This is a genomic window from Sciscionella sediminilitoris, from assembly GCF_000737195.2.
Classification (GTDB): domain Bacteria; phylum Actinomycetota; class Actinomycetes; order Mycobacteriales; family Pseudonocardiaceae; genus Sciscionella; species Sciscionella sediminilitoris.
The window spans coordinates 55,761-110,224 of the sequence record NZ_JALM01000010.1 but is presented as its reverse complement, the minus strand read 5'-3'; the positions used below and the strand labels follow the sequence as shown (position 1 = coordinate 110,224).

The window sequence follows — 54,464 nt, the reverse complement described above, 5'->3', positions numbered from 1 at the left end:
CGGATGATCTCGTGCCCCGCGGCGACCGGGATCAGGTGCGTGAACCCCTCGAGTGCGACGACGTCCCCATCGCCCACGAGCTCCGCGATCGCCTCGTCGAGCCGAAGCAGCCTCGCCATCCGCCCGCCTCCGTTCGCATAGTGAACACATGTGCTGTATGCGAACATAATCGGGTGCGCGGCATCCCGTCAAGACGATCCGGGTTCAGCGCCCGGTCCGGCCGTCGATCAGCTCACGGAGAATGTCGGCGTGCCCCGCGTGCCTTCCGGTCTCCTCGATCATGTGCGCCAGCGCCCAGCGCACGCTCGGGGCCGGGCGAGCGGTCCGGGGCCGGGGTACCGGCGCGCCGGGATCGGGGCACCCGTCGAGCACCGTGTTCGCCTCGGCGACCGCTTCCCGGTAGCGGGCGAGGACTTCGGCCACACCGTCCCCCGGCGCGGCCCGGAACGTCGACTGCCAGTCGGTGACCTCCTCGCCGAGGAAGATCGCGCGCTCCACGAAGGTCAGGTGGTTGAGCAGGCCGAGCAGGTTCGTCCCGGAGGGGACCGCCGCCTCGCGCACCTGCGGTTCGGGCGCGCCGTCGAGTTTCGTGGCGATCGAGGTCCGGAGATAGTCGAGAAATCCGCGCAGCGTCTCGGTTTCGCTGTTCCCGGTCCTGGGCGGTGGGGTGTCCCTGCGGCGTGTGGTCGACACGGCGGGTCCTCCTCGGTGGGTGGTCCTGGATGCGCTCAGTCTTGCCGGGCGCGCCGCGGGATGGCACGCGATCTTGCGGTTCCGGCAAGATGACCGGATGGATCCGGGAATCGAGGATGTGCTCGACGGGGTGGGGCCGCGCCTTCGGGCGCTGCGCCGCGAACGGGGCATCACGCTCGCCGGGCTCGCGGCGGCAACCGGCGTCTCGGAGAGCACGCTGTCCCGGTTGGAGAGCGGCCAGCGCCGGGCGACCCTGGAACTGCTGCTCGTACTGGCCCGGGTCTACGAGGTTCCGCTGGACGATCTCGCCGGCGCCCCGCGCACCGGCGATCCGCGGATCCACCTCAAGCCGATCCACCGGTTCGGCATGACCTTCGTGCCGCTTTCCCGGCGACCGGGCGGGGTGCACGCGTTCAAGATGATCATCCCGGCACCGGTGGAGCCGCTCGAGCCGGCGCCGCAGACCCACGACGGCTTCGAATGGCTCTACGTACTGAGCGGGCGGCTGCGGCTGGTGGCCGGTGAGCGGGATCTGATCCTGCCGACCGGTGAGGCCGCCGAGTTCGACACCTCCGCGCCGCACTGGCTGGGCAGCGCCGACGGCGGGGCGGTCGAGCTGCTCATCCTGTTCGGCATGCACGGAGTCCGCGCGCACGTGCGCGGCGAACAACGGGAACCGGCCGGATAGCGGTCACCGGGCGGCGTGCACCGGTCCGGTCAGATGTGCCCGGACGCACTTCTCCAGCGCGGGGAGCAGCCGGTTGCCGTCCCCGCTCCGGGTGGCGAGCACGACGTGGCTGGGTTCGATGTCCTCGATCAGCACCGCGGTCACATCCGGGCGCAGGCCGGCGAAACCGAGGTCGGCGGGCACGATCGCGACGGCCTCACCCGCGGCGATGTGCTCGAACTTGTCCTCGATGGCGTCGATGGACGGGCCATCGGGGACCGGGCGGCCGTCCGGGCGCGGTTCGGCGCGCCAGAATGCCTGCCATTCCTGGGATGCGTTGCGCAGCCGGAGCATCGGTTCGTCCGCGATATCGGCGAGCGTGACGGACTCCTTGCCGGCGAACCGATGCTCGCGCGGCACCATCAGCGCCCTCGGCTCGTCGTAGAGCACGGTCACGTCCAGGCCCGAGGTGGGGAAGGGCAGCCGGGTCACGGCCGCGTCCACCCGGTGTTCGAGTAGGGCGGTGCGCGGTTCCTCCCAGCGCAGGTGGGTCGCGTTCACCTCGGCGTCCGGATGCCGGTTGCGCAGCTCGCGCACCACGGGAGTGACGATCACCCCGGCGATGTAGCCGATGGTGAGCCTGCTCGGCCGGGCCGCCGCCTGGGTCCGTGCCTTGGCCTGGTTCGCGGTGCGCAGCAGTTTCCTGGCCAGTGGCAGGAAAACCTCGCCCGCCTCGGTGAGCTTGCTGCCCTGCGGGCCGCGATCGATCAGCCGGGCGCCGAGCTGGTTCTCCAGTCGCCGGATCTGCCTGCTCAGCGAGGGTTGCGTGGTGTGCAGGACCTCGGCGGCGCGACCGAAGTGCCCGTGCTCGGCGACCACGGTGAAACACCAGACCAGTCGCAGATCCAGGTCGACGGGCGGTGATACGGAATCCGGCATACCTCGAGTGTAACTCTTCCGAGGTGCGCACATCTTAGGCATAGGTTCACTGAGCAGCAGTGATACGGAAATCGTATTGCGTATTACGCAGGTTTCATTGGACCGGACCGGGGATCGGCCCGCAGAGTCGGAGAGGTAACCACTCGTTCTGACTCGAGGAGTAGTTCATGCGTGTTTTCGTGACCGGAGCGACCGGATTCGTCGGCAGTGCCGTGGTCCGCGAGCTGCTCGGGGCCGGCCATCAGGTACTCGGCCTCGCCCGTTCGGACGCCTCCGCCGCCGCGCTCACCGCCGCCGGTGCCGAGGTGCAGCGCGGCAACCTGCAGGACCTGGACAGCCTGCGCGCGGGCGCCGCCGCGGCCGATGGCGTGATCCACTGCGCGTTCAAGCACGACGACTTCGACGATTTCGCGGCCGCCGCGGAACTGGACCGCGCGGCGATCGCGGCGATCGGTGAGACGCTCGCCGGGACCGGGCGGCCGTTCGTCGCCGCCTCGGGGCTCGGTGGCCTCGCCCCGGGACGCATCGCCACCGAGGAGGACGTGGTCGCCCCAGACTCGCCGCGGCACTCCGAGTCGGTGCTGTCGCTCGCCGAACGCGGGGTCCGGGCCTCGGCGGTGCGGCTGCCGCCCTCGGTGCACGGCGAAGGGGACAAGGGCTTCGTCCCGCAGCTGATCCAGACCGCCCGCAAGCGCGGCGCCGTGGTGTACCCGGAGCAGGGCACCAACCGCTGGTGCTCGGTGCACCGGCTGGACGCGGCCCGGCTGTTCCGGCTCGCCGTGGAATCGGCACCGGCCGGGTCCCGGCTGCACGCTATCGGCGACGAGGGGGTCCCGGTCCGGGAGATCGCCGAGGTGATCGGCAGGCACCTGGAACTCCCGGTGAGCTCGGTTTCCGCGCAGGAGGTCATCGAGGCCATCGGATTCATCGGGGCCATCTTCACGCTGGACGCCCCGGCCTCGGCCGCGCAGACCGAGAAACTGCTCGACTGGCATCCGGAACAGGTCGGCCTGATCGCCGACCTGGAAGCCGGGCACTACTTCGGCTGAGGGGTCGGTATGGACGAGATCTGGATCAACGGAGCGACCGGGCGCTGTGGCCGGGCGATCGCCGCGAAGCTCGCCGAGCGGGGTGCGCCGCTCGGTCTGCTCGGCCGCAATGCGGAGCGGCTGCGCGCGGTGGCCGGGGAGATCGGCGGGGCACCGCGGATCGTGGTGGCCGACTCGCCCGAAGCGGTCGGTGCGCGGATCGCCGAGCACGCACCGGCCGTGGTGGTGAACACCGTCGGCCCATTCAGCGAGACGGCGCCCCCGATCCTGCGTGCCCTTCCGCCGGGGACGCACTACACCGACCTGTCCAACGACCTGTCCACGCTCGGCGCGCTTTCCGCCAGGCATGAGCAGCTCGCCGCCGCGGGCAGCACCGCGGTGCCCGGGGCGGGGTTCGGTGTGCTCGGGACCGAGAGCGTCGTATTGAAACTGTGCGCGGGGAAACCGGCACCGCGACGGGTCCGGGTGAACCGGGTCGCCGCGATCGGCTCCGACGGCGCGGCCGCGGTCGGTGAGGCGCTGGCCTCGACCCTGGTCGAGGGGATCGTCAAGGGCGGGCGCCGGTACGCGGACGGGAAACTGGTCCGGGCCGCGATCGGTTCCGAAGCCGAAACGCTGTCCCTGCCCGACGGCAGGACCGCGCGGATGGCCGCGGGCCCCTCCGGGGAACTGGAGGCGGCCCGCCGGGCGAGCGGGGCGCCGTTCGTGGTGGCGGGTTCCGGTGAACTGCCGTCCGGGGCCGTGGCTCGTGCGGTGTTCCCGGTACTCGGCGCGCTGCTGTCGGTTTCCGCGATCGGCCGGTTCGCCAAACGGGGGATCGCCCGGATGCGGGTACCCGAATCCACTGGTGGCAGCGAGTACTCCTGGGCGCACGCCAGGGTTTCCTGGCCGGACGGCGAGACGCGGCAGGGCTGGCTGCGCACCGGTGAGGGCATGGGATACACGACCAGTGTGGCCGCCGAGGTCGCGTACCGGCTCGCCGAAGGCAAGGGCCGGCCGGGTGCGCACACCCCCGGCGCGCTGTTCGGGCCCGAACTAGCCGAGGCCGCGGGCGGGACCTTCCTGCTCGAGGAGGCTCACCAGACGGTGTAGCCGCCGTCCACGACGAGATCGGTCCCGGTGCAGAAACTGCTCGCCGCCGAGGCGAGGAAGACCACCGCGGGCGCGATCTCGTGCGGTTCGCCCACCCGGCCCATCGGGGTGGAGTCCAGCCAGGTGGTTCGCCAGGTCTCGTTGGACATTCCGCGCTTGGTCAGTTCGGTGCCCACGTAGCCGGGGGAGATGGAGTTGACCCGGACCCCGCGGTCGGCCCATTCCCCGGCCAGTGACTTCGTCAGGTGGATGACCCCGGCCTTCGCGGAGTTGTACGCGGACTGCGGCTGCGGATGATTGGCGATGTGCCCGCTCATCGAGCCGGTGTTGATGATGCAGCCGGAACCGCGTTCGAGCATGTGCCTGCCCTCGGCGCGGCAGCAGTAGAACACCCCGTCCAGGTTCACCGAGAGCACGCTGCGCCAGTCGGCGTCGCTGAGTTCCTCGCTCGGTTTGTTCGCCACGATGCCCGCGTTGTTCACCGCGATGTCCAGTGCGCCCGCCTCGGCGACGACCTGCGCAACGGCCGCGTCCACGCTCGCCGAATCGGTGACATCCAGGGCCACGAATCCGGTGCCGAGGCGCTGCGCGGTCACGGTGCCCGCCACCGGATCGATGTCCCCGATGAAGACCCGGGCACCAGCGTCGAGCAGCGCGGTGACGATGGCCTCGCCGATTCCCCGCGCCCCACCGGTCACCAGTGCGGTCTTCCCGCCCAGCCGGAACAGATCGGGCATCGTTGCCTCCCTCGGCCTTGACTCGCCCCTGCGTCCGCCCGCGCCCTGTGCTCGAAGCGAACTGCCGGCGAGCCTAGGGGATAGCGGTGTCCCGAGTCAGCAATTCGGCGCGGTGTCCGGGTGTTCGGTGGCGATCCGGTCGGCCAGTGTCGCGAGCAGCTGGTCGATGTCGTGGCCCGCGAGCGTGTCCGGCAGGGTGAGATGCTCGACGGCCAGACCGAGCATGGCCAGGTAGAGCAGGGTCGCCTCGGTGCCGCCGCCCGGCATGGCGGAGTCGGCGTGTTCCCCGGCGCGGGTGTCCAGTTCGGCGCGCACCACCTGGCCGAGGACCTCCCGGATGGCCGGGCGCCGGGTCGCTTCGAGGCGCAGTTCCAGCAGCGCGAGATAACACTCCCGGTTGTCCGTGAAGTTCTCGAACTGGGCCCGCATGCGCGCGGTCAGACCGGGGCGTTCCCCGGGTTGCTCGACGGCGAGCCGGTCCCGGATCCGGGTGGCGGTGAACTCCACCAGCGCGTCCCGGTCGGCGAAGTAGTTGTGCGCCGTCCCGGTCGGTACCTGTGCCTCGGTGTCCACCGCGCGAAAGGTCAGGCCGCGCACCCCCTCGCGCGCGAGCACCTGGATCGCCGAGTCGCCGAGCAACCGGCGCCTCCCCGGATTGTGTGACATGTGACCTCCGTTCTTGCAACCACCACAGTCATGGTACTACAACTGTGGTGGTTATCTGATGGTGCCGACTCCTCGGTGAATGCTCTCCGGCAGAAGTGGTGATGCCCCGTGCGGATGCGAAGCCTCCTGACAGTTTCCCTCCTCCTGGCCGGTCTGGCCGCCGGCGGCCCCGCGCTCGCCGCCGTCGAGGATCCCGTGCCCGCCTTCGACCGGGCGGCCCACCCGGTGCGCACCGCGGAACCGGGCGGCGCGCTCGGCGATCTGCGGCCCTTCGGCCGGGCCGTCGGCTCGGCCTCGGTGGTCAGCGTCGGCGAGGCCACGCACAGCTCACGCGAGTTCGTCACCATGCAGCACCGGCTGTTCCGCTATCTCGCCACCCACAAGGGATTCGACACCTTCGCCCGGGAGATGAGCTGGAGCACCGGGGTGCGGCTCAACGACTACGTGCTGCGCGGCATCGGGGATCCGGGCGCGATCATGTCCGCCGAGTTCGACGCCTTCTATCAGGTCTTCGACAACCGGGAGTTCCTGGACCTGCTGCACTGGATGCGCGCGTACAACCGCACACACGCCCACAAACTGCGGTTCATGGGCAACGATCTGTCCTTCCCTGGGCCCGTGCTGTTCGAGAAGGTCACCGGATACGTCGCGGCCCGGCATCCGGAGCTACGGGAGGCGGTCGAGCACCTGTACGCGGGAATGGCCCCGGCGCCGGGGATGAGCCTGAACGAGTACATGGCCATCCAGACCGGCAAATCCCTTCCCGAGCGGGAGGCACTGGCCGCGCGGGCGAAGGCGGTGGTGAACCTGCTGCGCGCGGCCGGTCCCGGGGATGCGCGCGGGGAGTTCGACTGGGCGGTGCAGCACGCGAACGCGCTCGCGCAGAGTTTCCGGGAGTACGCCTTCGACACGAGCACCGCGCGAGGGCGCACCGAGGCCGGGCGCTATCGCGACCAGGTCATGGCCGAGAACACCGAGTGGTGGTACCGGCATCGGCCCGGCCGGATCATGGTGTCGAACATGGTGGCGCACGCGAGCTATGTGCCCATCGATCCGGAGCTGGCCCCGGAACCGGCGAGCGCGCGCCTGCGCGAGCGGCTCGGCCCCGCCTTCCGCACGGTGGGTTTCAGCTTCTACGACGGCTCGTTCAACGCCAAGGGGCCGGACGAGAAGTACCGGTCGTTCACCCTCGGCGCCCCGCGCGCGGAGCAGAACGAGTACACCCTGGACAAGGTCGCGGGCAAGGACTACTTCCTCGATCTGCGGACGCTGCCCGCGGAGGCGGCCGGATGGCTGCGGACGGCGCGCCCGACCCGCAACATCGGGGGCGGATTCGACCCGGGAGCGCCGCACGCCGGGGAACTCCAGGTCCCGCTCGGCCGGTCCTACGACATGCTCTTCCACTTCCACCACGTGCACGCGGCGGAACTGCGGTTCGGCTGAGCGGGTGGGCCGCTAGTGGCCGCTGCCGCGGTTGCGCCGGGTGTACTCCTCGGCCTTGCCGCGCACCTTCTCCACGGCATCCTTGGCCTGCTGACGGCGCTTGGGATCGTTGGCCATCTCCTTGGCCTGGTTGAGCAGGCGGCGCCCCTGCGGGCTCGCGGCCAGCTTGGCGATCTTGTTGACGAACGACATCGGTGGCTCCTCGGGGTCGGTACGCGCAACGTGGGCGAGGTGCAGGGACAACGTTACATTTCGGGCAGGAGTTCCCGTGGTGTCCACCTGCCTGCTCTGCGTAGGATTCCGGCGGACCCGACGAGCACGGCAAAGGAGCCAAGGCCATGATCGATCCGCGTTCGAGCACCGTCGACGATGTGCTCCGCCGCTCGGCCGCACGCCATCCCGAGCGGTGCGCCCTGCGGTTCGCCGACCGGTCCTGGACCTACGCCGAACTCGACAGGGCCGTGACCAGGGCGGCCGCGCGGCTGCTCGAGCACGGCGCCGAACACGGGGACCGGATCGCCGCCTACGGCAAGAATTCCGATGCCTACCTGATCGGGTTCCTCGCCTGCGCCCGTGCCGGACTGGTGCACGTGCCGATCAACAACAGCCTCACCGGGGACGGGCTGCGCTACCTGCTCGAGCAGTCCGGAAGCAGGACGGCGCTCGCCGATCCGGGACTGGCCGGGCAGCTCGGCGAGCTGGACTGGATTCCACTACGGGACCGGGAGGGATCGCTGCTGGAGAGTGCGCTCGGCGACGGGGTCCCGGAACTCGAGGTGCCGCGCGCGGACACCGATCTCGTGCAGCTGCTCTATACCTCCGGGACCACGTCCACCCCCAAGGGCGCGATGATGACCCACCGTGCCCTGGTGCACGAGTACGTGTCCTGCCTTTCCGGGCTGGACATCGCGGCCGGGGACGAACCGCTGCACGTGATGCCGCTGTATCACAGCGCCCAGATGCACTGCTTCCTGCTGCCCTCCCTGATGGCCGGGGCGCGCAACACCATCGTGGAAACCCCGGATCCCGGCGACATCCTCGCCCGCATCGAACGGGACGGGCACCGCGCCTTCTTCACCGCACCCACGGTCTGGGTACCCATCGCCAACCACCCCGAGTTCGCCACCCGCGATCTGTCCAGCCTGCGCAAGGCCTACTACGGCGCCTCCATCATGCCCGGACCGGTGCTGAGCAGGCTCCGTGAACGCCTGCCCGAACTGGGCTTCTACAACTGTTTTGGCCAGAGCGAGATCGGCCCGATCGCCGCGATCCTGCGCCCGGAGGAACACGACCGGCGCCAGGATTCCGCGGGCAAGCCCGCCCTGTTCGTCGAGGCACGGGTGGTCGACGAACAGGGCGCGGATGTGGCCCCGGGCGAGTCCGGGGAAGTGGTCTATCGCTCCCCGCAACTGTGCACCGGATACTGGGACAAACCCGAGGAGACCGAAGAGGCCTTCCGGGACGGCTGGTTCCACTCCGGGGACCTGGTACGGGCCGACGAGGACGGCTACCTCTATGTGGTGGACCGGATCAAGGACGTCATCAACACCGGCGGGGTGCTCGTGGCCTCCCGCGAGGTCGAGGACGCCCTGTACACCCATCCGGCCGTCGCCGAGGTCGCGGTGATCGCGACCCCGGACGAGCGGTGGATCGAGGCGGTGACCGCCATCGTGGTCGTGCAGTCCGGAACGGACTCCGCGGTGGACGAGGCGGCGCTGCTCGAGCACGCCCGCGCGAGCCTGCCGGGGTACAAGGTACCGAAGCGGGTGCACCTGGTGGATGCCTTGCCGCGCAACGCTTCCGGCAAACTCCTCAAACGCGAGCTGCGTGGCCGGTTCGGCTGAGCATGGTCAGCCGGCCGCGGCGGCGAACATCCCCGGCTCGTAGGAACCCGCCGGGGTCCGCACGATCACGTTGAGCCGGTTGGCCGCGTTGATCAGCGCGAGCAGGCAGATCAGCGCGGCGATCTGGTCGTCGTCGTAGTGCTCGCGCACCTGGGCCCAGGTCTCGTCGGACACACCGTGATGGGCGTCGGCGAGCCGGGTGCCCTCCTCGGTGAAGGCCAGCGCGGCGCGCTCGGCCTCGCTGAACACGGTCGCCTCCCGCCAGGCGGCGACGAGGTTCAGCCGGACCGCGGGGACACCCTCGGCCGCGGCATCCTTGGTGTGCATGTCGGTGCAGAAGCCGCAGCCGTTGATCTGGCTGGCCCGCAAGGAAACCAGCTCCCTGGTGACCTTCGGCAGCGGTGACTGGTCGATCACCTGGCTGGCGCTGACGAACCGCTTGGTGAACCGCGCGGCGATCTCGTTACCGAACATGTCGAATCGGGCGTTCATGGTCTTTCCTCCATCGTGCTGTCGTACTGGACGACCACGAGATGCCGGTGCGCCGCTGCGCGTGACAAGGCGGCCGGGTGACGTACACCATGTGGCCCGGGTGTCACAACCGCGCCGCCTCCGGTGTCGGGTGAGTACCCAGCAGTGACCGAACAGGAGCCCTTCCATGACCGAGAACCAGCAATCCGGGGACACCGCGACCTCGGTGTTCCTCACCCACCGGAAGCTGCTGTTCACCGTCGCCTACGAGATGCTGGGCTCCGCGGCCGACGCCGAGGACGTCGTGCAGGAGACCTGGCTGCGCTGGGTGAATGTGGACCTCGGCACCGTGCGGGACCAGCGCGCGTACCTCGTCCGGATCACCACCCGCCAGGCGCTCCTGCGGTTGCGCACCCTGGGCCGCCGCAAGGAGTCCTACGTCGGCCCCTGGCTGCCCGAGCCGCTGCTGACCGCGCCCGATGTCGCCGAGGACGCCGAGCTGGCCGAGAGCGTGTCCATGGCGATGCTGCTGGTGCTGGAAACACTCGCGCCGACCGAGCGCGCGGTGTTCGTGCTGCGCGAGGTGTTCGCCCTCGGATACGAGGAAATCGCCGAAGCCGTGGGCAAAAGCGCCGCGGCCGTGCGCCAGATCGCCCACCGGGCCCGGGAACACGTCACCGCCCGCCGCCCGCGCACGACCGTGTCCGCCGCCGACACCCGCGCCGCATTCGACGCGTTCACCCGGGCGACCGAAACCGGGGACCTGCAGGGCCTGCTCGACATCCTGGCCCCGGATGTCGTACTCCTCGGCGACGGCGGCGGGATCAGGCAGGCCATCCAGCACCCCGTCACCGGGTCCGACAAGGTGGCCCGCCTGCTGAGCACCGGGCTCGGCAGGCTCTCCGATGCGGTGACCCTGCGGCCGACCCAGGTCAACGGCCACCCGGCCCTGGTCCTGTGGCGGGACGGCGAGATCGACACCGTGCTCGCGGTCGGTATCACCGGTGGCCTGGTCACCGGGCTCTACGCGGTGCGCAATCCGGAAAAGCTCTCGCACATGGCGCGCACCACCGAGCTGCACCGCTAGCGCTTTTGCCGCGCACAGCCTCTGCTGTTGGTGTGGCCCCTGTCCGTCCCGTCAGTGAGCGCGAGGGCGGGTACATGACTGATCGGGGATGTCCCAGCTTCCACCGGAATCCAGGCAGTTGGCGTATTCGAGTTGTCCGTCGACCCATGCTTTGTGCCCGGCGCAAACGCGGTAGTCCTTCTCGTCGCCGGGACGGCAGTCAGCTCCGATGGTCGGTGCGGTCCTGTGTGTGCCGTTGTTGGTCGGAACGAGTGTCTTGGCCGGGGTGGGCGCGGCCGCTCCGGTGAGCACGATCTTGGTGTCGGGCGGGACAGTCTCGCCCGCGTGCGTGACTTCGGTGACTTTCGTGCCCTCGGTGATCCCATGGCCTCCGGCGACAACGATGTGGGTGAACCCTGCCTTGGTCAAGGCGGGCTTTGCGGCACTCATGCTGGTGCCGATCAGACCGGTCGGCACCGCGAGTGTCGGTACCGCCGGAACGGAAGACATCGTGGTTGCCGACGGAATGGCTGGAGACGGCCGGGTATCGCTGGTACCGGGTGGTCGGAAGCTGGTGCATCCGGCGAGCACCATCCCGAGGAGCAGAAGGAGAGCGAGCTGCCTGCCGATGAGCGTCACTGGCAGGTCACGTCTTGTATCTCGGCGTGGACCACGGTCGAATTCGAGGCGGTGGACAGCGATGAGGGCGAGACCGAGTAGCTCATCCCTCCGGTACCATTCGCCGTTTCGATCATCGGTCCGGAGCTGTCGCCGGTGATCCGGTAGGTGATATCGCACGTCTGGGTGTCGAATATCGCTGAGTCGGCTCCGGTGTAGGTGAGCTCCGGTTGCACGACGACACTGCATCCGGCGCTGCCGAAGCACTGCTTTGATGTGGTCTTGAGCCCGATCTGGAAATCGGCGGCGGTAGGCATTACCGGTGGAGTGGTGGTTTCAGGCGCGGTCGGTGCCGTGTTCTGAACGGGTGCGGCCGGTGCTGTCGTCGGATTCGTTCCGGTAGAGCGTTGTTGCTGTTCGAGCACATTGCCGATGGCGGCGGTGACGACGATCGCCGCGATCAGCGCGACCGCGCCAGTAGCCGTTCCCGCGATGCTCATGCCCTTGTGAGAGTTGAAGATGCCGATGATGCCGAAAATCAGGGCGAGGACCGCGAGCACGAATCCGACGACCGGTAACCACGACAACACCACGGCGAGGATGCCGAGGACGAGGGCAGTGACACCGATCCCGTTGCCGCGCGGTCGGGTCGGCGAACCGGATGAAGGCGTGACGGGGTAGCCAGTTGAAGCGGACATCGTTGTCCTTTCGACGGGAACGAAGAGACACGGACCGGGGAGCGGCGCGTGCGTACTCGGTGATGCGGTTGAACATTCAATCGAAGTGATCTTGAGCCTTGTTACACAGAGTTCTGGTGACTACTTCGCGTGGTTGAAGGTGTTGCTGGGAGTGCGTAGCCCGCCCAGTGAACGGGTACCGAAAATGAGCTGCACCGCTAGCGCTTTTGCCGCGCACAGCCTCTGCTCGGTGCAGCGTTACGGTAGGCATCGTGACTGAGAACCTGATCAAAGCGGGCGCGACCGGGATCGGCTCGATGCCGGGCACCGAGGTGGCGGAGGCGGTGCGCACCGTTTTCGGTGAGCTGGAGTTGCCGCATGTTCCGGAGCTCCCGGCGCGCGGGGTCGGCGCGGACCTGATCGGGCGCACCGCGGCGATACTGGTGGATCTGCCGACGGAGGTGGTGCCGAGCGGCTACCGGGTGACGGCGCGGCCGGGCCGGGACACCCGCCGTGGCCTGGATTTGCTGGAACGCGATCTGGACACGGTGCACGAGCTGGCGGGTTCGCCGCGCCAGGTGAAGGTGCAGCTCGCCGGTCCGTGGACGCTCACCGCGGGCATCGAGTTGCCGAGGGGGCAGCGGGTGCTCACCGATCACGGGGCGCTGCGCGAGTTCACCGCCTCGCTGATCGAGGGGATGCGCGCGCACATCGCCGAGGTCGTGCGGCGCACCGAGGCCGAGGTTTTCGTGCAGCTCGACGAACCGAGCCTGCCGTTCGTGCTGATCGGCGGGCTGGCCACGCCCTCGGGCTACGGCAAGCTTCCCGCGGTTGCCGAGCCGGAGGTGCGCGCCCTGCTCACCGAGGTACTGGAGGCGGCGCGCGCCGCGACCGGGAATCCGGTGATCGTGCACTGCTGCGCCCCGCTTTCCGGGGATCTGGCCGTACCGATCGCGATGCTGCACAAGGCGGGGGCGGACGCGCTGGCCCTGGATGTCACCGGATTCGCGAAGGCCTCGGCCACCGTCTCGGACGCGCTGGGTGAGGCCATCGAGGACGGCCTCGCCCTGCTGCTCGGACTGGTGCCGAGTACCGGCCAGGGCGGAGAACTGCGTTCACTGGCGGCCCCGGCGCTGGAACTGGTCGACCGGCTCGGGTTCGACCGCGCGCTGCTGGCCGAGCGTTGCGTGGTGACACCGAGCTGCGGGCTCGCGGGTGCCCGGCCCGCGGAGGCACCCGCGATCCTGCGCCGCTGCACCGAACTGGCCGCCGCGTTCACCGAACCGCCGGAATCCTGGGCTTAGGGACCGCGATACTCGGCGAGCGCGGCGCAGGCGGCGGCCACGTCCTCGGCGGTGTTGTAGTAGTGGAAGGAAAGCCGGATCACCGAACCGCGCGCGCTCACCACGATCCGCCGCTGCGCCAGCCATCCGGCGGCGTGCTCGGGATCCTCGACGTACACCGCGAGCATCGGCCCGGTGGCGAATTCGGCCGCGGGACGGTAAAAGCGGTAGCCGAGTTCGTTCAGCCGCTCCGCGGTGTCCTGGACGAGCCCGCCGATGTGCCGCTCCACCGCGGCGATGTCGAGACCGGAGAGCAGTTCCAATCCGGCCCGCGCGGCGTACGCGGCCGGGATCGCCGGGGTTCCGGTCTCGAAACGCCTTGCCTCGCAAGGAAAATCCAGTTCGTGTGGATCGAAGGCGAACGGATCGCGCCTGCCGAACCACCCGGTGAGGCTCGGTGTCCGCTGGTCCTCGATCCCGCCGCGCACATAGAGGAACGCGAAGCCGGGCAGGCCGAGCAGGTATTTCAGCGCGCCCGCGACGAGGTAGTCGCAGCCGAGCCGCCGAACGTCGATGTCCACCACGCCTGCGGCCTGATAGGCGTCCACGAAACTGCGCGCCCCCGCTTCCCTGGCCAGCCCGGTGACCTCGGCGACCTCGGCGCGGGCCCCGTTCGCGTAGCTGACCAGTGGCACCGAGACCAGTGCGGTGCGCCCGGAAACCGCGGCGGCGACCTCCTCGGTGCGCAGCCGGGCATCCGTGGCGGGCAGATGGGTGACTTCGGCCCCGCGATCCCGCTGGCCGAGCCATACCTGGGCGATGGAGGGGAACTCCAGCTCCCAGGTGAGCAGTTCCGGGCGCTCCCGCAGGGACAGCGTGGACGCCACCTGGTAGGCCCCGACCGAGGCGTTCGGCACGATCGCGATCTCCTCGGGCGCCGCGCCGATCAGCGCGGCGAAACCGGACCGGGCGCGCTCCACCTCGCCCATCCAGATGCCCCACGGGGCAGCGTGCTCGCGCATCGAGTCGAGCATCTCCCGCATCGCCTCGTCCAGCCGGGTCGAGCGGGCGCCCTGGCTGCAGCTGGCCAGGTGCACGGTATCGGCGAGCATCGGGAAATTCCCGCGGAACACTGCCGGGCTGGTCTCAGTCAAGGTTTTCCTTTCGTTTCGATTGACGCGCCGCCAGTTCCGCGGCGAGCGGATCGTGTCGTTCCCGGAATCCGCCCCGTTTCTCCGCGATGACGAAACCGATGATCAGGACGAGAAAGAATGGCAGCCCGGCCTTCCAGGACCAGCTGAGCCCCTCGATGAATCCGGTGGACACCAGAATCCCGGCCAGGAAAAGGAAAGCGAGGATCGTGGTGACCGGTGCGCCGCGCAATCGCACCGGGGAGGGCGGCAGCCCGTGCCGCGCGCGCACCCTGCGGAACCGCAGATGGGTGGCGAGAATGAGCAGCCACACCACGAGCATGCCGAAAATGGAAATGCCGTACAGCCCGACATAGGCGGTGTCCGGGAAGGCGAAGGAACAGACCCCGGCGATGGCCAGTCCGATGGTGCTGAGCACCAGCGCGCGTGCGGGCGCACCGGAGCGGTTCAGCTTTCCGGTGAACGCGGGCGCGTACCGGTGCTCGGCCAGGGAATGCAGCATGCGGGTGGTCAGGTACAGGTTCGCGTTCGCCGAGGAGAGCGCCGCGGTGAGCACCACGAAGTTCATGATCGTTGCCGCCGCGGGGATCCCGGCCGCGGCGAACACCGAGACGAACGGGCTCACCGCGATGTCGTCGCCGCCCTGCGCGGTCTTCGTCCAGGGCACCACCGCGAGCACGATGGTGATCGCCAGTAGATAGAACAGGGACAGCCGCAGCAGCATCGTGCGGGCCGCGCGCGGGATGTCGCGCACCGGATCGCGGGCCTCGGCCGCGGTCACCGAGACGACCTCGGTGCCGACGAAGCTGAAGATCGCGAACACCATGGCCAGCAGCAGCCCGCCGATCCCGTTCGGCAGGAATCCGCCGTGTGTCACGAGATTGTCGAACCCGGTCGCGGGTTTGCCCGGCAGGCCGAAGAAGATCAGCACCAGGCCAAGCAGGATGAACACCACGATCGCGCTGACCTTGATCATGGAGAACCAGTACTCGAGGCTGCCGAAGATGCCGACCGCCCGCGCGTTCACCGCGATGATGGCCACCGCGAACACGACCGTCGGCAGCCACAGCGGCAGTTGCGGCCACCAGAAGCGCAGATAGATCCCGGCCGCGACGACCTCACCGCCGATCGCGATGCACTGCACGGCCCAGTAGGTCCAGCGCACCACGAATCCCGGCAGGCGGCCCAGATAGGAGTGGGCGAGCACGCCGAAGGAACCGGCGACCGGGTGCACGACGATCATCTCGGCCAGGGCCCAGGCGATGATCAGTGCGACCGCACCGCAGACGAGGTAGGCGATGATCGTGGCGGGCCCGGCCTGGCTGATCGCGAGGCTCGAACCGAGGAAGAGCCCGGTGCCGACCGCGCCGCCGATCCCGATCATCGCGAGCTGGCGCGCACTGAGACTGCGCCGCAGCTGCCCGTCCTGCTCCGGCTCCTTCGCCGTCATACCGCCGCCCATCGTCGTCGGTGGGTGTTCGTTCACATTGAACAGTGGACGAGTATCGACGGCATCGGGCGGAGTGTCAACGGTGCGGATCAGTAACTCGGCGGAGTCACCGAGAGTACGAACCGGGCGGGTTCCGCGGTCTCGTTGAGATAGCGGTGCGGCAACCGGGAGTCGAAGCTCGCACTGTCCCCTTCGGCGAGCTCGTGCCGCCGCCCGTCCACCTCGACCACGATCCGGCCCTCGACGAGCAGCACGCACTCCTCGGAGGGGTGGCTCCACGGCCGCGCGGAGGAACATCCGCCCGGTTCGAGCGTGCCCTCCAGAACCTCGAGTTTGCCGAAACCGGGGGAGATCCTGGTGTACCGGATGCCGCTGTGCGGGGACTGCACCAGCGCCCGGCGCGGGGCGCGCACCACGGCCACGCTGTTCTCCTGCTCCTCGAACAGGGAGAACAACGGGACCTCGAGGGCCTTGGCGATCCGGCGCAGGGTGTCCAGGCTCGGCTCGGTGAGGCCGCGCTCGACCTGGCTGAGCAGTCCGGGGGAGATCCCGGCAGTGCCCGCGAGCCCGCGCACCGAATAGCCCGCCTTGGTGCGCACCGTGCGGATCCGCAGTGTCTCCACGAGCTCGCTCCTGACCGTTCAATACAAGTGAACAACTGTGCCGATTTTTCCAGGCTAATGCGTACGGCCGGGGATGCCGCGCCGCAGGTGCGAGAATCACCGTCATGCGCTGGTGGAATCGGAGGCTCGGCAGGGACGCGCGGCAACCGGGACAGGATGTCCCGGAACCGGACGTCACGCCGCTCGCCGCTCGGTTCTGGCGGCGCTGGGAACTGTTGCAGCCCGAGGTGAGTGCCGCGCTCGGGGACGGGCGGCCGGGACGGTTCGAGAACGTGCTGTGCGAGGTGGTCGCGGAACTGCACCCGAACCTGGATTTCGCGGTGGAGCAGGGGCAGCGCGCGATGTACGCGCTGGTGCTCACCGGCAAGGAGGATCCCGCGCTGCGCCCCTATACCGACGCGTGGAAGGCGGCCGCGCCCCCGGACGACCATGTGTGGGAGTACCACGATCATGTGCCGCCGGTACCGGACCCGGACGGGGTCACGGTGAACATCGGGGCGCACCGCATCGCGCTCGCCGATGTGCGCATCGCGGCCCTGATCGACGAGACCGAGGGCGTCGTGGATGTCGCCGTGCACCATCCGCTGCTCGGCGAGCTCTCCGAAGCGAGCCGGGCGAACATGACCTTCCTCCCGCTCGAGGCCACCCTCGGCGAACGGCGCGCGGCCGAGTACCTGGGCCGGGTGGAGACCGCGCTGACCGAACCGCGGGGCGCGATCACCCTGCGGGCGCTGCGCGAACTCGTGGACGACCTCGCCGAACGTCGCTGACCGCGTGCCCCGGGCCGGTCACGTAGAGTCTGCGCGGAATCCACGCTGCGGAAGGGGAACCTCGTGAAAGCCTTGGCCATGCCGGTGCAGATACTCGTGGTCTGCGGGGGCCTGGCCGGGCTCGGTTACCTCATCGGACTCGGACCGGCGATGGTGCTGGCCGCCATCTGTGGGATGTTCGCGATGATGGCGGCCTTCGGTGGTTCGCTGTCCGCCGATCTGCGCATGCTCGCCTGGTTCGCCCCGCTGTTCGTGTTCGGCGCCGGAGTGCCGCGGCTACTCGGCGAGGTGAGCGAACCCGCGGCGATCGCGCTGGTCACGGTGATCGTGTTCGTGGGCGGACTGATCCCGGTGCTCGGCCAGCGCTACCTCATGGCCGGGGTCGGGCTCACCATGGCCGCGGTGTTCGGTTACGGCTTCCGGATGACCGGTTCGGCGAGCTGGTGGCAGGTGCTCGCCGCGCCCGCGCTCGCGATCGCGGTGGTCACCCTGATCCGGCTGGCCGCCGGGATCGGGGACCCGGACAAGCCGATCCGCGCGGCGATCGCGGACGCGCTGCTCGGTGACCGCGAAGCCGCGGGAACGGCGTGGCGGCAGTGGTTCACCGGGCGGCCGGTGCGCTGGACGGCGATGGCGCTCGGCCAGGCCATGCGCTACCGCGCGGCCGAGGGAGTGCTCGACGGTAGGCAGGCGGTGCTCGAGGACGAACGGCTCGCCGCCGAGGTGCGCTCCGCGGAGGAGGAAGCGCGGGAGCTCGCCGAACTGGTGCGCCCGAAGCAGCCGGTCGAACCGGGGACCGAGCCGCGCCGGGTGATCCCGGACGACCTCCCGGGCCGCACCGGGCAATGGCTGGGGATCATGCACGAATCGCTCGACGGGATCCGGGCGGCCGCACTCGGCCGGGACCGGTCGCGGATCGAGCTGCCCCGCGAACTGCGTGCCCGGGTGCTCGGCGGTGAACTCGAGGGCGCGCTTTCCTGGCAGTCGGTGCGCATGCGGCACGCGGTGCGCTGTGCCCTCGGGATCGCGCTCGCCCTGGTGCTCGCGCATTTCCGGCCGGGGGACCCGCTCACCATCGCCCTGCTGATGACCACCGTCTCGATCATGCAGCCGGAATGGCGGGACAGCCTCACCAAGGTCGGGCAGCGGGTTCTCGGCGCACTGATCGGTGCCGCGGTGCTGGCGCTCGCGGTCTGGCTGCTGCCACCCGCACTGCTGCTCCCGCTCGCGCTGCTCGCGGCGCTCGTCGGCATGTCGATGATGACCACGAAACCGGTCGTGTTCAACGCCTGCATCGTGCTGATGAGCGTGACCATGAACGCCTCGCGGCTGCGCGCGGATCCGCTCGCCGAACTGCTCGAGTACCTGATCCTGATCGCACTGGCCTGCGCGATCGGGCTGGCTTTCGGTTTCCTCGCGGTCCCCGGGGTGCGCAAACCGAGCCCGGCGGAGCGGTTCGCCGAACTGTGCGCGGCGTTCGAGGAGCTGTTCGGCACGGTCGCCGGGGTGCTGCGGGGCGCCGGTGTGCCGCGCCAGGAGCAGGCCGTCCGGTTCCGCCGCGCGGCGCTGGCGAAGGCGAACCTGCTCGCCACCGAGCCCAGCGGCGGGGCGAGCGCCCGGTCCGGGGCCACCGAACTGGACGAGGCCGACGAGGCCGCATCCGGGCTCTACGTGGGCGCGCTCGCGCTGGCGCTTCCCGGGCAACGGGACGAGGCGCTGGCCGAGGCGCTCACCCCGGTGCGGGCTGCGCTGGCCTCCGGAACGGATCCGGATGTCGAGGCGCTGCGCGAAGGCGCGCGGGACCTCGAGGAGGAACACCGCCTCGTGTTCGACGCCCTGGTGAGCGATCTCGTGCGGCTGCGCCGCGGCGCGCCGGAAACTGTCGGGGGGACGCACTAAGCTCTTGGCCGTGAGCGAGGAGTCGATCAGCGAGAACCAACCGGTCGCCGAGGGCGTCGAGGATGTGCCCGCGGAGGTCCGTGAGCGGCACAGCGCGCTCGCCGAGGAGATCAACGGGCACCGGTTCCGCTACTACGTGCGGGACGCGCCCACCATCTCCGACGGCGAATTCGACACGCTGTTCCGCGAGCTGGAGAACCTCGAGGCGGAGCATCCGGGACTGATCAGCGCGGACTCGCCGACCCAGCAGGTCGGCACCTACTCGACCGAGTTCGTCGCCGTCGACCACCTCGAACGCATGTTGTCCCTGGACAACGCGTTCGACACCGAGGAGCTGACCGCCTGGTACGAGCGGGTCACCAAGGAGACCACCACGAGCGAGCCGCACTTCCTGTGCGAGCTCAAGATCGACGGTCTCGCGATCAACCTCCGCTACGAGAACGGCGCCCTCACCAAGGCTCTGACCAGGGGAGACGGGCGCACCGGTGAGGACGTCACGCTGAACGTGCGCACCCTGGCCGATGTACCGGACACGCTCACCCCGAGCGACCGGTTCCCCGTCCCGGAGCTGATCGAGGTCCGCGGCGAGGTGTTCTTCCGGGTGGAGGACTTCGCCGAGCTGAACGCGAAGCTCGTGGAGGCGGGCAAGGAACCGTTCGCGAACCCGCGCAACACCGCGGCCGGTTCGCTGCGGCAGAAGGACCCGAGGGTCACCGCGAGCAGGCGGCTGCGGATGATCTGCCACGGATTCGGCCGCCGCGAGGGCTTCGACCCGGCGCGCCAGTCCGAGGCCTACGACGCGCTCGCCGCCTGGGGCCTTCCGGTCTCCGAACACACCACGATCCTCGGTTCACTGCGCGAGATCGTCGACAAGATCGAGTACTGGGGCGAGCACCGGCACGACGCGGTGCACGAGATCGACGGGATCGTGATCAAGGTCGACGATCTCGCCGAGCAGCGCCGCCTCGGCTCCACCTCCCGCACCCCGCGCTGGGCGATCGCCTACAAGTACCCGCCGGAGGAGGCCACGACCACCCTGCAGGACATCCAGGTCAACGTCGGCAGGACCGGGCGGGTCACCCCGTTCGCGGTGATGGAGCCGGTGAAGGTGGCCGGTTCCACGGTCGCGATGGCCACCCTGCACAACGCCTCCGAGGTGGAGCGCAAGGGGGTGCTGATCGGCGACCGGGTGGTGATCCGCAAGGCGGGCGATGTGATCCCCGAGGTGCTCGGCCCGGTCACCGAGGCGCGCACCGGACACGAGCGCGCCTTCGTGATGCCGGTGACCTGTCCGGAATGCGGAACCCTTCTGGCGCAACAGAAGGAAGGCGATATCGACATCCGCTGCCCGAACGCCCGCTCCTGTCCCGCGCAACTGCGCGAGCGGCTGTTCCACCTCGCCGGGCGCGGCGGATTCGACATCGAGGTGCTCGGCTACGAGGCCGCGGCCGCGCTGCTGAACTCCGGGGTGCTGGCCGACGAGGGCGATGTTTTCGGGCTGACCGAGGACGATCTGCTGGGCGTGGAACTGTTCCGTACCAAGGAGGGCGTGCTCTCCGCGAACGGGCACAAGCTGCTCGCCAACCTCGCGAACGCCCGCGACCGTCCACTGTGGAGGGTGCTGGTCTCGCTGTCCATCCGGCACGTCGGACCCACCGCGGCGCAGGCGCTCGCCAGGGAATTCGGCTCCATCGACGCGATCGACGCCGCCGATGAGGAAGGGCTCGCCGCCGTCGACGGGGTCGGCCCCACCATCGCCGCCGCGGTGCGCGAATGGTTCGGCGTCGACTGGCATCGCGAGGTCGTGGAGAAATGGCGCGCCGCAGGGGTCCGGATGGCCGAGGAACGCGACGACTCGGTGCCGCGCACCCTCGAGGGCCTCTCCATCGTGGTGACCGGTTCGCTGGAGCGCTACTCGCGCGACGAGGCCAAGGAACTGATCACCGCGCGCGGCGGCAAGGCGGCGGGTTCGGTGTCCAAGAAGACCGCCTTCCTGGTGGCCGGTGAGTCCGCGGGCAGCAAGTACGACAAGGCGGTGCAGCTCAAGGTGCCGGTACTGGACGAGGACGGGTTCGCCGTCCTGCTCGAACAGGGACCGGAGGCCGCCGAGGGCATGGTGATCGAGCCCGAGGATGGCTGACTATTCGATCCGGCTCGCCGAACCCGGGGAATACCCGGCGGTCGGCGAACTGACCAGGAATGTGTACGTCGGCGATGGCCTCGAGGCCGAGGACTCGCCCTACAACGCGCGGCTGCTCGACGCGGCCGGGCGCGCGCACGATGCCGGACTGCTCGTCGCCGCCGGCACGGAAGGGGAACTGCTCGGCACGGTCACCTATTGCGTGTACGGCTCCGCGTGCGCGCAGCGGGCCGAACCGGGCGAGGCCGAATTCCGGATGCTCGCCGTGGTTCCGGGCGCACGTGGCCGGGGTGTCGGGGAGGCACTGGTGCGCGCGGTACTCGACCGGGCCGCGCGGGACGCGGCCTCCGCGGTGGTGCTGTCCACCGCGGAGGAGATGACCGCCGCGCACCGGCTCTACGAACGGCTCGGGTTCCTCCGCACCCCGGAACGGGACTGGTGCCCGGTGCCCTGGGCGCGGCTGCGCACCTATCGGAAGGAGCTCCCGGTTGGCTGACTATTCGATCCGGCTCGCCGAACCCGCGGAGTACCCGGCGGTCGGGGAACTGACCCTCGAAGCCTATGCCGCGGACGGATTCGACGCGCCGGAGGCGGACTACGCCGCGGTGCTCCTCGACGCCGCGGACCGGGCACGCGCGGCGGAACTGTACGTGGCGGCCGAGGCGGACGGGACCCTGCTCGGCACCGCGACCTACTGCGCTGGGCCTTCAGCGAACTCTGCGGGCAGCTCCTACGCCGAGATCGCCGGGCCGGGGGAAGCGGATCTCCGGATGCTCGGCGTGACCCCGGCCGCCCGGGGCCGCGGGATCGGTGAGGCCCTGGTGCGGCACGCGCTGCGCCGCGCCGGTGAGCAGGGCCTGGACGCGCTCGTGCTGTCCAGCGCGGAATACATGCACGCCGCGCACCGGCTCTACGACCGGATCGGGTTCAGCCACGTCCCCGAGCGGGATTGGCGGCCCATTCCTTCGGTGCTGCTGCACGTCTACCGCGCGGAACCCGCCCCGGTTCGGTGAGTGTCGCGGCCGAAGGCGGCACGCAGCACCGGGCCGTTGGCGGGGAACGCGGCAGCGGCCACGGCGAGGGCACAGACCGCCTGCAACGCGATGAACCACGGTGGAAGGGCGCCCGGGATCAGGTCGATGGCCAGGATCGCGATCGGCACCACGACGGTGAGGACGCGCACCCGCCGATAGGCCCAGCGGGCGCCCCGCGCGGCGCGCACGGCCAGCCAGTAGGTCACCGCGGCGCTGGCCAGCACCCCGCCGGAACGGCCCCAGACGAACGAGGTCACCGGGTTCCCGGTGAGGGCGAGGATGACGACCGTGAGCAGTACGGCGGCACTGAGCGCGGCATAGGCGGCGAGGAGGAACCGCACGGTGCGGAACGCCCGCCGGGCACCGGACTGATCGAAGCGGGCGGTTTCGGTCGCGTGATCGGTGGTCATTGTCGTTTCTCCGGTAAGGTTTTCGGGTCGGGTCAGAGCACCCGGCGGATGCCGGGCAGGCGCCGGATCGGGCCGGCGAGCAGGAAACAGGCCGGGAGCACCAGCACCGCGCCGATCGCGAACTTCGCCAGTGCGGGCAGGTCCAGTGCGCTGAGCGCGTACCCGGCCGCGGTCACCAGGAAGGCGTGGATCACGTAGACGGTGAACGCGTGCCCGGACAGATACCGGCCGAACCGGCCCTGGGCATCGAAGGTGTGGCGGAACAGGGCCAGTAAGGCCAGCGCCACACCCACCGCGAAGGTGGAGTCCCACAGCGCGTAGCACAGTGAGCTCAGCGTGCCGCGCCCGTTCGTCGCCTCGGTTCCGGCGGAAAGGGCGAGTGGAAGGAACACCGCCGAGGCGCCGAGTGCCATACCGAGCCCGGTCCAGCCCATCCGCGCGGTGATCGCCCGGAACCAGCCGTTGCGGTAGGCCACGGTCCCCATGGCGAAAAAGCCGAGGTACTGCGGAAGATAGGCGCTCGTGGGGAAATCGACGACCGGGACCCAGGAACCGATCGGCAGCACGATCCGCAGCACATAGGTCAGCAGGGCAAGTATCGCCACGAATCCGGCCACCATCGGGACGGTGAGCGGCCGCAGGGTCCGCGCTCCGCGGTTCCGGGTCAGGTGCCGGAAGAGGGCGTAACCGGCGTCGAACACGAGCAGTGCCAACACGAACCACAGCGGTCCGCTGCCGATCGTGTGCGGATAATCCTCGAGCGGCGTATCGCCGTGATAGCGGCCGAGGGACAGGAGCGGATTGAGTACGAAATAGAACACCAGCAGCGGAATGCCGAGCCGGATCAGCCGGTCACGCAGAAACGCGCGTGGTCCTTTGCGGTCGTACGATCCGGGCGTGAAATACCCGGACAGCAGGAAGAAGGCGCCCATGAACCAGGCCTGGTCGACGAGCAGGAAGGTCATGAAGCCGGTCTGCGTGCCCGCACTGCCCGGATTCTCCGTGTAGTACCAGAGCGGGAGCCCGCTGTAGGTGACCGCGAGATGATGCAGCACCACCAGCGAGGTCAGCAGGATCCGCAGATTGTCGGCGAACCACAAGCGCTGCGGCGGTGCGCCGGGAAGCGTGCGGTCACGGGAATCGGTGATCGTCATGGCATCGAAGTTAGGCAGCGCGCGGCCCGGCCGGTATGGGCCTGAACGCACAGCGGGGTGGGGGTAGGCCCACTCCTGCGCCGAAGTGCGGGGAATCGGGCCCGCCGCGGTGCACAGTGGGAAACATGCGAGCCGTACCGGAGAGGGAGAGATGATGCGAGGCCTGGTGTCCTGGATGGCCAGTGCGGGGGTGGGGTTCTGGCGATCCTGCGCCGTGTTCGGCGTCAGCATGCTGGTTCCGGCCGTCTGGGCCGCCGCGGTGGGGATCTGGTTCTGGTGGTGGGGAGGCGGTCCGTGGTCCTGGATCGCGCCGTTGCTGTGGGCCGCGATCGGCACCCTCGCGCTGGTCCGCCCGGTCTGCCGGATGACACGGCACCTCGCGGCGCGCTGGACCGCGACCGTGCTCCCCGGCGGATACCGGGAGCCCGGACCGGTGACCCAGTTGTCCACCGGCTACTGGTGGAACGGGTACTCCTATTCCCGCACCAGCAAGGAGGCCAAGCAGGACCAGGCGATGCGGATCCGCTGGCGTGATCCGGCGAACTGGCGGGATCTGCGGTTCACCGGGATCGCCGTGTTCGCCATCGGAGTGCCCGCGGCACTGCCACTGGCCGGGATCGCCTGCGCGGTCCTCGGATTCGCCGCGCTCTCGCCCGGCATCGGGGCGATCGGCATGGTCGTGGCGATCGCCGGTGCACCCTATGCCTGGCGCCCGCTCGGTCCGGTGACACGGCGTTTTCTGCGCGCCTCGCCCGCGATGGCGATGGCCGACCGGGTCGCGGAACTGACCGCACAGCGCGCGGACACCACCGTCGCCCAGGCCGCCGAGATCCGCCGGATCGAACGGGATCTGCACGACGGGGCACAGGCCCGGCTCGTCGCGCTCGGCATGTCGCTGGCGACCGCCGAGAAACTGATGGAGACCGATCCCGAACGCGCCAGGGCGATGCTGCGGGACGCGCGCTCCGGTGCCGCCACCTCGCTGAGCGAGCTGCGCGAGCTGATCAAGGGGATCAACCCGCCGCTGCTGAACGAGCGCGGACTCCTCGACGCCGTCCGCGCCTTCGCCCTGGACAGTCCGCTCGAGGTGACCGTCAGCGGGAACCTCGAAAGCCGCCTGGACCCGCCGATCGAGTCGGCCCTGTACTTCGGGATCGCCGAGCTGGTGACCAACGCGGTCAAACACGCCGCGGCGAGCCTCGTGGAGATCTCGCTCGTGCGGGACGACACCGGGGTGATCGCCGAGGTCACCGACGACGGCCGCGGTGGCGCTACGATGCGCGAAGGGGGCGGACTCGCGGGGCTACGCCGCCGCCTCGCGGTCTTCGACGGCCGTTGCGAAATCACCAGCCCGGAAGGCGGACCGACCCGCGTGAGGATGGTGCTGCCGTGCGCATCGTCGTAGCCGAGGATCTCTACCTGCTCCGGGACGGCATGGTGCGGCTCATCGAGGCGTACGGGCACGAGGTCGTGGCCACCGCGGGCACCGGACCGGAAACACTCGAGACCCTGCTGACCCATCAGCCGGACGTCGCGGTCGTGGATGTCCGCATGCCACCGGACCAGTCGGACGAGGGACTGCGCGCGGCACTGGCGGCCCGCCGCGCCCGGCCGGGGCTTCCGGTGCTGATCCTTTCCCAGCACGTCGAACAGCTGTACGCGCGCGAACTGCTCGCCGACGGTTCCGGGGGAATCGGCTACTTCCTGAAGGAGAGCGTGTTCGAGGCCGAACAGTTCATCGACGCGCTGGAACGGGTCGCGGGCGGGGGCACCGCGATGGACCCCGAGGTGATCGCGAAACTGCTCGCCAGTGGTTCCACGGACCGCCGCATCGAACGGCTCACCGAACGCGAGCACTCCGTGCTCGCCCTGATGGCCGAGGGACTGTCCAATCAGGCCATCGCCAGACGGTTGTTCCTCAGTGACAGCGCGATCAGCAAGTACACCACCGCGCTGTTCGGCAAGCTCGGCATCACCGATGACGACGACAACAACCGCCGGGTGCTGGCGGTGCTCGCCTATCTGAACAAGGCGTGAGCTTTCAGTCCTCGAGCACCATCGACACGATTCCGGCCAGATGCGCCAGCCTGGCCACCTCCGCGGTGCGGAACGCGGGGCCGCCGGGGCGCCCGATCAACAGCGCCAGCTCGGGTTTGCCGAGCGGGGTGGCCGCCAGTTCGGTGCCGAGTTCCTGCCAGGTCTCGGGAACCCAGTCGGCCTCGGCCTCGAGCACCCGCGCCTTGGGCAGCGGCAGCCAGGGCAGTTCGGCCGCGGGGGTCTCGGGAGCCGCGGTGCTCGCCGCGACCCGCTTCGGTCCGTCCGGGGTGGCCCGCACGAGCAGCGCCCAGCCGGCTCGCACGATCCTCGGCACTCCGTCGGCGAGCAGCTCGAAACCGGTCTTCGGGTGCGCCGCGATGTTCTCGACGAGGCCGAGTTCGCGGTGGGTGTCCAGCACACCGGCGTACGGGCGGACCGCGTCCACCTGGACGCCGTCGATCGATTCGGCCGCGGTGATCAGCACATCGGGCAGCCTGCCGCCGGGCAGGTCCACGATGAGGTCGTCCACGGCGATCCCTTCGCCGCGCTCCACGATGTCCACGGAGAGGATGTCCGCGCCTGCGGTGCCGAGCGCGCTCGCCACGGCACCGAGTGTCCCCGGTGTGTCCGGGATCTGCACCCGGATGAGGTACGACACGCCACGGGCCTCCTGACCGTTTCCGCGCGGAACCTCGCCGCCCGCGCCGCTGTCGCGGCGGACCATTGTGGCAGAAGCACGGCAAGGCCGGTCGCGGGCCAGCGGAGGTGCGGCAATAGACTTGCTCAGAGTGCGTCTGAGAACTCTCGTCCGTCGCGAGCGGGTGTCCAGCGTGGATGCGGTGTCCTGCGGGACACCCGCACCCGAGGCAATGGCGGAGGATTGAGCCGCAGTAGGTTTCTGCGGTGATTGACGACAACGCTGGCCGTGCCCGCCGGCACGGGAGGCCGTCCCGGCGCCGCGCTGGCCCCGCGCAGCAGGACATGGAGTTGTCAGAGGTGCTCGAAGGTTCCTTACCCGACCGGTGATGATGTGGGGGCAGCGTGCCCAGTATTTCGCGCGACGAGGTCGCGCACCTTGCAAGCCTGGCGAGGCTGGCGGTGACCGACGAGGAGTTGGACACCTTCGCGGGCCAGCTCGATCAGATCCTCAGTTCCGTGGCCAGCGTGGGCGAGGTCGCCGCGGCGGATGTGCCGCCGACCTCGCACGCGGTTCCGCTGACGAACGTGTTCCGCGAGGACACCCCGCGCGAAGGCCTGAGCCAGCAGCAGGCGCTCTCCGGCGCGCCCGCCGCCGAGCAGGGCCGGTTCCGGGTGCCGCGGATCCTGGGGGAGGAGCAGTGATCGAGCTCGCGAGGTCACCATTGGACACAGCGACCATCGTCACGTGGCTGACGAGCGCTAGCGAGGAGGACGCGTGACCGATCTCACCAGGCTCACCGCGGCGGAGCTCGCCGAGAAGATCCACTCCCGCGAGGTCACCTCGGCCCAGGTCACCCGCGCGCACCTGGATCGCATTGCCCAGGTCGACGGCCGGGTGAACGCCTTCCTGCACGTGGACACCGAGGGCGCGCTCGCCGCGGCCGAAGCGGTGGACGCCGAACTCGACAAGGGCGCCGCCCCCGCTTCGCCGCTGGCCGGGGTGCCGCTCGCGCTCAAGGACGTGTTCGTCACCAGGGACGTGCCGACCACCTGTGGTTCGAAGATGCTCGAGGGCTGGCTGCCGCCCTACGACTCGACGGTCGCCGCCCGGCTGCGCGCCGCGGGCGTGGTGATCCTCGGCAAGACCAACATGGACGAGTTCGCGATGGGCTCCTCCACGGAGAACTCCGCCTACGGGCCGACCCGCAACCCGTGGGATCTCGACCGCATCCCGGGCGGTTCCGGCGGTGGCTCCTCGGCCTCGCTCGCGGCGTTCGAGGCCCCGCTGGCCATCGGCACCGACACGGGCGGCTCGATCCGCCAGCCCGGTGCGGTGACCGGGACGGTCGGGGCGAAGCCCACCTACGGCGGGGTCTCCCGCTACGGGCTGATCGCCTTCTCCTCCTCGCTGGACCAGGGCGGGCCGTGCGCGCGCACGGTGCTCGACGCGGCGCTGCTGCACGAGGCGATCGCCGGGCACGATCCGGCGGACGCGACCTCGATCGACGCGCCGGTGCCGCAGGTGGTCGAGGCGGCCCGCGCGGGCGCGAAGGGCGACCTGTCGGGGACCCGGGTCGGTGTGGTCCGGGAGTTCGCCGGTGAGGGCTACCAGTCCGGGGTGAGCGCGGCCTTCGACGCGGCCGTGGAACAGCTGCGCGCGCTCGGCGCCGAGGTCGTCGAGGTCTCCTGCCCGCACTTCCAGTACGCGCTCGCCGCCTACTACCTGATCGCGCCGAGCGAGGCCTCATCCAACCTGGCGCGGTTCGACGCGATGCGGTACGGGCTGCGCACCGGCGACGACGGGAGCGCCTCCGCGGAGCAGGTCATGGCGGCCACCAGGGAGGCCGGTTTCGGTCCCGAGGTGAAGCGGCGCATCATGCTCGGCACCTTCGCGCTGTCCTCGGGCTACTACGACGCCTACTACGGCCAGGCACAGAAGGTGCGCACCCTGATCGCGCGCGATTTCGCCGCAGCCTACGAACAGGTCGACGTGCTCGTCTCGCCGACCACCCCGACCACGGCGTTCAAGATCGGCGAGCGGGTGGACGATCCGATGGCGATGTACCTCGCCGACCTGTGCACCATCCCGGCGAACCTGGCGGGTACCGCGGCGCTGAGCGTGCCGTGCGGGCTCAGCGCGGACGACGGTCTGCCGGTCGGTTTGCAGATCATGGCGCCCGCGCTGGCCGATGAGCGGATGTACCGGGTCGGCGCGGCCTACGAATCGGCGACCGAGCCACTGATCAACCGAGTGCCCGAACTTGGAGGCGAACAGTGAAGAAGACACGTGGACTCATCGGACTGATCAGTTCGGTCTTCGCCGCGGCCAAGGCGGTCAACGATGTGCGCTCGGCGCGCGGCAAGGGCGACAAACTGCTGCTCGCCAATGCCGTCGCCACCGTCGCCGTGGTACTGACCGGCGGCGCGCTCGCGGTGCGGGACCTCCGGGGTGACAAGGAGTCGGGGCAGTGACGGCGACCCTGCTGGATTACGACGAGGTTCTGGAACGCTTCGACCCGGTGCTCGGGCTCGAGGTGCACGTGGAACTGTCCACCGCGACCAAGATGTTCTGCGGCTGCTCGACGGCCTTCGGGGCGGAGCCGAACACCCAGGTGTGCCCGGTGTGCCTCGGCCTGCCGGGTTCGCTGCCCGTGGTCAACGGCACCGGGGTGGAGTCCGCGATCCGCATCGGGCTCGCGCTCAACTGCGAGATCGCGGACTGGTGCCGGTTCGCGCGGAAGAACTACTTCTACCCCGATCAGCCGAAGAACTTCCAGACCTCGCAGTACGACGAGCCGATCTGCTTCGACGGCTACCTCGACGTGGAGCTCTCCGACGGCGAGGTCGTGCGCATCGGCATCGAGCGCGCGCACATGGAAGAGGACACCGGCAAGATGCTGCACGTCGGCGGCGCGACCGGGCGGATCCACGGTGCCGACCACTCACTGCTGGACTACAACCGCTCCGGGGTCCCGCTGATCGAGATCGTCACCAAGCCCATCGAGGGAGCCGGTGCCCGGGCCCCCGAGGTGGCGCGCGCCTATGTCACGGCGTTGCGCGATCTGGTGCGCTCGCTCGGTGTCTCGGATGTGCGCATGGACCAGGGTTCGATGCGCTGCGATGCGAACGTCTCGCTTCGTCCGCTCGGCACCGAGACCTTCGGTACCCGTACCGAGACCAAGAACGTCAACTCACTGCGTTCGGTGCAGCGCGCGGTCCGGTTCGAGATGTGCCGCCAGGCCGCCGTGCTCACCGAGGGTGGCGAGATCGTCCAGGAGACCCGGCACTTCCACGAGACCGACGGGTCCACCACCGCGGGACGGCGCAAGGAGACCAGCGAGGACTACCGGTACTTCCCGGAGCCGGACCTGGTGCCGATCGCACCGTCGCCGGAGTGGGTCGAGCAGCTGCGCGCCACGCTGCCGGAGAAACCGGCCGAACACCGCAAGCGCATCCAGGCCGACTGGAAGCTCTCCGATGAGGAACTGCGCGACCTGGTCAGCGCGGGCGCGGTGGAACTGGTCGAGGCCACCGTGGCGGCGGGCGCGGACTCCGAGGCCGCCCGCGGCTGGTGGGTGTCCTACCTGTTGCAGCAGGCCAACACCCGCGAGATCGAGCTCGCCGAACTGCCCATCACCCCGGAGCACGTGGCCCGGGTGATCGCCCTCGTCTCCGGCGGGGAACTGACCACGGCACTGGCCCGCCAGGTCGTGGACGGGGTCCTGGCCGGGGAAGGCGAACCGGACGCGGTCGTGGAGGCGCGCGGGCTCAAGGTGGTCTCCGACGACTCCGCGCTCACCGCCGCCGTGGACGAGGCGCTGGCCGCGCAGCCGGATGTCGCCGAGAAGATCCGCGGCGGCAAGGTGGCCGCGGCGGGCGCGATCGTCGGCGCGGTCATGAAGGCCACCAAGGGCCAGGCGGACGCGAAGCGGGTCCGGGAACTCATCCTGGAACGCTGCGGCGCCGAGTGACCGGGGCTAACCGCCGAGCTCGGTGAGCCGCCCGCGCAGATAACCGCGCTCGGCCTCGGTCCCGGCAAGCTCGAGCGCGACACGGTACTCCTGCGCCGCCGCTTCGGTGCGGCCGAGGCGGCGCAGGAAATCCGCCCTGGTCGCGGGTAGCAGGTGGTAACCGGACAGCGTCCCGGAAGCGGCAAGGGCATCGGCGATCGCGAGCCCGGCAGCCGGTCCCTCGGCCATGCCGACCGCCACCGCGCGGTTGAGCTCCACCACCGGGGCCGGGTGCAGCCGGGACAGCGTGCCGTATAGCGCCGCGATCTGGGCCCAGTCCGTGTCCTCCGGGCGCGCGGCCCGGGCATGACAGGCCGCGATCGCCGCCTGCACCTGATAGCTGCCCGGATCGCGCTGCCGCAGTGCCGCGTCCAGCAGTGCCGTGCCCTCCTCGATCTCGGCCGCGTCCCAGCGGGTCCGGTCCTGATCCTCGAGCAGCACCAGCGCGCCATCGGCGTCCACCCGGGCCGCCCGGCGCGCGTCGTGCAGCAACATCAGCGCGAGCAGCCCGGACACCTCGGGTTCCCCGGGCATCAGCCGGGCGAGCACCCTGGCCAGCCGGATGGCCTCGGCGCACAGCTCCCTGCGCACCAGCGCGTCCCCGGCGGTGGCCGCGTATCCCTCGGTGAACAGCAGATAGAGCACCGCGAGCACCGAAGGGGTGCGCTCGGGAAGCAGGTGCGCCGGCGGCACCCGGTAGGGAATGCCCGCGTGTTTGATCTTCTGCTTGGCCCGGGTGATCCGCTTGCTGATGGTCGCCTCGCCGACCAGGAAGGCGCGCGCGATCTCGGCCGGGCGCAGCCCCGCGAGGGTACGCAGGGTGAGCGCCACCCGCGCCTCCATGGTGAGCGCGGGATGGCAGCAGGTGAACATCAGCTTCAGCCGCTCGTCCGGGATCTCCGCGTGTTCCTCGCTTCCCGGGGTTCCCGGTTCGTGCCACATCGCGGCCACCTCCCGGAGTTTGTCCGCGCCGACGGCCGCGCGCCGCAAGCGGTCGATGGCGGTGTTCCGCGCGGCCGTGGTCAGCCAGGCACCCGGGCGCCGGGGAACACCCTCGGCCCGCCAGCGTTCGAGCGCCTTCGCGAAGGCCTCCTGCACGCATTCCTCGGCGAGTTCCCAGTCCCCGGTCACCCGGATCAGCGTGGCCAGCACCTGCCCCCACTCCTCGCGGAAGGCGGTGCCCAGTGCCTCGTCGGCGGTGCTCACGGGGTGAACATGGGCCGGACCTCGATGCTGCCGTACTTGGCTGCCGGATGCTTCGCCGCGATCTCCAGCGCGGTGTCCATGTCCGGGCACTCGATGAGCGTGAACCCGCCGACCTGTTCTCGCGTCTCGGCGAACGGCCCATCGGTGTACAGGGTCTGCTCCTCGCGCACCCGGACCGTCTTCGCCTCGTTCGGTGGCCGGAGCCCGCCGCCGCCACGCAGCACCCCGCGCTCGGTCATCTCCTCGCTCCAGCCCCCGCAACCGTCCTGGGCGTGCGCCGCCCCGGCCTCGGCGTCCGCACAGACCAACAGCAAATACTGCATCGTTCACGCTCCTCGTTCGGAAATCGGCGTTCGGGAAATCAGTGTTCGGAAATCAGCGGGCGGATCTCGACAACGCCCATGCGCGCCGCCGGATGCCCGGCCGCGATCTCCAGCGCCTCGTCCAGGTCCGCGCAGTCCACGACGGTCAGCCCGGCCAGCTGCTCCCGAGTCTCGGCGAACGGGCCATCGGTGAGCAGCGCGTTCTCCTCGCGCACCCGGATGCTCGTCGCCTCGCAGGGCGGGCGCAGCCCGACACTCTCGCCGAGCACCCCGCGTTCGCGCATCTCGGCCGTCCAGGCCCGGCAGCCCGCCTCGGCGGCCGCGTCCTCGGCGAGTTCCTCGTCCACGCAGAACAACAGTGCGTACCGCAATCGTCTCCTCCGTTCGGTCTTCCGGTTCTCGTCAGGACGACGAACGGGAAGGGGGCCGCCGGGACAGGTGGTGTCACGGTAACCGGAACTTGTCGGTGTCCGGCACTATCCTGGGCGCATGCGATTCGAGGAGCAGCGCGCCTACGCCGAGCCGGGCAAGCTCGGCGCGCTGCCCGCTGCCGAGCTCGCCGGTCGCGGCCCGTTCGCCCGGGACCGGGCACGCGTGCTGCACAGCGCCGCGCTGCGCAGGCTCGCCGGGAAGACCCAGGTCGTCGGCCCGGGGGAGGGGCAGGGGCACGCGGCCCCGCGCACCAGGCTCACCCACTCGCTCGAAGTCGCCCAGATCGGCAGGGAGATCGCCGAAGGCCTCGGCGCGGACCCGGATGTGGTGGACACCGCGGGACTCGCGCACGACATCGGGCACCCGCCGTTCGGGCACAACGGCGAGCGGGCGCTCGACGAGGCGGGCGCGGACTGCGGCGGGTTCGAGGGGAACGCCCAGACCCTGCGCATCCTGACCAGGCTCGAACCGAAGGTGCTCGGCGCGGACGGGCGCAGCTACGGGCTCAACCTCACCCGCGCCTGCCTGGACGCGGCCACCAAGTACCCCTGGCCGCGCGGGCCGGACAGCGCCAAGTTCGGGGTCTACGCCGACGACCTCCCGGTGTTCACCTGGATGCGCGAGGGCGCGCCCGGGACCGCGGTCTGCCTCGAGGCACAGGTCATGGACTGGTCCGACGACGTGGCCTATTCGGTGCACGACGTGGAGGACGGGGTGCTCGCGGGCCGGGTCGAACTGTCCGCGCTCACCGATGCCGCCGAACGCGCCGACCTGGCAAGGCTCGCGGTGCGCAACTACACCGCGATCGATCCGGCCGAGGTGGAGACCGCGGCCCAGGAACTGCTCGCCATCCCCTCGGTGGCCGAGCTCGCCAAACACGGCTTCGACGGGACCCTGCGCGCGCACATCACGCTGAAACAGCTGACCTCCGAACTGGTCGGCCGGTTCGCCACCGCCCCGGTCGCGGCCACCAGGAGCGAACACGGCGCGGCCCCGCTCTCCCGGTACGCGGCCGGGCTGGTCGTGCCCACCGGAGTGCGCGCCGAGGTCGCCCTGCTCAAAGCGGTGGCGCTGCGCTACGTGATGAGCGATCCGCGCAGGCTCGCCCTGCAACGGCGGCAGCGCGAACTGCTCGCCGAACTGATCGCGGCACTGCGCGACCGGGTGGACCGGCTCGATCCGGTGCACGCCGCCGCGCTGCGGGCGGCCGGGAGCGAGGCGGACGGGCTGCGCGTGGTGCTCGACCAGGTCGCCTCGCTGACCGACGAACAGGCACTCGCCTGGCACCGGCGATTCCACCGGGAGCAGCCATGACCGTGCTGACCCGATCGGGCTTCCGCTGTGCTCCTCGGACCGCGGGCGGTCCTGTGATGCTCACGGAAGGCCCGCTCTCATGACCACGACCGAACACGCCCAGCTGGAGCTCGCGCTCGCCCTGCACCGCGCGATCGCCCCCGATCCCGCGCGGCCTGCCTGCTGCTCGCCGCTGTCCATCGCCTCGGCACTCGGCATGACCGCGGAGGCCACCGCCGGCGAGACCCGCGCGCAGCTGCTCGCCCTGCTCGGCGACCTCGACGTGCTGCGCGAACGGTTGCACGTGGCCGCCCGCGCCGAATCCGCCGAGCTGGCGCTGGCGAACACGGTGTGGACCGAGGACCGGGTGGAGCTCTCCGCCACGTTCGTCTCCCGGCTCGCAGGCTGGCCGGACAGCGCCGCCTGCCACGCCCCGTTCCGCACCGCACCCGGCCGGGCACGGGAGCTGATCAACGCGGATGTCGCCGAGACGACCCGTGGCCTGATCCCTGAGCTCATCCCGGACGGCGCGGTCGACGCGGACACCATCGCCGCGATCGTGAACGCCCTGTACCTCAAGGCGTCCTGGGACAACCCGTTCACCGAATCGGCCACCCGTGACCGGCCGTTCAGCGGAGCGGGGAAGGTGCCCACGATGGCGCTGACCCACCGGATGCGCTATGCCGAGTCCGGTGGCTGGCGGATCGCGGTACTGCCCGCGGGCGCCGAGGTGGAGGCCGCGGTACTGCTCCCGGACCGCCCGCTCGCCGAGGCCGAGGCCGGGCTCACCCCGGCCGCGCTCGGCACACTCCTCGAGGAGGCGGCACCGCGGGAGGTGGAACTGCGGCTGCCCCGGTTCGAGGTGCGCGCGCAGAGCTCGCTCTCCGGGGCGCTCGCCGGTCTCGGGGTGCGGGAGATGTTCGGGCCCGGTGCCGACTTCAGCCCGATGACCCGGGCCCGGGTCCTGGTCTCCGAGGTACTGCACGAATCCGTGCTCCGGGTGGACGAGCAGGGATTCGAGGGTGCGGCGGCCACCGCGGTACTGGTCCGGCTCGCCATGGTCACCACGGACCGCCCGATCCCGTTCCACGTCGACCGGCCCTTCCTGTTCCTGGTGCGGGACCGGCGCACGGGGGTGGTGTACTTCCTGGCGAGGGTCGCCAGCCCGGTACCCTAGCGGTATGGCGGGTCTGATCAAGGAAGGCGATATCGCACAGGTCCGCGAGCTCAACCGCATCGAGGACGTCATCGGGGATTACGTCGCGCTGCGCAACGCGGGTGGCGGATCGGTGAAGGGACTCTGTCCCTTCCACGACGAGAAGAGCCCCTCGTTCAACGTCCGCCCGGCACGCGGCCTGTTCCACTGCTTCGGCTGCGGTGAGGGCGGCGACGTCATCGCGTTCATCCAGAAGATCGAGCACCTGGGTTTCGTGGAGGCGGTGCAGCGGCTCGCCGACCGGGCCGGGTACCAGATCACCTACACCGGCGGCGGCACGAGCGTGCAGCGCGAGCGGGGGACCAGGAGCAGGCTGATCGCGGCGCACCGCGCGGCCGCCGAGTTCTACACCGAGCAGCTCGCCTCCGCCGAGGCGGTGACCGCCCGCCAGTACCTCGCCGAGCGCGGTTTCGACGAGCAGGCCGCGCGCACCTTCGGCTGCGGCTACGCGCCCGGCGGCTGGGACACCCTGACCAAACACCTGCTCGGCAGGGGATTCACCATCGAGGAGCTCTACCAGGCGCAGCTGGCCAAGGAGGGACGCCGGGGCCCGATCGACCGGTTCCACCGCAGGCTGCTGTGGCCACTGAAGGACCTCGGCGGCGATGTGGTCGGGTTCGGCGCGCGCCGGCTCTACGAGGACGACCCGATCCAGGCGAAATACCTCAACACCTCGGAAAGCCCGATCTACCGCAAATCCCAGGTGCTGTTCGGGATCGACCAGGCCAAGCGGGAGATCGCCAAGCGCCATCAGGCCGTGATCGTCGAGGGCTACACCGATGTGATGGCCATGCACCTGGCCGGGGTCACCACCGCGGTCGCCTCCTGCGGGACCGCCTTCGGCGAGGAGCACATGTCCGTGCTGCGCAGGCTGCTCATGGACGACGACGCCTTTCGCGGCGAGGTGATCTTCACCTTCGACGGCGACGCGGCCGGGCAGAAGGCGGCGCTCAAGGCCTTCGACGGGGACCAGCGGTTCGCCAGCCAGACCTATCTCGCGGTCGCCCCGGACGGCATGGATCCGTGCGAACTGCGCCAGGACAAGGGCGATGTCGCGGTCCGGGACCTGGTCGCGCGGCGCACCCCGCTGTTCGAGTTCGCCGTGCGCGCCATCCTCGCCGAGCACGATCTCGACTCGGTGGACGGCCAGGTCGCCGCGCTCAAGCGCACGGTGCCGCTGGTCGCCCGGATCAAGGACACCGCGATCCGGGACGGGTACGCGGCGAAACTCGCCTGGTGGTCCGGGTGGCCGGACGAGGCATTCGTGGTCAAACGGGTGCGCGAGACCGCGCGTGGCGGCAGGCAGAGCACCCGTAAACCGAGCGAGCCCCGCGAGGAGACCGAGGCCGCCACCCCGCAGGGACCCGCCCGCCCCGACCCCGCCGACCGGGTGCTCGCCAACCAGCGCGAGGCGCTCAAGCTCGCGGTGCAGTATCCGGAAATGGCCGGTCCCTACTACGATTCGCTGCCCGTGGACGCCTTCACCCACGAGGCCTACGCGGAACTGCACGAGGGCATTCTCGCCGCGGGAGGAGCGGCGAGCGGGCTCTCCGGTGCCGCGCTGAACGAGACCGTCGCCGCCAACTGTCCACACCAGACGGTGCGCTCACTGCTCACCGAGCTCGCCGTGGAACCCTTGCACACCATGGACGAGCCGGATTCCCGGTACGTGCAGAGCATTCTCACCGCACTGCAGAAACGGCTCGTCGGCAGCCAGATCCGGGAGATCAAGTCGAAGCTGCAGCGGATGTCCCCACTCGAGGACCAGGACTCCTACCGGCAGCTGTTCGGTGACCTCGTCGCGCTCGAGCAATGGCACAAATCGCTTTCCGAACAGGCCAGCGGGGTAGTCCTGTGAACCTTGCCCGCCGGATCGCCGCGCGGATCAACGGGACACGGGTTCCCGAATCCTTCGGCGGGAGCCTGGAGGCGGACGAACACGTGCTGGCCAGTGCCGGTTCCGGGCAACGCTGTGTGCTCGTCACCTCGCACGGGCTGTGGCTGCCCGAGGCCGAGGGGGATCGGCGGATCGGCTGGCACCGGATCGCGAAGGCAAGCTGGGAGGATCCGCGGCTCCAGGTGACCGAGGCACGGGCCGCGGAGGTCGTCGAGGGGATCGAGATCCTCGAAGACCTTGCCCCGCAACGGTTTTCCCTGGAATCACCGGGCCGGGTACCGCAGACCGTCCGGCAGCGCGTGGAGCGCTCCATCCTCGAACGGCAGCGCCGCGAGGTCGACGGGGGAGGAGTCTGGTTCGTGCAACGGCGCGAACCGGGCGTGGACGGAATCCTGCTGCAGGTGCGCCCCGATCCGGGCGCCGATCGCGCGCAGGTCCGCTCGCTCACCGCGGGGATCGCGCGGCGGCTGCACGGCTGACCGGCCGGAGGCACACCGATCGGGCACTCGCGGATCACCGCACACCCTGTTACAGTACGCATGTACTGCTACAGTACGAGCGTACTGCTTAGGAGGAGTCATGTGGGATCCCGAGGTCTACCTCGCGTTCGACGACCACCGGGGCCGTCCGTTCTACGATCTGCTCGCCCGGGTTCCCGCGAAGAATCCGCGCGCTGTGGTCGATATCGGCTGCGGACCGGGGAATCTGACCGCGGATCTGCCGCGCCGCTGGCCGGACGCGCGGATCACCGGATTCGACTCCTCCGCCGAGATGGTGGCCGCCGCCGTGGAGCGGGGAGTGGACGCGCGGGTGGCCGATGTGCGCGACTGGACTCCCGAACCCGGCACCGATGTGCTGGTGTGCAATGCGGTGCTGCAATGGGTTCCCGGGCATGAGGACCTGCTCGAACGCTGGGTTCGCGCGCTGGATTCCGCGGCCTGGATCGCCTTTCAGGTCCCGGGCAACTTCGACGCGCCCTCGCACCGGGCGATCCGTGAGCTCGCCGCCGAACAACCCTGGCGCACCAGGCTTTCCGGGCTCGGCCTGCGCGGCGCGGACACGGTGGCCGAGCCCGCGCGCTATGCCGAGCTGCTGCTCGAGGCCGGCTGCGAGGTCGACGTGTGGGAGACGACGTACCAGCAGCGGCTGCACGGTGCGGATCCGGTGCTGGACTGGGTGCGCGGCACCGCACTGCGCCCGATCGCCGAGGCGCTCGATGAGCGGGAGTTCACCGAGTTCCGCGCCCAGCTGGCGCCCCGGCTGCGGGCCGCCTACCCGGCGCTGCACGATGGCAGCACGCTGTTCGCGTTCCGACGCATTTTCGCGGTCGCCCGTGTAGGGTAGGCGAATGGATGACCGCGTCTGGACGACACAGCTCACGCCGCTGCGTTTCCTGCGCCGCAGCGCGGACGTTTTCCCGGAAAAGCAGGCCATCGTCTACGGTGACCGCTCGCTGAACTATCGCGAATTCGCCGGGGAGGCCACCCGGATCGCCAATGCCTTGCGGGCTTCCGGAATCGATGCGGGCGACCGGGTCGCCTATTTGCTGCCGAATATCCCGGAAATGCTCATCGCGCATTTCGCGGTGCCGTTGGCCGGTGCCGTTCTCGTGGCCATCAACACCCGGCTCGCCGCCGAGGAGATCCGGTACATTCTCGACCATTCCGGGGCGAAAATACTGGTCGTGGATTCCGCGCTGTACGGCGGTATCGTGCCGATCGCCGAGGAATTGCGCACCGTCACCGAGATCGTCACGGTCACCGATCCGGCAGCCCCCGGGGAAGGCTCCCCGGTGCCGTACGAGCGGTTGCGGGACCGTGGATCGGAGCGGCCGCTCGACTGGACCGTGGACGACGAGAACACGACGATCGCGATCAACTACACCTCGGGGACGACCGGGAAACCGAAAGGCGTGCAGTACACCCATCGAGGTGCCTATCTGAATTCCTTCGGCGAGATCGTGCATTCCACGCACACCCCGGAAAGCGTCTACCTGTGGACGTTGCCGATGTTCCACTGCAACGGCTGGTGCACGCCCTGGGCGGTGACCGGGATCGGCGGCACCCACGTGTGCCTGCGCGAGGTGCGCGGCGAGGTCATCTGGGAGCTGATCGAGCGGCACCGGGTCACCCACCTCAACGGCGCACCGACCGTGGTCACCACGGTGCTCAACGCCAAGAGCGCTCGCCCGCTCGACTATTCGCTCATCGTGACCACCGCGGGTGCCCCGCCCGCGCCGACCACGATCGGGCAAGCCGAACGGATGGGGCTGCGGATCGTGCACGTCTACGGGCTCACCGAGACCTACGGCCCGTATTCGGTGAACGAGTACCAGCGCGCGTGGGACGAGCTCGAACCGCAGGCGCGCGCCCGCGAACTCGCCCGGCAGGGGGTCGGGATGCTGCAGGCCGACCGGATGCGAGTGGTCGGCGAGGACATGGAAGACGTGCCCGCGGACGGTGCCACGATGGGGGAGATCGTGATGCGCGGGAACAACGTCATGTCCGGCTACTACCGGGATCCCGAAGGAACCGCGAAAGCCTTCGCGGGCGGCTGGTTCCATTCCGGGGACCTCGGTGTCGTGCACCCGGACGGTTATGTCGAACTGCGCGATCGCGCCAAGGACATCGTCATCTCCGGTGGGGAGAACATTTCCACCATCGAGGTCGAGCAGGCGATCGTGGCGCACCCCGCGGTCCTCGAGGCGGCCGTCGTCGGGGTGCCGGACAGCACATGGGGCGAGTCACCGAAGGCGTTCGTCGTGCTCGCCGAAGGGAAGAGCGCGACCGGGGAGGAGATCATCGAACACGTGAAGGCCACGATCGCCCGGTACAAGGCACCCAAGGAAGTGGACATCGTCACCGCGCTGCCGAAGACATCCACCGGCAAAGTGCAGAAGTTCCAGCTCCGCTCCTAGCGCACGGCCGCGGCCACCGTCAGCGTTCCCGCCCGGGTGTCCAGTACCGCCTCGGTGCCGAGCGGGATGGTCGGCGGGTGGAAACGGTGCCCGGCCGGGATTCCGCCGAGCACCGGAACACCGAACAGGGACAGCCGGTCGCGGAGCACATCGGCGATCTCCCAGCCGCCGAGGCTCGGGTCTCCGTGATCGCGTTCGAAACCGGGGAACTGGCCGAGCACCACCCCGCGCAGCCCGCGTACCTCGGCGCAGCGGGACAACTGGGTCAGCGCGCGGTCCACCTCACCGAGCCCGGTCCCACGCTGATGCTCGAGAAACAGGATCGCCCCGGCCAAACTCGGCAACCCGGCCCCGGCTTGCGAGCGCACCGCGTCCAGATTCCCGCCGAGCAGGGTGCCGCGCGCGGTGCCCTCGACCGTCACCGCGGCGCTCGGCTCGCCCGGATCCCGGCGCACGGTCACCGGATCCGTTGTCATCAGCGCGTTCCGCAGCGCCCGCGCCGATTCCGGGCCCGACCAGCTCGCGTCCCAGTTCGCGAACGGCCCGTGCAGACCGGCGAGCCCGCAGCGGGACCACAGCGCCAGATGCAGGTGCGTGATATCGCTGAACCCGACCAGTGGTTTCGGATCGTCTTGCAGTGCAGCGGTTTCGAGTAGCTCGGTGATCCGGTACGCGCCCTTGCCGCCCCTGCTCGCGAACACCGCGCGCACCCCGGGATCGGCGAGCGCGTCGTTCAGGTCCGCGGCCCGCTGCTCGTCCCGGCCCGCCAGATAGCCCCAGCGGTCGAAGACATGCGTGCCGAACTCCACCCGTAGTCCCCAGGAGGAGAACACCTCCGCGCCGCGCTCGACCCCGGCACGGTCCGGCGGGCTCGCCGGGGACACGATCCGCACCCGGTCGCCCGGGCGCAATCGCGGTGGCAGCAGGGAATTCACCTCAGTGCGCGACCCACGGGCCGACCCCGCCGATCCGCTCGACCGAGTAGCGCACGATGTAGCCGGGTCCCTGGGGCGCGGGGAATTCGGTATCCGGTCCCATGTAGACCTTCGCCAGATCGTCGAGCAGATTCCAGGCCCGGTCACTGGGCTCGACCCGGGCCCTGGCCCGCAGGCTCGCGTACTCGTTCAGGAAGACACCGGGGGTGCGCGGAGCGGTGAACGACAGCACGACGCGCGGATCCCGTTCCATATTGCGCACTTTCCGGTGCCGCGTCATGTGCCCGCTGACCAGTTCCTCGCCGTCCAGGCCGATCCAGATCACCGTCACCTGCGGGCTGCCGTCGGCGTTCACCGTACTCAGGTGCACGAGCGGGCCGGTCGCCAGCAACTCCCGCAGTTCGCCCGGCAGGGCCACGGATTCCGTCATGCCGCGATCCTAGCGATCATCCGGGTTCCGATGGGACTGTTCGGCGCGGCGGGGATAACCGGGTGTGCCGCGGCGATCCGTGGTGTCCTCCGTGGCCGTGCTGTAGAGCCGGATCGCGATACCGTCCGGATCGAGGACCTGCACCACCCAGCCCTGGGTGCCCTCTCCGGGCGGGGTGTGCTCCACCCCGAGCCGCGCCAGCCGGGCAGCCCAGGCCCGCGCGGCCGCCCGGTCGGGTATCGCGAAGCAGATCGGGTCGAAACCGCTCGCTCCGCGTGCGGCGGCCGGATTCTCCCGCAGTGCCACGGTGATTCCGCCGATCTCGCCCGCCACACCGCGCACCGTGCCGTCGGCATCGGGGAACTCGATCCGTACCCGATAGTCGAACACCTTCTCGTACCACGCCCTGCTGACCGCCAGATCCGAGACCGGGATCTTCAGGTGGTGGATTCCGCTGATCACCGCGGTGTTCTCGGCCATGGGAGCGGATCAGTACTCGTCGCGGGAACGGATCCAGGACATCGTCGGATCCTGGGGCCAGCCCTCCGGCGAGTCCTCCCACTGCTCCTGCCTGCCGTACGGGGTCAGGTCCAGCAGGTTGAAATCCATCCGGAGCCGGTCGACCCCGCGCGCGGTGGTGTAGTAGGTGCGGAACACCTCGTCGCCGTCGCGGAGCAGCACGCTGATCCCGAACATCTCGCCGAGGCCGAGATCGGCGTAGAAATCGTTGCCATGGGCGGAATACCAGGGCACCGTCCAGCCGAACCGGCGGCGCAGCACCTCGATATCGGCCTGCGGTGCGGGCGACATCAGGATCAGCGTGGTGTCCCTGGCGTTGAGGTGCGACTGATCGGCGAGGTTGTCGGTGAACGAGGAGCACCCGCTGCACACCGAGTCCTGTCCCGGCCCCAGCATGAAGTGGTAGATCACCAGCTGACGGCGGCCGTCGAACAGGTCACCGAGGGCGACCGTGCGGCCGTCCGGCGCGGTGAACGGGTAGTCCGTGCGCAGCCGGACCATCGGCAGCCGCCTGCGTTCCGCGGCCAGCGCGTCCAGGGCGTGGGTGAGCTCCTTCTCCTTGACCAGCAAGGCATCGCGCGCAGTCTGCCATTCCGGAGCGGAGACGACGGATGGACGGTTCATGGCTTGCTCCCTCCAGGATTGTTCCCCCAGGGAACGAACGATAGCGCACTCAGTTCCCTGAGGGAACCCTTGTGTTCTAGGATTCGGGCATGCAGCGCACCCAGTTCGGCACCATGGCGTGCTCGATCGCCCGCACCCTCGATGTGATCGGTGAGCCGTGGTCCCCGCTGATCCTGCGGAACGTCTACGTCGGGATGACCCGCTTCGAACAGATCCAGCAGGACCTCGGTATCTCCCGCAAAGTGCTGGCCGAGCGCCTGAAGGGGCTCGTCGGTAACGGCATCCTGGAACGGCGCGAGTACTCCGAACGCCCGCCGCGGCACGAGTACGTGCTCACCGCGAAGGGCACCGAACTGTGCGATCTGCTGCTGGTCATGGTGCGCTGGGGAGACCGCTGGACCGCGGGGGAGGCGGGGCCGCCGGTGCTGTACCGGCACCACGCCTGCGGAGAGATCAGCCATGTCGAACCGCACTGCTCGGTGTGCGGTGCGCCGATGCACGCCACGGACCTGGACCTCCTGCCCGGCCCTGGCCAGGCGGCCTAACGCGGTGCGCTCCGGAACGGGCCCGCGGTCCGGAGGCCGAGTACGAGGATGAGCGCGCCCGCGCCGGTCATGATCCACCAGGAGATCCGGTTCGCGGTCAGGAAACCGGCCTGCACCGGCCCAGTGGTGGCCGAGCTGAGGATCGAGCCGAGCACCGCGACGCCGAGCGCGGTGCCGATCTGCCTGCTGGTCGCCGCGACCGCGGCCGCCGTGCCCGCCTGCGCGGGTGGCATCCCGGACAGGGCGGTGCTGACGATCGGTGAGTTCACCATGCCGAGCCCGATACCGAGCAACAGGTACGCCGTGACCAGGTATCCGATGCTCATGGTCGCGGTGAGGCCGGTGAGCAGGAGCGTGGCCGCGACCATGGCCGCCCCGGCGATCATCAGCGGCAGGCGGGCGCCGATCCGGCCGGTGAGCCAGCCGGAGATCAGCGCGAAGACGCCGTTGGCGCCCGCCATCGGGAGCGTGAGTATCCCGGCGTAGAGCGCGGAGAAACCGCGCACCGACTGCAGATACAGGATGTTGAGGAACAGGAATCCGGACAGCACGGCGAACGCGGCGAGCGCGATCACGATCGCCCCGGAAAACGGGCGGGAAGCGAACAGGCGCGGGTCGAGCAGCGGCTCGTCCCTGCGCCATTCGTGCCGGACGAAGAACACGCCGGTGGCCAGGGCGACCGTGAAACACCCGAGGATCGGTGCGCTGCCCCAGCCGGAACGCGGGCCCTCGATGATCCCGGAAACCAGTGTTAGCAACAGGATCGTCATCGCGAGCTGGCCGAGCGGATCGAGCCTTCTTGCGTGCGGTGCCCTCGACTCGGGCACGAACGCGGCGACGAGCAGGATCGCGAGCCCGGCGACCGGAACATTGATCCAGAACACCGCACGCCAGCTCACCAGGTCCACGAGCATTCCGCCGAGCACCGGCCCCAGCGCCATGCTCAGCCCGATCACCCCGCCCCACACCCCGATCGCGTTCGCCCGTTCCCGCGGTTCGGGGAAGGTGTTGGTGATGATCGAGAGCGCGACCGGGTTCAGCATCGAGCCACCGATCGCTTGCAGCGCACGGAATCCGATCAACGGACCGGTGCCCGGCGCCAGTCCGCACAGCAGCGAGCCGAGGCTGAACAGGAGCAGACCGGCCTGGAACGTGCGCTTACGCCCGATCCGGTCCGCCACCGAGCCGGACAGGATCAGCAGGCTCGCCAGGACGATCGTGTAGGCATCGATCGTCCACTGCAATTCCGAGAGCGAGGAACCGAAATCCCGCCGGATCGCGGGCAGCGCCATATTCACGATCGTGTTGTCCAGGGTGACGATGAACAGGCTCATACAACAGATCGCGAGAACGAGCCACCGCCGACCGTTCATCAAGGCGCATTCCTTTCACCAGCACGGCGAGCCCCACCGTAACCAGAGAAATCGGCGCTGCGCCGAGACAAATCTCATTCGAGAGATTCGGTACGAAATGCGGTCATCCGGCCGGATCCGGGGCGACGCCGGTGAGTTCGGCCGTGAGGTCCCAGAGCCGCCGGGCCGTTTCCGGGTTCGCGGCACTGTGCGGAATACGCGCTCGTCCGGTGCCGCCACGGATCTCCATCGGGCCGGAGGGCCCGTAGTACTCGCCGCCGTCCCCGGCGGTCACGGCACGCAACAGCGGCAGCGCCCCACTCTCGACCGACTGCGCGATCAGCGGATTCAGCGCCCGCAGCAGGGCGGTCGCGCGCGGACCACCGCTGCGGGTGGCGTTCGGGAACAGTTCGGTCCGCGTCATGCCCGGATGCGCGGCGACACTGCGCACGGTTTCCCCGGCCGCGCGCAGCCGCCGGTCGAGCTCCAGTGCGAACAGCAGATTGGCCTGCTTCGACTGCATGTACGCGGTATAGGCCCGATAGGGGCGGCGCTGGTAGTTCGGATCCGCCAGATCGAGGCCGCCGCCACGCGCCGCGATACTGCCGACGTGCACCACCCGGGCTGCCTCGGCGCCGCGCAGTGCGGCCATGAGCAACCAGGTCAGCGCCGCGTGGCCCAGATGGTTGGTGGCGAAGGTCGACTCGAACCCCTCGGTGGTGCGCCGCAACGGGGGCCAGGTGATTCCGGCGTTGTTGACCAGGCCGTCGAGGCGATCGCCGGTCCGCTCCCGGATCTCTCCGGCGGCCGAGCGCACCGAGGGCAGCTCCGCGACATCCAGGCGCACCAGCTCCCCGCCCGGAACCTGCCGCACCGCTTGCGCGCCCCGCGATTCCGAGCGGCAGGCGAGGAGAATCCGGGCACCGTGTTCACCGAGTACCCGAGCCACCCGGAGGCCGAGGCCCGAATTCGCCCCGGTCACCACGAATGTCCGTCCCGACTGGTCGCCGATCGCTCGCTCGCTCCAGTTCATGCCCCGCAGGCTACCGAACGTCCGGGACCGGTCCCGGAAAGCGAGCCTATGGTCCCGCGGGTGACTACTTCGAGGATGTTCCGATGGACTTGCGCGGCAGGAGGTACGGTGCTCGCCGCGCTGGTGACGAGCGGTTGTTCGGGCGGGGCGGGAACCGCGCAGGCACCGCACAGCTCCGCGGCGCCGAGCACGAGCAGCAGCCCGCCCAGCCGGTCCGCGGCCCCGTCCAGTGTGGCGCCTACGGCGGCGGACGGTACGGACTACGCGGCCTGCGCCGGCCGAAGCTGCGAGGTGCAGGTCTCCGCTCCGGTGAAGATCCGGGTGGGTGGCTCAGCGCCAGGCAGACTGGCCGTGACGAAGGTCCGGGCCGACAGCGTCGATATCGATCTCACCCTGAGCGACGGCGGGGGAGGCAATGGCACACTCAAACCCGGCTGCTCCACCTTCGTGTTCCACTCCTCGGGTGGCGGATCGGGCACCCTCGGAGGATCGGGGAGCCTCGGCGGATCGGGCACCTTCGCGAGCCCCGGCCAGGGCTGTGGCACCGAGAAGCCCACGGCCGAACCCGGTGCGGTCACGGTGCAGCTGCCGGCGATCCAGGATGGGAAGGCGATCCTGCGCATCGTGACCGGTTGATCCGTCCGCTGGCTCGCCCGTCGTAGTGCGATTGGGCCATTCGGCCCAACTTCGCCCGGGTGCGAAACGGCCGGGCCTGCTTGACCGATACCGAGTGATGATGGCGGGTTCGAACACGAGCGACGCACGGCGGCTGGGCCCGCGGAGGGCGGCGCGCGCGGAGTACGCGCAGTGTCAGCGCTGGGAGTGCGAGGCCCGCCTGCGCAGCCTCGAACGGGAACTCGCCGCCGAACGCCGCCGCCGGGCAGCCCTCGAACGTGCGCTCGCGGAGCCCGGGAAATCCAATGTTCTCGCCGTTCTCGCGCTGGTGTTCGGTGCGCTCTCGATTGTTTTCGGTCTGCTGCCCTATGTTGGCATCGTCGGTTTTCTCTTCGGGGTCGCCGCCGCGGTACTCGGCGCGATCGGCGTCGAGAAATCCGCGGACCGCCGGACCTCCGGTGCGGGCGCGCTGTGCGGGGTTTCCGGGATAGTCATCGCACTGCTGATGGTCATTCTCGTCTACTGAACCGGAACCGCAGGCAGTGGTGCCCGCTCGACACGACGGTTCCGGCCTCCGTGCCGCCGAGACGGCGCAGCAGGGCGATCGAGGCCACGTTGTCCGGCAGGACGAAACCGAAGACCACCTGCAGGCCGAGCCCATCGAACGCCCAGTCCAGGCAGGCGGCGCCGGCCTCCCGTGCTATTCCGCGGCCGTGGCACCGCGGTGCGAGCGCGAAACCGAGATCCGTGCCGTGTTCGGGGCGGTGCCGCAGCCCGGCCCGGCCCTGGAACTCCCGCGTCGCGGCATCCCGCACCGCGAACTGGCCGAAACCGTGCTCCGCCCAGTGGGTGATGTCGTTGTGGCACATGGTTTCCGCGTCCGCCCGGGTGCCCGCTTGGCGAGTGGCCAGCCACCGCATCACACTGTCCTGGCTGACGACGGCCTCGAAGAGCTCCGTGCTGTCGCCCGCGCTGATCGGTTCCAGAACCAACCGCGGGGTCCGCAGGATCGGCCCGACCGCTTCGCTCACCGTGTGCCCCTTTCCCCGGAAGACGCGATCCTATCGGGACTGCGTGTCGTTCCTGGATCGCCAGAGGCCGATCTGGTTCAAGGTCGGTATCGCTTTCCTCGTGCTCTGTGGCCTGATCTACCCGGGCGTCCTCGTCGTGCTCTTCCTGCCGCTGGACGCCGCCGGCAAGGCGGCCATCATCGGCGGGATGGCCGCCTTACCGACGAGACGTGCACCGTCCTCGGTGTCGCGGGCGTCGGGAAAGAGAAGCCGTCCGGGCGATCAAGGCCCGATTCGGGCTCACCAGGCGCAGCGCGATCGGGTGGACGGCAAGGCGCCGCTCGCGAAAGGTTTGGCCGATGGTCGCCGACGAGACGACGGATGGGCGCCCTGGCCGCGCGAATCAGCCAGCTCTTCGTGGGCCCGTGGATCCAACCGGAGCGGAACACCACCTCCAACGAGCCGGCCGAGGGGATCGGCGTCGCACAGGGCGCTATCAGCCAGCACCTCGCGCGATTGGAGAACGAGAAGTACCCCTCCGGACAGCGAAGCCCGCAGGACGGGCGAGTCCACGTGTTCCGGCTCGAGAAGCGCGGACGGCCCTCCGGCGGGTTGTGCGCCGCTACGACCGGGAACTTTCGGCAGTCCTCGAAGACCCGTTTCAGCTTCTCGAGAGCGGATTCGATGATAGGTGGCGATTGCTGCATCGCCGGTCGCCGGATGAGCTTCACTACGATTAAAGAATCGGTGATGCAGGCCGGGATCAGCGCGCCGCGAATTCGAGGCCGGGATGTGGCGCAGGGCGGTGGCAAGCCGCGATCAAGGTCCGCTACCTCGCTGCCCGGCATTTCGTCGAAACGAAAGCAGGTGACCGCAACCAAGTAGCCCCACGCTGGAAAGGCCCGTTATTTGAGCGCCGGCACAAGGACACGCCAGGCGACGACTGTACGGCCGCGCCAACCTCGATCTCCTCCGAAAAGGCATCCTTCTCGCACGACCCAACTTCACGGAAAGTACGCCAGAGCCGATAATCGGAAAATCCCGCGTCCACCCAAGGACATACTGGACCCGGGGCGATTTTAGGGGAAGGCCCTGCTGCGAGCCGTGCTGAAGACTCGGTCATCTGATTCCCCGATGATCTCACCTCTGGGCTGCTGACGCTCCCAGGATCTGCTCGTGCTCGTCGACGATCGAACCTAGTATTCGGATCATGACACGGTATGTCGACGAGGATCTGCATGGTGTGGAGTTCCGCGAGTGCGACCTGACCGGGGCACGTCTGATCGGCGTAGTCATGCAGGATGCCGTGATCGACGGGCTCATCACCAACCTCGTGGTGAACGGTGTCGAGGTCACCGAGTACGTCGAAGCAGAGCTCGACCGGCGTCATCCGGTGCGGTCGCTGATCCGCTCCGAGGACCCTGCCGATCTGCGCGAGGCATCGCGTCAGCTCCATGCCAGCTGGGCCGACACGATCGGCCGAATCCGCCGTACGCCCGGTATCGAGCGCCGCAGCGTGAATGACGAGTGGTCGGCGGTGCAGACCATGCGCCACCTGGTCTTCGTCCATGACTCGTGGTTCCGCCGCTGTTGCCTGGGCTCGACGGAGCTGTTCACGCCGATGGGCATCGGGACGACCCTCGAGCCCTACCGTGAAGCGCACGGGCTCGACCTCTCGCTAGATCCGGCTCTCGACGAGATCGTGAGTGTGTGTGCGGCACAGGCTGCCGAGCTCGAGTCCTGGCTCGACCAGGTCACCGTTGAGCAGCTCGCGGCGCGAGCGCCGGTGCCCGACGACGATGTCTGGCCGCCGTACGCCCGGGGCCGCTCGGTTCGACAGTGCCTCAGCACGGTGCTCAACGAGACCTTCGAGCACCACCGCTTCTGCGTCCGCGACCTCGACCTGATCGAGGCACAGGACGCCGATTAGGGCCGGCTACCGACCAAGCATCTCGAGGATGCGGGCATCACTGACCGTCTGCGCGGTGCCGAGCTGCTGGGCCCAGAATCAAGCGGCCAAAGCCAGCCAACCCGCGGACACAGGCAGAACGACATGTCACCGCGCAGAGGACAACCGGGACAGGGCTGTTCTACCTCAATGCCGTTGGCCTCCATGCAAGTGCCACACGGACATTCTGGTCGCCGATCTTCTCCATCTGGTGCGGGTGCGTCGGGCCGGCTGGTTGCACGTTGCCACCCATTTGCCACCTCGCGAGGAAGAAGCGCCAGTCGCCGCGGTGCTCGACATGGACCGCTTTCGCAGGTTTGCGGGAGGGATGAAGGTAGTGGGGCAGGCCGGACTTGAACCGGCGGCCAAGGGATTATGAGTCCCCTGCTCTGACCAACTGAGCTACTGCCCCGTGGTGTCTCCGGCGGGCCAGGTTACACGGCTGTGCCGGGTCGCGGCAGGATGGCCTGGGTGCATCCACCAGGGATAGCTTATGGTTGACGGTCGTCATATCCGCGACATAAGCTTCCGGCAAAACGGGCAACGGGGCTTGGTGAGGCGATGGGCTACCGGATTGACGGTATCGATCCGCGGTGTGCGGCGCTGTTGGTGATCGATATGCAGAACGATTTCCTGTTGGAGGGTGCTCCACTGGAGGTGGCGCAGGGCCGGGCGATGATGCCGGTGGTGAACGGGGCGATCGCGGCGGCCCGTGCCTCCGGGATGCCGGTGTTGTTCACCCGGCACGCGCACAACCGGGACGGCACGGACATGGGCATGTTCGCCCGGATCTATCCGGCGGTGGCGGAACGTACCGCACTGATCGATGGCACTCCGGGAACGGAGCTGTACGCGGATCTGGACCGGTCCCCGGAGGAGCCGGTGCTGGCGAAGACGCGGTACAGCGCGTTCCACGGTACGGATCTGCGGGACCGGCTGGCCGGGGTGCGCACGCTGGTGCTGTGCGGGGTGACGACGGAGGACTGTGTGCAGGCGACCGCGCGGGATGCGATGTTCCTCGACTTCGAGGTGCTCGTGCTCTCGGATGCGGCGGCGACCTACGACCACCCGGACGCCGGTCAGGGTGGCATGTCCGCGGACGAGGTGCATGCGGCGACGCTGGTGGTGCTCGCACAGTCGACCGCGGATGTGCGCACGGCCGAGGAGTTCGCCCGGCTATGCGGCGGGGTAGTCGGGGAGCCCGTCGTCCTTGGCGAGTGAACCGCTGCCGCTGACCAGCATGCGCTGCATGAGGGAGTGCCTGAACAGGGTGTCGCGCAGCCACAGCCCGGACGCGCTGGCCGGGGCGAGGAACCGGCCCGGGCTGGCGGCTCGTTGCCAGCGTCCGGCGAACCGCCACATGCGCCGTTCGTAGGCGCTGAACGCGGTGCGGTGGTCACCGCGAGCCGCGGCGAGTTCACCGGCGAGCACGTAACCGCCGACGATTCCGGTCCCCACTCCCATGCCGCCGAGGGTGACACCCCAGGCGGAGTCGCCGAGCAGTGCCACGCGTCCCTCGGTCAGGTAGGGGACCGTGACCTTGCTGATCGAGTCGAAGTACAGCTCGGGAGCGTCCTCGAGGGTGGCGAGCAGGTCCGGAACATGCCAGCGCATTCCGGCGAATGCGGTACGCACGAAGGATTTCTGCCGTTCGATATCGCGGAGGCCGTAGCTCAGCGCCGGAGCGGTGAAGGCGAACATGGTGCCCGCCCGCTTGGCATCGCGATGATCGGCGGCGACGCTCGCCAGCCGTCCGGGAGTGTTGTACATCCGCGAGATCGTGTCGAATCCCTCGTCGTTGGGCAGGTCCCACCCGGCGAGGTAGTAACCGAGGTGGTGCACGAAGTTCGTCTCCTGCCCGAACACGAGGCGGCGGACACCGGAATGGATGCCGTCCGCACCGATCACGAGATCGAAGGTGCGCGCGGGCGCCGATTCGAACTCCACCCGGACCCCCGCGGAATCCTGGTGCAGCGCGGTGATCGTTTCGCCGAAGAGGTACTCGGTGGTGTCCGTGCTGCGTTCGTACAGGACACGGGACAGGTCGCCGCGGTGCACCTCGAGGTCGCCGCCGCAGAACTCGGCGGGCAAGCGGTAGCGCTCGCGGTCGTGCTCGTCGACGACGATCTTGGCGCCGCCACCGGTGCGTACCGCGCGCAATTCGTCGAGCACGCCCATCCGCTCCAGCACCGAGAAGTGCGTGGGTCCGCGGAAGTCGACGGTGAACCCGCTCTCCCGGAGGGCGGGCGCCAGTTCCACGACGGTCGTCCGTGCGCCGTGCACCCCGAGCCAGTAGGCGAGCGCGGGGCCGGCCACACCGGCACCGGAGACGAGTATCCGGAGATGGCTCAACGCGGAAGTGTTCATATCGCTCCGATCAAAACTGTTTCCCTCAGACACAGTGTACGATAGACGCAGTTTCACCGGACCGCAAGGACGATCGAACGAGCAGGGAGTGCGCATGGGTACCGAGGAGGCCACGGCCTTGCTGTGGGAGGGCCTTGCCGCGCCGAAGCGCGGTCCCCGGCCGACCCTTCGGCTGGACGCGATCGCCGGGGAGGGGATCGCGCTCGCCGATGCCGAGGGGATCGACTCGGTCACCATGCAGCGCGTGGCCGCCGCGCTCGGGGTGACCAAGATGGCGCTCTACCGCTACGTGCCGGGCAAGAACGAACTGGTCGCGCTGATGACCGATATCGCGATCGGAGAACCGCCCCGGCTCGCGGAGGTCGAGGGCGGCTGGCGGCCGCGGCTGTATGCCTGGGCGCTGCGCATGAGTGAACGGTTCTGGCGGCACCCGTGGACCCTGCGGACGACCGTGGGACGGCGCCCCTTCGGGCCGAACGAGCTCGGCTGGCTGGAGGAGTCGGTGGCCGCGCTGGACGGAACCGGGCTCGAGGGCGGGGAGAAACTCGACGTGGCGGCGACACTGTCCGGACATGTGCGCTCGCTGGTCCAGCAGGGAGTGGCGCGGGTTTCCGAGGACGGCATCGAGGGCCGGTTCACCGCACTGGTGCGCGGTCGCGAGGAGCGCTTCCCCGCACTGCTGGCGGCGATGAAGTCGGCCGAGACACACGACAGCCAGAACAAGGCGTTCGAGTTCGGGCTCGAGCGGATCCTCGACGGTGTGGGTTCCCTGCTCGAGCAGCGGGCCTGATCAGTCCTCGAGTTCCCGTTCGATCCACCGGCACAGCACGTCGACGACGTATTCCCGTTCGGCGCGGTCGAGTGCGCGGCCCTTCGGGATGCGGTGCCAGGTGCGCAGGCAGTTCCGGCAGCAGGTCGCCGTCGCGTGCTGGGCGACGAACACCGGGTGCCCGCGGTAGGGCGTCTGCTTGCCGTCCTTGCGCGGTTCGGCGGGGGCGAGCCGTTGTGCGATGAGGTCGTGCGCGTGCATGCGGATCGTTGCCGACGCGGTGAGTTCGGCCTTGGCGCGATCCGGGCCGCGCAGCTGGAACTTGGCGCGGAACGGTTGCCGCGCCAGGCGGTTCAGCAACTCGTCGTGGGATTCGCCGGACATGAGAACTGTCCTTCGCAAAAGGGTGGAGCTCCCCGGACTGGACTCGAACCAGTAACCCTTCGGTTAACAGCCGAATGCTCTGCCAATTGAGCTACCGGGGATTGCTCTTTCGTCGCGGCTCGCCGTGACGAGTAGTAACTCTAGCGCATGCCCGATCGGCGCCTCGAGAGGACCCCCGCACACGCGGGGCGCACCGGGACGGCAGCGAGCTGACATGGGAGAATGGTCGTCCAGCTGTGGTGAGTCGGATGAGGGTGTGTTGGTGATGCGCGTGTTCGTGCTCGGGGTCGCGGTCGGTTATGTGCTCGGTTCGCGGGCGGGAAGGGAGCGCTACGAGCAGCTGGTGCGCGCCTACCGCAGGGTCGCGGATCATCCGGCGGTGCAAGGCGCGGCCGGGGTGGTCCGGGCGAAGCTGGGGGAGCGGTTCGGCGGGGAGCGGCAGCAGGGCGGCTGAACAGACACGTTCTTCACGCGGGGCGGTTACGGTGTGCCCGTGTGGTCGAGGCGCGTGCTCGCGCGGCTGGTCTTGGCGGTGGCCGGAGCCGGGCTGCTGGTGTGTTTCGGGGTGGCGGGCGTCGGGCCCGATCCGGATCCCCGGCTGCGCGGTTCGATCGGCGAGGTGCGCACGCTCGAGATTCCCGGCGTGGTGTCGGGGTTCGCCGCCCGTCCGGCGCGGGTGTACCTGCCGCCCGCCTATGATCACAGTCCGGCGGAACGGTTCCCGGTGCTGGAGATGCTGCACGGCGAACCGGGTGATCCGGGGCAGTGGCTGGCCAGTGGCGGGCTCGAACACGTGCTGAACGCCTTCGCCGAACGGCACGGCGGGGTGGCCCCGATCGTGGTCATGCCGGACGACACCGGACCCGATGACGAGACCGGCATGCTGTGCATGGATTCCCGGCTGGGCAAGGTGGAGAGCTATCTCGCGGTGGATGTGCCGGACTGGCTGCGCGCGCATTTCCGGGTGAATCCGGAGATGGCGGTGGGCGGGCTCTCCTACGGGGGCAGCTGCGCGCTGCAGCTGGGGGTTCGCGATGCCATGCGATTCCCGACCTTCCTCGATCTTTCCGGCGAGGCCCCGCAGACCCTCGGCACGGTCACCGGCGCGATCAGGACCGGGTTCGGCGGGAACACGCGGGCTTTCCGTGCGGCGAATCCGCTGGACATTCTTGCGCGGCAGCGGTTCCCGCACAGCGCGGGGTGGTTCGTGGCCGGGGCGCAGGACACCGAGTACGGCCCCGAGGTGCGCCGGGCGGCCGCCGCCTGCGGACGCGCGGGAATGGCGGTGCGGTACGAGACTCCCCAGGGCGGCCATGATTGGAATGTGTGGAATCGTGGATTCTCGGACGCGCTAGAATGGCTTACCGCCCGATTGGGCATCGTTTGATCCCGAACCAACCTTTCGGTGGTTCACGCGTCCTGCTTGTGCGGAATCTTGCGGGAAATCGTGTCGGCGAGGAGAGAAATGACGGACGGTCGAGGAGCCCGTGGGTTCGATCCGGGTCCCGTGCTGCCCGCGGACGTGGTGGAACATGCCAGGACTGCGGGTTCGCTCGACGGAGAGTGGATCTGGATCGCACTGACGGTATTCGCGATCGCCTGTCTCGTCTTTTGGTTTTGGCTTCGTCAACGCAAGGTAAAGAAAAGCATTCTTCTCGTCGGTGTCGTGGTATTCGCATTGCTCGCCGGATTGGCCGGCTTGAATAGTTATGTCGGATATATTCGTACCCCGCACGATCTGGGAATGGTGCTCGCCCGCGGTCCCTCGTTCATCGCCCCGCTCGGCCGGATGATCGTGGACGATACGAACGGCGGCGATCAGGACGATCCGGGTGCGCGCGGGGCCAAGGCGCTGAAGTTCGCCCGCAGCGCGCGGGCGGGCGGGGACCAGCCGCGACTGGTGCGGATCCCGCTGCCCGACCCGGGGCTGACTCCCGGAGCCGGATCGACGAACGTGTTGCTGCCACCGGGCTACGACGATCCGGCCAATGCGAACCGGCGCTATCCGGTGGTGTACCTGATCCACGGTTATCCGGGCGGGACCTCGGACGACTGGTTCACCGCCGGTGACGCCGTCGGCACCATGA

At 69.6% G+C, this 54,464-nt stretch carries 61 protein-coding genes and 2 tRNA genes (2 of these 63 cut by a window edge); 34 read left to right on the top strand and 29 right to left on the bottom strand.

Translation table 11 applies throughout. The features are described 5' to 3' along the window. Both AD72_RS05330 and AD72_RS05325 read right to left on the bottom strand, forming a co-directional pair. On the bottom strand, positions 1-119 hold the start of the coding sequence (locus AD72_RS05330) for a CoA transferase subunit A (RefSeq protein WP_031465263.1). 697 nt of this gene lie to the left of the window's left edge; the window shows 119 of its 816 coding nt (coding positions 1-119); it begins with the start codon at positions 117-119; its stop codon lies beyond the left edge, outside the window. Between the two features lie 85 nt (positions 120-204). Beyond that, positions 205-693, bottom strand: a complete 489-nt coding sequence (locus tag AD72_RS05325) for a DinB family protein (protein ID WP_031465262.1) — start codon at positions 691-693, stop codon at positions 205-207. Between the two features lie 97 nt (positions 694-790). Between AD72_RS05325 and AD72_RS05320 the strand changes: the two genes are divergently transcribed. Continuing rightward, positions 791-1,381 carry a helix-turn-helix domain-containing protein gene (locus tag AD72_RS05320; RefSeq protein ID WP_031465261.1) on the top strand — a complete coding sequence of 197 codons (591 nt, stop codon included), beginning with the start codon at positions 791-793 and terminating at the stop codon, positions 1,379-1,381. A 3-nt stretch (positions 1,382-1,384) separates the two neighbouring features. Here the strand turns inward: AD72_RS05320 and AD72_RS05315 are convergent, their stop codons facing one another. After that, the gene (locus AD72_RS05315; RefSeq protein ID WP_031465260.1) at positions 1,385-2,299 is read right to left on the bottom strand and encodes a LysR family transcriptional regulator; all 915 of its coding nucleotides are present in this window, start codon (positions 2,297-2,299) and stop codon (positions 1,385-1,387) included. A 167-nt stretch (positions 2,300-2,466) separates the two neighbouring features. Here AD72_RS05315 and AD72_RS05310 point away from each other — a divergent pair, with 167 nt between their 5' ends. Beyond that, entirely contained in the window at positions 2,467-3,348 is an 882-nt protein-coding gene (locus tag AD72_RS05310) for an SDR family oxidoreductase (protein ID WP_031465259.1), read from the top strand. 9 nt (positions 3,349-3,357) lie between these two features. Next, positions 3,358-4,440 carry a saccharopine dehydrogenase family protein gene (locus tag AD72_RS05305; protein WP_031465258.1) on the top strand — a complete coding sequence of 361 codons (1,083 nt, stop codon included), beginning with the start codon at positions 3,358-3,360 and terminating at the stop codon, positions 4,438-4,440. Here AD72_RS05305 and AD72_RS05300 read toward each other — a convergent pair. Both AD72_RS05300 and AD72_RS05295 read right to left on the bottom strand, forming a co-directional pair. After that, a complete protein-coding gene (locus tag AD72_RS05300; RefSeq protein ID WP_031465257.1) occupies positions 4,425-5,177 on the bottom strand; it encodes an SDR family NAD(P)-dependent oxidoreductase in 753 nt (250 codons plus the stop codon). The genes AD72_RS05305 and AD72_RS05300 overlap by 16 nt on opposite strands. A 96-nt stretch (positions 5,178-5,273) precedes the next feature. Then, positions 5,274-5,843 (bottom strand): TetR/AcrR family transcriptional regulator, encoded by a 570-nt coding sequence (locus tag AD72_RS05295; protein WP_037344901.1) that lies wholly within the window; start codon positions 5,841-5,843, stop codon positions 5,274-5,276. A 114-nt stretch (positions 5,844-5,957) separates the two neighbouring features. Here AD72_RS05295 and AD72_RS05290 point away from each other — a divergent pair, with 114 nt between their 5' ends. Next, positions 5,958-7,286, top strand: coding sequence for an erythromycin esterase family protein (locus AD72_RS05290; protein WP_051897965.1), 1,329 nt, complete (start codon positions 5,958-5,960; stop codon positions 7,284-7,286). A gap of 12 nt (positions 7,287-7,298) precedes the next feature. On the opposite strand, the gene AD72_RS05285 is transcribed toward AD72_RS05290, so the two are convergent. Then, a complete protein-coding gene (locus AD72_RS05285; protein ID WP_031465254.1) occupies positions 7,299-7,478 on the bottom strand; it encodes a hypothetical protein in 180 nt (59 codons plus the stop codon). 146 nt (positions 7,479-7,624) lie between these two features. Here AD72_RS05285 and AD72_RS05280 point away from each other — a divergent pair, with 146 nt between their 5' ends. Continuing rightward, on the top strand, positions 7,625-9,130 hold the full coding sequence (locus AD72_RS05280) for an acyl-CoA synthetase (protein WP_031465253.1): 1,506 nt from the start codon (positions 7,625-7,627) through the stop codon (positions 9,128-9,130). Positions 9,131-9,136: 6 nt separating this feature from the next. Here the strand turns inward: AD72_RS05280 and AD72_RS05275 are convergent, their stop codons facing one another. Continuing rightward, a complete protein-coding gene (locus AD72_RS05275) occupies positions 9,137-9,622 on the bottom strand; it encodes a carboxymuconolactone decarboxylase family protein (RefSeq protein ID WP_031465252.1) in 486 nt (161 codons plus the stop codon). Positions 9,623-9,788: 166 nt separating this feature from the next. Between AD72_RS05275 and AD72_RS05270 the strand changes: the two genes are divergently transcribed. Further along, entirely contained in the window at positions 9,789-10,688 is a 900-nt protein-coding gene (locus AD72_RS05270; RefSeq protein ID WP_031465251.1) for an RNA polymerase sigma-70 factor, read from the top strand. Positions 10,689-10,739: 51 nt separating this feature from the next. Here the strand turns inward: AD72_RS05270 and AD72_RS05265 are convergent, their stop codons facing one another. Together AD72_RS05265 and AD72_RS05260 are read right to left on the bottom strand one after the other, a co-directional pair. Further along, complete coding sequence (locus AD72_RS05265) at positions 10,740-11,306, bottom strand: PASTA domain-containing protein (RefSeq protein WP_031465250.1); 567 nt, start codon at positions 11,304-11,306, stop codon at positions 10,740-10,742. Continuing rightward, complete coding sequence (locus tag AD72_RS05260) at positions 11,303-11,983, bottom strand: hypothetical protein (RefSeq protein WP_055731190.1); 681 nt, start codon at positions 11,981-11,983, stop codon at positions 11,303-11,305. Before AD72_RS05260 ends, AD72_RS05265 begins: the two co-directional genes overlap by 4 nt. Before the next feature lie 251 nt (positions 11,984-12,234). On the opposite strand from AD72_RS05260, the gene AD72_RS05255 reads away from it, so the two are divergent. After that, positions 12,235-13,266 (top strand): methionine synthase, encoded by a 1,032-nt coding sequence (locus AD72_RS05255; RefSeq protein WP_031465248.1) that lies wholly within the window; start codon positions 12,235-12,237, stop codon positions 13,264-13,266. On the opposite strand, the gene AD72_RS05250 is transcribed toward AD72_RS05255, so the two are convergent. From AD72_RS05250 to AD72_RS05240, 3 genes are all read right to left on the bottom strand, one after another. Beyond that, positions 13,263-14,399 (bottom strand): aminotransferase class V-fold PLP-dependent enzyme, encoded by a 1,137-nt coding sequence (locus AD72_RS05250; RefSeq protein WP_031465247.1) that lies wholly within the window; start codon positions 14,397-14,399, stop codon positions 13,263-13,265. The genes AD72_RS05255 and AD72_RS05250 overlap by 4 nt on opposite strands. Next, a complete protein-coding gene (locus tag AD72_RS05245; protein ID WP_063890710.1) occupies positions 14,392-15,846 on the bottom strand; it encodes an amino acid permease in 1,455 nt (484 codons plus the stop codon). The genes AD72_RS05250 and AD72_RS05245 overlap by 8 nt, the downstream gene beginning before the upstream one ends. Before the next feature lie 89 nt (positions 15,847-15,935). Then, positions 15,936-16,469 (bottom strand): helix-turn-helix domain-containing protein, encoded by a 534-nt coding sequence (locus tag AD72_RS05240; RefSeq protein ID WP_031465245.1) that lies wholly within the window; start codon positions 16,467-16,469, stop codon positions 15,936-15,938. 104 nt (positions 16,470-16,573) lie between these two features. On the opposite strand from AD72_RS05240, the gene AD72_RS05235 reads away from it, so the two are divergent. The 5 genes from AD72_RS05235 to AD72_RS05215 all read left to right on the top strand — a co-directional run bounded on the left by AD72_RS05235 (position 16,574) and on the right by AD72_RS05215 (position 22,291). After that, a complete protein-coding gene (locus AD72_RS05235; RefSeq protein ID WP_031465244.1) occupies positions 16,574-17,239 on the top strand; it encodes a hypothetical protein in 666 nt (221 codons plus the stop codon). Positions 17,240-17,302: 63 nt separating this feature from the next. Next, positions 17,303-19,138: an FUSC family protein gene (locus AD72_RS05230; protein ID WP_031465243.1), complete on the top strand. Its 1,836-nt coding sequence runs from the start codon at positions 17,303-17,305 to the stop codon at positions 19,136-19,138. Positions 19,139-19,148: 10 nt separating this feature from the next. Further along, positions 19,149-21,278, top strand: a complete 2,130-nt coding sequence (gene ligA, locus AD72_RS05225; protein ID WP_031465242.1) for an NAD-dependent DNA ligase LigA — start codon at positions 19,149-19,151, stop codon at positions 21,276-21,278. Next, positions 21,271-21,774: a GNAT family N-acetyltransferase gene (locus AD72_RS05220; protein ID WP_031465241.1), complete on the top strand. Its 504-nt coding sequence runs from the start codon at positions 21,271-21,273 to the stop codon at positions 21,772-21,774. The genes ligA and AD72_RS05220 overlap by 8 nt, the downstream gene beginning before the upstream one ends. Beyond that, positions 21,767-22,291 (top strand): GNAT family N-acetyltransferase, encoded by a 525-nt coding sequence (locus tag AD72_RS05215; protein ID WP_031465240.1) that lies wholly within the window; start codon positions 21,767-21,769, stop codon positions 22,289-22,291. The genes AD72_RS05220 and AD72_RS05215 overlap by 8 nt, the downstream gene beginning before the upstream one ends. On the opposite strand, the gene AD72_RS05210 is transcribed toward AD72_RS05215, so the two are convergent. Together AD72_RS05210 and AD72_RS05205 are read right to left on the bottom strand one after the other, a co-directional pair. Further along, entirely contained in the window at positions 22,261-22,722 is a 462-nt protein-coding gene (locus AD72_RS05210) for a hypothetical protein (RefSeq protein ID WP_037344898.1), read from the bottom strand. The genes AD72_RS05215 and AD72_RS05210 overlap by 31 nt on opposite strands. A 32-nt stretch (positions 22,723-22,754) precedes the next feature. Next, entirely contained in the window at positions 22,755-23,876 is a 1,122-nt protein-coding gene (locus AD72_RS05205) for an acyltransferase family protein (RefSeq protein ID WP_031465238.1), read from the bottom strand. 154 nt (positions 23,877-24,030) lie between these two features. Here AD72_RS05205 and AD72_RS05200 point away from each other — a divergent pair, with 154 nt between their 5' ends. Then, positions 24,031-25,281, top strand: a complete 1,251-nt coding sequence (locus tag AD72_RS05200; protein WP_031465237.1) for a sensor histidine kinase — start codon at positions 24,031-24,033, stop codon at positions 25,279-25,281. Beyond that, positions 25,266-25,913 (top strand): response regulator transcription factor, encoded by a 648-nt coding sequence (locus tag AD72_RS05195; RefSeq protein ID WP_031465236.1) that lies wholly within the window; start codon positions 25,266-25,268, stop codon positions 25,911-25,913. The genes AD72_RS05200 and AD72_RS05195 overlap by 16 nt, the downstream gene beginning before the upstream one ends. A gap of 4 nt (positions 25,914-25,917) precedes the next feature. Here the strand turns inward: AD72_RS05195 and AD72_RS05190 are convergent, their stop codons facing one another. After that, on the bottom strand, positions 25,918-26,571 hold the full coding sequence (locus tag AD72_RS05190) for an ACT domain-containing protein (RefSeq protein WP_031465235.1): 654 nt from the start codon (positions 26,569-26,571) through the stop codon (positions 25,918-25,920). A gap of 383 nt (positions 26,572-26,954) precedes the next feature. Here AD72_RS05190 and gatC point away from each other — a divergent pair, with 383 nt between their 5' ends. The 4 genes from gatC (at position 26,955) to gatB (ending at position 30,523) form a co-directional block, all read left to right on the top strand. Next, entirely contained in the window at positions 26,955-27,254 is a 300-nt protein-coding gene (gene gatC, locus AD72_RS05185) for an Asp-tRNA(Asn)/Glu-tRNA(Gln) amidotransferase subunit GatC (protein WP_031465234.1), read from the top strand. 73 nt (positions 27,255-27,327) lie between these two features. After that, entirely contained in the window at positions 27,328-28,830 is a 1,503-nt protein-coding gene (gene gatA, locus AD72_RS05180) for an Asp-tRNA(Asn)/Glu-tRNA(Gln) amidotransferase subunit GatA (RefSeq protein ID WP_031465233.1), read from the top strand. Next, complete coding sequence (locus AD72_RS05175) at positions 28,827-29,024, top strand: hypothetical protein (protein WP_031465232.1); 198 nt, start codon at positions 28,827-28,829, stop codon at positions 29,022-29,024. The genes gatA and AD72_RS05175 overlap by 4 nt, the downstream gene beginning before the upstream one ends. Beyond that, positions 29,021-30,523, top strand: a complete 1,503-nt coding sequence (gene gatB / locus AD72_RS05170; protein WP_031465231.1) for an Asp-tRNA(Asn)/Glu-tRNA(Gln) amidotransferase subunit GatB — start codon at positions 29,021-29,023, stop codon at positions 30,521-30,523. Before AD72_RS05175 ends, gatB begins: the two co-directional genes overlap by 4 nt. A gap of 6 nt (positions 30,524-30,529) precedes the next feature. On the opposite strand, the gene AD72_RS05165 is transcribed toward gatB, so the two are convergent. The 3 genes from AD72_RS05165 to AD72_RS05155 are packed head-to-tail and all read right to left on the bottom strand — an operon-like array spanning position 30,530 to position 32,462. Further along, a complete protein-coding gene (locus tag AD72_RS05165; RefSeq protein WP_031465230.1) occupies positions 30,530-31,768 on the bottom strand; it encodes an RNA polymerase sigma factor in 1,239 nt (412 codons plus the stop codon). Next, a complete protein-coding gene (locus AD72_RS05160; RefSeq protein ID WP_031465229.1) occupies positions 31,765-32,091 on the bottom strand; it encodes a YciI family protein in 327 nt (108 codons plus the stop codon). The genes AD72_RS05165 and AD72_RS05160 overlap by 4 nt, the downstream gene beginning before the upstream one ends. Positions 32,092-32,129: 38 nt before the next feature. Then, positions 32,130-32,462, bottom strand: coding sequence for a YciI family protein (locus AD72_RS05155; protein WP_031465228.1), 333 nt, complete (start codon positions 32,460-32,462; stop codon positions 32,130-32,132). Between the two features lie 118 nt (positions 32,463-32,580). Here AD72_RS05155 and AD72_RS05150 point away from each other — a divergent pair, with 118 nt between their 5' ends. The 6 genes from AD72_RS05150 (at position 32,581) to AD72_RS05125 (ending at position 39,846) form a co-directional block, all read left to right on the top strand. Then, a complete protein-coding gene (locus AD72_RS05150; protein WP_031465227.1) occupies positions 32,581-33,837 on the top strand; it encodes a deoxyguanosinetriphosphate triphosphohydrolase in 1,257 nt (418 codons plus the stop codon). A 79-nt stretch (positions 33,838-33,916) separates the two neighbouring features. Next, positions 33,917-34,993: a serpin family protein gene (locus AD72_RS05145; RefSeq protein WP_031465226.1), complete on the top strand. Its 1,077-nt coding sequence runs from the start codon at positions 33,917-33,919 to the stop codon at positions 34,991-34,993. A gap of 4 nt (positions 34,994-34,997) precedes the next feature. After that, positions 34,998-36,890 (top strand): DNA primase, encoded by a 1,893-nt coding sequence (gene dnaG, locus AD72_RS05140; protein WP_031465225.1) that lies wholly within the window; start codon positions 34,998-35,000, stop codon positions 36,888-36,890. Then, positions 36,887-37,408, top strand: coding sequence for a hypothetical protein (locus AD72_RS05135; RefSeq protein ID WP_031465224.1), 522 nt, complete (start codon positions 36,887-36,889; stop codon positions 37,406-37,408). Before dnaG ends, AD72_RS05135 begins: the two co-directional genes overlap by 4 nt. 100 nt (positions 37,409-37,508) lie before the next feature. Then, complete coding sequence (locus tag AD72_RS05130; protein ID WP_031465223.1) at positions 37,509-38,273, top strand: trans-aconitate 2-methyltransferase; 765 nt, start codon at positions 37,509-37,511, stop codon at positions 38,271-38,273. A gap of 4 nt (positions 38,274-38,277) precedes the next feature. Continuing rightward, positions 38,278-39,846, top strand: a complete 1,569-nt coding sequence (locus tag AD72_RS05125; RefSeq protein WP_031465222.1) for a long-chain-fatty-acid--CoA ligase — start codon at positions 38,278-38,280, stop codon at positions 39,844-39,846. Here the strand turns inward: AD72_RS05125 and AD72_RS05120 are convergent. Genes AD72_RS05120 through AD72_RS05105 form a run of 4 tightly spaced genes read right to left on the bottom strand, consistent with a single transcriptional unit; the run spans position 39,843 to position 42,354 of the window. Next, on the bottom strand, positions 39,843-40,781 hold the full coding sequence (locus AD72_RS05120; RefSeq protein ID WP_031465221.1) for a S66 peptidase family protein: 939 nt from the start codon (positions 40,779-40,781) through the stop codon (positions 39,843-39,845). The two genes, AD72_RS05125 and AD72_RS05120, sit on opposite strands and share 4 nt — an antisense overlap. 1 nt (position 40,782) lies before the next feature. After that, the gene (locus tag AD72_RS05115) at positions 40,783-41,211 is read right to left on the bottom strand and encodes a PPOX class F420-dependent oxidoreductase (protein WP_031465220.1); all 429 of its coding nucleotides are present in this window, start codon (positions 41,209-41,211) and stop codon (positions 40,783-40,785) included. 9 nt (positions 41,212-41,220) lie between these two features. Next, a complete protein-coding gene (locus AD72_RS05110) occupies positions 41,221-41,691 on the bottom strand; it encodes a VOC family protein (RefSeq protein ID WP_037344895.1) in 471 nt (156 codons plus the stop codon). A 9-nt stretch (positions 41,692-41,700) separates the two neighbouring features. Continuing rightward, on the bottom strand, positions 41,701-42,354 hold the full coding sequence (locus tag AD72_RS05105; RefSeq protein ID WP_031465218.1) for a DUF899 domain-containing protein: 654 nt from the start codon (positions 42,352-42,354) through the stop codon (positions 41,701-41,703). 89 nt (positions 42,355-42,443) lie between these two features. On the opposite strand from AD72_RS05105, the gene AD72_RS05100 reads away from it, so the two are divergent. Beyond that, a complete protein-coding gene (locus AD72_RS05100; RefSeq protein ID WP_031465217.1) occupies positions 42,444-42,899 on the top strand; it encodes a winged helix-turn-helix transcriptional regulator in 456 nt (151 codons plus the stop codon). Here the strand turns inward: AD72_RS05100 and AD72_RS05095 are convergent. Both AD72_RS05095 and AD72_RS05090 read right to left on the bottom strand, forming a co-directional pair. Next, the gene (locus AD72_RS05095) at positions 42,896-44,233 is read right to left on the bottom strand and encodes an MFS transporter (RefSeq protein WP_231644735.1); all 1,338 of its coding nucleotides are present in this window, start codon (positions 44,231-44,233) and stop codon (positions 42,896-42,898) included. The genes AD72_RS05100 and AD72_RS05095 overlap by 4 nt on opposite strands. Positions 44,234-44,375: 142 nt before the next feature. Beyond that, complete coding sequence (locus AD72_RS05090; RefSeq protein ID WP_031465215.1) at positions 44,376-45,284, bottom strand: oxidoreductase; 909 nt, start codon at positions 45,282-45,284, stop codon at positions 44,376-44,378. Positions 45,285-45,392: 108 nt separating this feature from the next. Between AD72_RS05090 and AD72_RS05085 the strand changes: the two genes are divergently transcribed. Continuing rightward, on the top strand, positions 45,393-45,920 hold the full coding sequence (locus AD72_RS05085) for a hypothetical protein (protein ID WP_051897957.1): 528 nt from the start codon (positions 45,393-45,395) through the stop codon (positions 45,918-45,920). Positions 45,921-46,020: 100 nt separating this feature from the next. Next, complete coding sequence (locus tag AD72_RS05080) at positions 46,021-46,425, top strand: hypothetical protein (protein ID WP_156365053.1); 405 nt, start codon at positions 46,021-46,023, stop codon at positions 46,423-46,425. Here AD72_RS05080 and AD72_RS05075 read toward each other — a convergent pair. Then, on the bottom strand, positions 46,409-46,930 hold the full coding sequence (locus tag AD72_RS05075; RefSeq protein WP_051897955.1) for a GNAT family N-acetyltransferase: 522 nt from the start codon (positions 46,928-46,930) through the stop codon (positions 46,409-46,411). The genes AD72_RS05080 and AD72_RS05075 overlap by 17 nt on opposite strands. 360 nt (positions 46,931-47,290) lie before the next feature. On the opposite strand from AD72_RS05075, the gene AD72_RS05070 reads away from it, so the two are divergent. Together AD72_RS05070 and AD72_RS05065 are read left to right on the top strand one after the other, a co-directional pair. Then, entirely contained in the window at positions 47,291-47,794 is a 504-nt protein-coding gene (locus AD72_RS05070) for a MarR family winged helix-turn-helix transcriptional regulator (protein WP_031465211.1), read from the top strand. A gap of 325 nt (positions 47,795-48,119) precedes the next feature. Next, complete coding sequence (locus tag AD72_RS05065; protein ID WP_031465210.1) at positions 48,120-48,839, top strand: DinB family protein; 720 nt, start codon at positions 48,120-48,122, stop codon at positions 48,837-48,839. Between the two features lie 356 nt (positions 48,840-49,195). Here the strand turns inward: AD72_RS05065 and AD72_RS05060 are convergent. Then, positions 49,196-49,269: transfer RNA gene (locus tag AD72_RS05060), tRNA-Ile, on the bottom strand. Between the two features lie 149 nt (positions 49,270-49,418). Between AD72_RS05060 and AD72_RS05055 the strand changes: the two genes are divergently transcribed. Then, positions 49,419-50,078 carry a cysteine hydrolase family protein gene (locus tag AD72_RS05055; protein ID WP_037344892.1) on the top strand — a complete coding sequence of 220 codons (660 nt, stop codon included), beginning with the start codon at positions 49,419-49,421 and terminating at the stop codon, positions 50,076-50,078. Here the strand turns inward: AD72_RS05055 and AD72_RS05050 are convergent. Beyond that, positions 50,034-51,224 carry an FAD-dependent monooxygenase gene (locus AD72_RS05050; protein WP_031465208.1) on the bottom strand — a complete coding sequence of 397 codons (1,191 nt, stop codon included), beginning with the start codon at positions 51,222-51,224 and terminating at the stop codon, positions 50,034-50,036. The two genes, AD72_RS05055 and AD72_RS05050, sit on opposite strands and share 45 nt — an antisense overlap. A 94-nt stretch (positions 51,225-51,318) precedes the next feature. Between AD72_RS05050 and AD72_RS05045 the strand changes: the two genes are divergently transcribed. Beyond that, on the top strand, positions 51,319-52,014 hold the full coding sequence (locus tag AD72_RS05045) for a TetR/AcrR family transcriptional regulator (RefSeq protein ID WP_031465207.1): 696 nt from the start codon (positions 51,319-51,321) through the stop codon (positions 52,012-52,014). Here AD72_RS05045 and AD72_RS05040 read toward each other — a convergent pair whose 3' ends face one another. Then, positions 52,015-52,377 (bottom strand): DUF4186 domain-containing protein, encoded by a 363-nt coding sequence (locus tag AD72_RS05040; protein WP_031465206.1) that lies wholly within the window; start codon positions 52,375-52,377, stop codon positions 52,015-52,017. A 28-nt stretch (positions 52,378-52,405) separates the two neighbouring features. Beyond that, positions 52,406-52,478: transfer RNA gene (locus AD72_RS05035), tRNA-Asn, on the bottom strand. A 164-nt stretch (positions 52,479-52,642) separates the two neighbouring features. Here AD72_RS05035 and AD72_RS05030 point away from each other — a divergent pair. The 3 genes from AD72_RS05030 to AD72_RS05020 all read left to right on the top strand — a co-directional run. Then, positions 52,643-52,831, top strand: a complete 189-nt coding sequence (locus AD72_RS05030; RefSeq protein ID WP_031465205.1) for a hypothetical protein — start codon at positions 52,643-52,645, stop codon at positions 52,829-52,831. Between the two features lie 39 nt (positions 52,832-52,870). Next, positions 52,871-53,764 (top strand): alpha/beta hydrolase, encoded by an 894-nt coding sequence (locus AD72_RS05025; RefSeq protein ID WP_156365052.1) that lies wholly within the window; start codon positions 52,871-52,873, stop codon positions 53,762-53,764. A gap of 357 nt (positions 53,765-54,121) precedes the next feature. Next, on the top strand, positions 54,122-54,464 hold the 5' end (the start) of the coding sequence (locus AD72_RS05020) for an alpha/beta hydrolase (RefSeq protein ID WP_051897951.1). It continues 623 nt past the right edge of the window; 343 of the gene's 966 nt are visible here — the first part of the coding sequence; it begins with the start codon at positions 54,122-54,124; its stop codon lies beyond the right edge, outside the window.

Coding starts and splice junctions, on each gene's coding strand:
- AD72_RS05320 (WP_031465261.1), top strand. CDS start 791: ATGGATCCGGGAATCGAGGATGTGCTCGACGGGGTGGGGCCGCGCCTT.
- AD72_RS05315 (WP_031465260.1), bottom strand. CDS start 2,299: ATGCCGGATTCCGTATCACCGCCCGTCGACCTGGATCTGCGACTGGTC.
- AD72_RS05310 (WP_031465259.1), top strand. CDS start 2,467: ATGCGTGTTTTCGTGACCGGAGCGACCGGATTCGTCGGCAGTGCCGTG.
- AD72_RS05305 (WP_031465258.1), top strand. CDS start 3,358: ATGGACGAGATCTGGATCAACGGAGCGACCGGGCGCTGTGGCCGGGCG.
- AD72_RS05300 (WP_031465257.1), bottom strand. CDS start 5,177: ATGCCCGATCTGTTCCGGCTGGGCGGGAAGACCGCACTGGTGACCGGT.
- AD72_RS05295 (WP_037344901.1), bottom strand. CDS start 5,843: ATGTCACACAATCCGGGGAGGCGCCGGTTGCTCGGCGACTCGGCGATC.
- AD72_RS05290 (WP_051897965.1), top strand. CDS start 5,958: ATGCGAAGCCTCCTGACAGTTTCCCTCCTCCTGGCCGGTCTGGCCGCC.
- AD72_RS05285 (WP_031465254.1), bottom strand. CDS start 7,478: ATGTCGTTCGTCAACAAGATCGCCAAGCTGGCCGCGAGCCCGCAGGGG.
- AD72_RS05280 (WP_031465253.1), top strand. CDS start 7,625: ATGATCGATCCGCGTTCGAGCACCGTCGACGATGTGCTCCGCCGCTCG.
- AD72_RS05275 (WP_031465252.1), bottom strand. CDS start 9,622: ATGAACGCCCGATTCGACATGTTCGGTAACGAGATCGCCGCGCGGTTC.
- AD72_RS05270 (WP_031465251.1), top strand. CDS start 9,789: ATGACCGAGAACCAGCAATCCGGGGACACCGCGACCTCGGTGTTCCTC.
- AD72_RS05260 (WP_055731190.1), bottom strand. CDS start 11,983: ATGTCCGCTTCAACTGGCTACCCCGTCACGCCTTCATCCGGTTCGCCG.
- AD72_RS05245 (WP_063890710.1), bottom strand. CDS start 15,846: ATGACGGCGAAGGAGCCGGAGCAGGACGGGCAGCTGCGGCGCAGTCTC.
- AD72_RS05235 (WP_031465244.1), top strand. CDS start 16,574: ATGCGCTGGTGGAATCGGAGGCTCGGCAGGGACGCGCGGCAACCGGGA.
- AD72_RS05220 (WP_031465241.1), top strand. CDS start 21,271: ATGGCTGACTATTCGATCCGGCTCGCCGAACCCGGGGAATACCCGGCG.
- AD72_RS05210 (WP_037344898.1), bottom strand. CDS start 22,722: ATGACCACCGATCACGCGACCGAAACCGCCCGCTTCGATCAGTCCGGT.
- AD72_RS05205 (WP_031465238.1), bottom strand. CDS start 23,876: ATGACGATCACCGATTCCCGTGACCGCACGCTTCCCGGCGCACCGCCG.
- AD72_RS05200 (WP_031465237.1), top strand. CDS start 24,031: ATGCGAGGCCTGGTGTCCTGGATGGCCAGTGCGGGGGTGGGGTTCTGG.
- AD72_RS05160 (WP_031465229.1), bottom strand. CDS start 32,091: ATGCAGTATTTGCTGTTGGTCTGTGCGGACGCCGAGGCCGGGGCGGCG.
- AD72_RS05150 (WP_031465227.1), top strand. CDS start 32,581: ATGCGATTCGAGGAGCAGCGCGCCTACGCCGAGCCGGGCAAGCTCGGC.
- AD72_RS05145 (WP_031465226.1), top strand. CDS start 33,917: ATGACCACGACCGAACACGCCCAGCTGGAGCTCGCGCTCGCCCTGCAC.
- dnaG (WP_031465225.1), top strand. CDS start 34,998: ATGGCGGGTCTGATCAAGGAAGGCGATATCGCACAGGTCCGCGAGCTC.
- AD72_RS05130 (WP_031465223.1), top strand. CDS start 37,509: ATGTGGGATCCCGAGGTCTACCTCGCGTTCGACGACCACCGGGGCCGT.
- AD72_RS05125 (WP_031465222.1), top strand. CDS start 38,278: ATGGATGACCGCGTCTGGACGACACAGCTCACGCCGCTGCGTTTCCTG.
- AD72_RS05115 (WP_031465220.1), bottom strand. CDS start 41,211: ATGACGGAATCCGTGGCCCTGCCGGGCGAACTGCGGGAGTTGCTGGCG.
- AD72_RS05110 (WP_037344895.1), bottom strand. CDS start 41,691: ATGGCCGAGAACACCGCGGTGATCAGCGGAATCCACCACCTGAAGATC.
- AD72_RS05105 (WP_031465218.1), bottom strand. CDS start 42,354: ATGAACCGTCCATCCGTCGTCTCCGCTCCGGAATGGCAGACTGCGCGC.
- AD72_RS05100 (WP_031465217.1), top strand. CDS start 42,444: ATGCAGCGCACCCAGTTCGGCACCATGGCGTGCTCGATCGCCCGCACC.
- AD72_RS05095 (WP_231644735.1), bottom strand. CDS start 44,233: ATGAGCCTGTTCATCGTCACCCTGGACAACACGATCGTGAATATGGCG.
- AD72_RS05090 (WP_031465215.1), bottom strand. CDS start 45,284: ATGAACTGGAGCGAGCGAGCGATCGGCGACCAGTCGGGACGGACATTC.
- AD72_RS05080 (WP_156365053.1), top strand. CDS start 46,021: ATGGCGGGTTCGAACACGAGCGACGCACGGCGGCTGGGCCCGCGGAGG.
- AD72_RS05070 (WP_031465211.1), top strand. CDS start 47,291: ATGGGCGCCCTGGCCGCGCGAATCAGCCAGCTCTTCGTGGGCCCGTGG.
- AD72_RS05065 (WP_031465210.1), top strand. CDS start 48,120: ATGACACGGTATGTCGACGAGGATCTGCATGGTGTGGAGTTCCGCGAG.
- AD72_RS05055 (WP_037344892.1), top strand. CDS start 49,419: ATGGGCTACCGGATTGACGGTATCGATCCGCGGTGTGCGGCGCTGTTG.
- AD72_RS05050 (WP_031465208.1), bottom strand. CDS start 51,224: ATGAACACTTCCGCGTTGAGCCATCTCCGGATACTCGTCTCCGGTGCC.
- AD72_RS05045 (WP_031465207.1), top strand. CDS start 51,319: ATGGGTACCGAGGAGGCCACGGCCTTGCTGTGGGAGGGCCTTGCCGCG.
- AD72_RS05040 (WP_031465206.1), bottom strand. CDS start 52,377: ATGTCCGGCGAATCCCACGACGAGTTGCTGAACCGCCTGGCGCGGCAA.
- AD72_RS05030 (WP_031465205.1), top strand. CDS start 52,643: ATGCGCGTGTTCGTGCTCGGGGTCGCGGTCGGTTATGTGCTCGGTTCG.